This window comes from Aeromonas tecta (genome assembly GCF_000820185.1).
In the GTDB taxonomy this organism is placed as follows: domain Bacteria; phylum Pseudomonadota; class Gammaproteobacteria; order Enterobacterales; family Aeromonadaceae; genus Aeromonas; species Aeromonas tecta.
This window is the reverse complement of sequence record NZ_CDCA01000025.1, coordinates 171620-229290: the sequence shown is the minus strand read 5'-3', so window position 1 is coordinate 229290 and position 57671 is coordinate 171620. Positions and strand designations below refer to the sequence as shown.

The following is a 57671-nucleotide window of genomic DNA, read 5'->3' as shown; positions in this document are numbered from 1 at the left end:
TGCTCAACGCCATGCTGGCCCGTGACAAGGGCGCCGAGGTGCAGACTCGCACCCGCTGCATCAAGGCGGTGCGCGGCTCCAAACACTGGACCCTGACCTTGGAGCGCGCCGGCGGCGAGCAGTTCAACGTCACCTGTCGTGGCCTGGTCAACGCGGCCGGCCCCTGGGTCAAGACCTTCTATGACGAGAGCCTGCACGAGAAGTCCCCGCGCGGGATCCGGCTCATCAAGGGCAGCCACATCATAGTGCCGCGCATCCATGAGCGCGAAGAGGCCTACATACTGCAAAACGAGGACAATCGCATCGTCTTCGTCATCCCTTATCAGCAGGACTTCTCGCTGATCGGCACCACGGACGTGGAGCACAAGGGCGATCCGCGGGAGGCGAAGATCAGCGACGTCGAAGTGGATTACCTGTGCAAGGTGGTCAACGCCCACTTCACCCGCCAGATCGATCCCAAAGAGGTCATCTGGACCTACGCCGGGGTGCGACCGCTGTGCGATGACGAGTCCGACTCCCCCCAGGCGGTGACCCGCGACTACACCTTGGAGCTGTCCGGCGAGTCCGACGGTGCACCGCTGCTGTCGGTGTTTGGTGGCAAGCTCACCACCTATCGCAAGCTGGCCCAGGCTGCCTGCAACAAGCTCAAGCCCTGGTTCGGCCAGATGGGCGAAGATTGGACCGCGACCAGCCGTCTGCCCGGCGGCGAGTTCGACTGCACCACCGCCGAGCTGGCCCGCGCCTATCAGCTGGAATTCGACTGGCTGGATGAGCGCGCCGCGCGCCGCATCGCCGAAGCTTACGGCAGCCATGCCCGCCTGTGGTTGCACGAGGAGCGCGGCCAGCACTTTGGCGCCGGTTTGTATGAGTCGGAAGTGCGCTACCTGATGAGCCGCGAGTGGGCTCATTCCCTGGAAGATATCCTGTGGCGCCGCAGCAAGCTGGGTCTGCGCCTGTCCCAGGCCGAACAGCAGCAACTGCAGGCCTGGCTGGATCAACATCAGGCCCTGCCCAAGGCAAGCTGATATAAAGAAGGCGGGCGGCCCTGGCTGCCCGCCGTAAAACTGCAATAAACCTCTGCTATAACAACAACCTACATTCAAAACACAATAATAAAGAGCACAATCCATGAAAAAACTGCCTCTCTCCCTGGTCGTCCTTGGCCTGGGGGCCGCCCTCGCATTGCCCTCCCTTGCCGCCGATGAAGGAAAAATCGTGATCGCCCACCGCGGCGCCTCCGGCTATCTGCCCGAACACACCCTGGCCTCCAAGGCGCTCGCCTATGGTATGGGCGCCGATTACTTGGAGCAGGATCTGGTGATGACCAAGGATGACCAGCTGGTGGTGATGCACGATCATTTCCTTGACGGCATCACCGACGTGGCCGAGCGCTTCCCGGGCCGTGCCCGCGCCGATGGGCGCTACTATGTGGTGGACTTCACCCTGGCCGAGGTGCGCTCCCTGCGCATGACCGAGCCGTTCCAGCTGGTGGATGGCAAGCAGGTGCCGGTCTACCCGGCGCGCTTCCCGTTGTGGCAGTCGAGCTTCAATATCCACACCTTCCAGGAAGAGATCGAGATGATCCAGGGGCTCAACAAGAGCACCGGCAACAACATCGGCATCTACCCGGAGATCAAGGCGCCCTGGCTGTTCCGCCACGAAGGCAAGGACATTTCCAGCGCCGTACTCAAGGTGCTCAAGCAGTACGGCTACACCAATAAAGAGAGCAAGATCTACCTGCAGAGCTTCGATGCCGATGAGCTCAAACGCATCGATGGCGAGCTGATGCCGGCCCTGGGGATGGATCTGAAACTGGTGCAACTGATGGCCGAGACCGATTGGAACGAGACCATGGTTTACGACGCCAAGGGCAAGGCGAGCCCCTATGACTACGACTGGATGTTCAAGCCGGGGGCCATGAAAACCATCGCCACCTACGCCGATGGCATCGGTCCCTGGAAGCCGATGGTCGTCACCGAACCGGGCACCCTCGGCAAGCCGGTCATCACCGGCATGGTGAAGGAGGCGCACGCCGCCGGCCTCAAGGTACATCCCTATACCTTCCGCCAAGATGAAGGCCAGATCCCGGCCTATGCCAAGGATTTCAGTGACTTGCTCAACATCTTCCTCTATCAGGCGGACGTGGACGGGGTATTCAGCGACTTCCCGGACAAGGCGGTGGCGGTCATCAAGGCGCACAACAACGGATAAATAGAAGAAGAGAGGTCGGGAACGCAAGCGGGGCCAGGTGCCCCGCTTTTTTATGGCCGGGATCTGGGGGGCCGATAACGACTCATCCAATACAGTCAGGCGTAAACTTATGGTTACGATATTTTGTTCTTTGGCTATGGCGGGCACCCGATTTTATGGCTGTCCAAGCCCCGAAGGTGGTCGTTTATTCACCTGTTAAGCCATTCCACCGCTGGTTTCACTTGATTGTTTGTTTTTCCTTGGTAAGGTGGGGGCGGTTGCGTAACAAAGTGCTGACTTGTGTAAACATAAAAATACAGTCGCGCTTTTGGCTTGATACAGTAGAGAGAATGAGAAAATGCAAAGAGATCCCCTGAACAACATCCATATCCAGTCCGAACAAGTGATGATCACGCCTGCCCAGCTCAAGGAGAAGTTACCCATCTCCGACCAGGCGCTGGCATTCGTGCAAGGGGCCCGCAACACCATCGCCGACATCATCCATCGTCGCGATCACCGTCTGCTGGTGATCTGTGGACCCTGCTCCATTCACGACATGGACGCCGCCAAAGAGTACGCAACCAGACTCAAAGCGCTGCATGATGCCTATCAGGATTCTCTCTACATTGTCATGCGGGTCTACTTTGAGAAGCCACGCACCACGGTCGGCTGGAAAGGCTTTATCAACGATCCGAACCTCGACGGTACCTTCGACGTGGAGCTGGGGCTGCACCGCGCCCGCGAGCTGCTGTGCTGGCTGGCCGAGCTGGAGTTGCCGCTGGCTACCGAGGCGCTGGACCCCATCAGCCCGCAATACCTGGCGGAGCTGTTCTCCTGGTCGGCCATCGGCGCCCGTACCACCGAATCCCAGACCCACAGGGAGATGGCGTCCGGCCTCTCCATGCCGGTCGGCTTCAAGAACGGCACCGACGGCAACCTCGGCACCGCCATCAATGCGCTGCAGGCGGCCTCCAGCCCCCATGCCTTCATGGGTATCAACCAGCAGGGCCAGGTCGCCCTGTTGCAGACCCAGGGCAACCCGGATGGTCACGTGATCCTGCGCGGCGGCAAGCACCCGAACTACGACTCGGTCAATGTGTCCCTGGCGGAAGAGGCGCTGGAAAAAGCCGGTCTGCTGCCCGGTCTGGTGGTGGATTGCAGCCACGGCAACTCCAGCAAGGATCACCGGCTGCAACCCAAGGTGGCGGACAACGTCATCCACCAGATCCAGGAGGGCAACCGCTCCATCATCGGGGTGATGCTCGAATCCAACCTGCTGGAGGGTAACCAGTCCAGCGAGCAGCCCAAGTCCGAGATGCGCTACGGCGTCTCCATCACCGATGCCTGCATCGACTGGGACACCACCGCCGATCTGCTGGCTCGCTGCCACCGCCAGCTGGCCGCGCCCCTCAAGGGCAGAACCGCGCCTTAAGCCGTGGTATCTTGTCAGGCAGAAATACAGTGCGGCGCGACCTGGGTCGCGTCGCTTGTTTGACATCCATGTCATCGACCATGTCATCGACGTAGATGTCATCGACTGAATCACAGGGCGCGGCCAGCGGCGGCGCCAGCAAGGATGGGATATGGCTGAAGAGTTGAATGCCCTCAGGGACAAGATAGATGCGGTGGACAAGCAGCTGATCGATCTGCTGGCCGCCCGTCTGGCCCTGGTGGGGGAAGTGGGTGAGGTGAAGAGCCGCCACGGCCTGCCCATCTATGCACCGGATCGGGAGGCGAGCATGCTGGCCCGTCGCCGCGCCGAGGCCGAATCTCTCGGGGTGCCCGGCGATCTCATCGAGGATGTGCTGCGCCGGGTGATGCGCGAATCCTATATCCTGGAATCCGCCAGCGACAAGGAGCACCACTTCAAGTGCATGAAGCCGGCCCTTGGCAAGGTGGTGATCATCGGCGGACAGGGCCAGCTCGGTCGGCTGTTTGGCCAGCTGTTCAGCCTGTCGGGCTACCGGGTCGAGAGCCTGGGGCAGGCCGATTGGTCGCGCTCAGACGAGATATTGAGCGGCGCGGGTATGGTGATGGTGGCGGTGCCCATCGACGTGACCTGCGACGTCATCGACCGGCTGGGTAACTTGCCGGCCGACTGCCTGCTGGTGGATGTCACCAGCGTCAAGGCCGAACCCCTTACTCATATGCTGGCGGTACACCAAGGACCTGTACTGGGGCTGCACCCCATGTTCGGGCCGGACGTAGGGAGCCTCGCCAAGCAGGTGATCGTCTGCTGTCAGGGGCGCGAGCCCGCCGCCAGCCAGTGGTTGCTGGATCAGATGACCATCTGGGGCGCACGCTTGCAGCAGGTGGAGGCCAAGGCTCACGACGAGGCCATGACCTTCATCCAGGCGCTGCGCCACTTCGCCACCTTCGCCTACGGCTGGCACCTCTCCCGGGAGCAGGCCAATCTGGACCGGCTGCTTAACCTGAGCTCCCCCATCTACCGGCTGGAGCTCGCCATGGTGGGCCGGCTGTTCGCCCAGGATCCGCACCTCTACGCCGACATCATATTGTCGTCGCCGCAGAACCTGGCCATGATCCGCCGCTACTACCAGAACTTCGGCGAGGCGCTGGGGCTCCTGGAACGGGGCGATCGGGCGGGCTTTATCGATGCCTTCTCCCAGGTCTCCGGCTTCTTCGGCGAGCGGGCGGACGAGTTCCTGCGCGAGAGCCGCATGTTGCTGGCCCAGGCCAACGATCGCCGACACCACGGCTGAGGCTAATTCGTATCCATACAAAAGGGGCCATCAGGCCCCTTTTTCATGTTTGTCATGCTGGATATATGCGTATTGGTAACGAGATGCGATAGTAAAATCGCGCCAAGGCAGCGTTTTATTCCATCAACATGGCGCAGAATATCCCGATAATGGGGATGTCGACTTGCCTAATGTCACTCAGCGGACGGCAACCGCAGATCCGCATCATGCCAGCCGAGGGGCAAGGTCAGCAGCTGATCGATAAGCTCCCGGCGATCGGATTTCTCCAGATAGGCGAGGTAGAGCGGGCGGCTCAGGGCCTGGCCTCCTTCTACCAGATGCAGTTTGCCCTGCTCAAGATAGGGGCTCAGCATCCGCCTGGGCAGATAGGCGGCGCCGCCGTTGGCCAGTACGAACTGCAGCGCCATGTTGGCGGAGCTCGAATGCAGCACCGGGGTCTTCTGCAGGCTCTGCAAGCGGCTGGATGGCGGCTCGAAGCTGGTGCCCCAGTCGAGGTGAATATGAGGCATCTGCATCAGGCTGTCGGCGTTGGCCGCCGGATCCCGGCTCACCAATTCGAACACCAGCTCGCCGATGGGGTGCAGGGCAATCTCGTCGATCTTGGTCGGCTCCGAGAGCAGGGCCAAGTCGAGGGAGCGCTCAAGCAACTGGCGACACAGGTGCTCGCGCGAGGCGGTTTCGAGCCGCACCGCGAGGCCGGGGGCCAGCGCATAGACGTGATTGAGCCAGTCGTTGAAATCGAGTTCCCAGAACACCGCGGGGGCGCCGATGGCGAGTTGCTGACTGAAACCGGGGGAGAGGGCCACGTCCTGTTTGGCGCGGCCCAGGGTGTGCAAGATGGCGTCGGCGTAGGGCAACAGCCGCTCACCGGAGGCGGTCAGGCGGATGTTGTTGCGATGACGGGCAAACAGACTGACACCGAGTTGTTGCTCGAGCTGGCGGATCCGGAAACTCACCGCCGACTGGGTCAGGTAGAGATTCTCCGCCGCTCGGCCAAAGTGCCGGGTTTTGCTGACCTCAATAAAGGTCCGCAGCAGTTCGGTATCCATTAATCCAGCGACTCGTCGCTGCCACCACCGCCGCCGCCACTGCCGCCTTCAAAACCACCACCTAGGTCTTCGTTGGCGCCACCGGCGACCGTGCACAGGCGATGCACCCGCTTTGGACCAATCACCTTCAGGTATTTGAACCACACCTTGGCGTGGGGATTGCTGCCCGCGGCGCCGGATTTGACCTGCTCGATAAAGGCGCTCTCGACCTCATCACGGGGGGCCAGGTTGCCCTGATAGAGCGCCAGCATGACGGTGCCGTACTTTTCCAGACTGTCCGCTTCGGCGACGGTGAATTCGCCACTGCGACGCAGGCCACGGGGGAAATGTTTGAAGTCATTGAAACGCTTGTCTGATTCGAAGCTCATAGTGCTCTTGTTCTGGTTAGTTTGACCTTTGCGGGCAAGTATCATCAGGCCGTCGCAGAGTGCAAAATCAATTTTCTTTCTATGTTAATAAATATATTTCATCGAAAGGGGTTTGGCTCAGCCCAAGCTTGGTTTTTGCGGTAGGTAGCACAAAAAAGCCTGAAAAATAGTGGAGTTATGTCAGCTTCTGTAAAGGTAGCGTCGTTATTTGACAGATAAAAACCTAAAAATAAAGCGCCATATGGCGCTTTATTTGGGTGTTTCTGAACCGGTGTCACCGGAACCTTGGCAACTTACTCGATCATGGCCGGCTGAGCCAGGTTGTCGGCACGCCACAGACGGTAGCGCACTTCATACTCCTGCGGCACATAGATGACGAATGGCAGCTTGGAGTTGTAGTTCACGAAGAAGCCCTGACCGTAGATCTGGATGAAGGTCTCTTTCTTCTGGCTATCCGGGCAGGCCATCAGGGTGCTGATGGGACCGGAGACTTGACCCAGGGTCAGGTAGTTGTAGCCCCAGCCCTTGACACTGTGCTGTTCCAGGTTGCCGGCAAAGCGCGGCAGATTGCAGTCGACCAGCATCTTCTTGCCCACTTGCAGCTCGACCATCATGTCGGCTTCGTTCTCGACTTCCGGCAGGCGGATCACGACACGTTCCTGATTGACTTCGGCGGCAGGGAACATGCTGATATCAAATTTTTTCGGCTCGGCGGCGAAGGCATGGCCACCCAACAATAAGGCGCCCAGCAGGCTAAAACGCAATACGGTTTTCATCTGTACCTCATGGGGTTGGTTCAACGCCGCTAGACTAACCGCTCTGCGGGTTTCATGCCAGCGCTCCGGCGCGCAAAACCGCTCTGAGCGGGCACACAATGACGTAATTTGATGCTTTTTTGACGCAATGCCTCACAAATGAGCGCATTCATCGCCAATCGCGTTGAGGCCGGACCCGCAAGATCCGGCCCCAATCCTTTAGCGCACCAGCAATACCTGCTTGGCCCAGGCGCTGGGGGCACGCAGGCCGACCGAGCCGCTGGTGATGTCGAGATAGGCCACCGTTTTGCCCGCCGGGAAGGGGGTGGAGGACCAGACATAGACGTAGCCGTCGTTCACCTCTTTCCCGTCGCCAGCCATGGCGCGGGGGAAGATGGTCTCGTTCAATGCCGGCTTGTAGCAGGCGGATTCCAGGATGCTGGTCAGCTCCTTGATGGTGGGCAGGCGCCAGTCGGTGTGACCGCCGAAACCATGGAGGGCATGATTGGATTCGGTGCGGATCCGCTCGGCGGTCAGCAGTGCCTGCTGCCAATAGAGGCGGGTGGGCTCGCCACGGCAGCTGTCATTTTGCCAGGTTTGCCCCAGCTGGCAGCGCATCCAGGTGAGGCCGGATGCCCGGTCCGTCACAGTGCCGTTGCCGTGATCGAGGAAACGGGAGCTGGGGCTGGTTCTGGGCATGTTGTCATCGCAGATGGCGATGGCCAGTGCCAGCGGGCTGCACAGACAAAGCAGCAGGGTCAGGAGAAACTTGTTCATCGGGTTACCTCGGCCACCAGGCGCAGTTGCAGGGCATTGGTGTCATCAGGGGTTTGTACGGGAGTCGGGTAATCGGTGCCGGCATCGTCACCCCAGAAGAGCGGGGCTATGACGCTGAGCGGCGCGCTTTCGAGACGACGGGACGGGGTCAGGGTTTGACTCCAGTAATAACCATCGAAACCGTTGAACCCGGTGCCCAGATCGGGGAAATAGCGCACATCCAGAGTCGCTATCTGGCCACCCTGCTGACTGAGGGAGCCAAAATGCTGCAGGCTCATCAGCTCCTGGGCATGGGGCAGGCGCCAGTTCTGGATGCCGCACAGTTGCTGGCTATTGAGCCACTGACGGTATTGCTCCGTGGTGCAGATGGCCTCGCCGTTCGGACAGGCGTAGTCCCGCTCTTCCTGCAAGGGGTGGTAGTTGCCAAACTCCCAGGCGAAGGCCCGGTGCAGATCCCGCGGGCTGTCCGGGTCATCCAGCTTCTTCTCCCATACCAGACCCGTGTTGAGATCTTCCACGCAATCCCACTGAGTGGCGCCGTCCGGCAGGGGCTGCCCCTGGTTGTCGAGCTTGCGATAACGCAGGGGAGACTGCTTGAGGCTGGCATCCTGACCCGGGTGATCGGCAGGCTCCTGGGTCAGCAGATAGTCCACCCCGTCGCTGTAGGTGGTGACGCCACTGGCGGTGATCAGAGCCCTTGGCTGCTGTTGCTTCAGCACGGCGGCGAGACGGGATTGCAGGCTCAGCAGCTCGGGGCTGTTGGCAAAATGCTGGCCGAGCTCGGGCAACAGAGTGACCAGACCCTGCCAGATCTGGCGCTGACGCTCATTGGCCGCAATCCCCGGCAGGGTGCCGGCATCGTTGAGGGCGGCCAGCGCCAGCTCGGCGAGGGCCTGGTTGAAGGCGGTCAGCTGAGTGAGGGCGGCAAGATCCTGTCCCGGCTGCAGCGGCGCCAGATCGGCCAACACCTTGGCCAGCGCCTGAGCCGGCGGTATCCCCTCACCGATGCGGGTCTGCAGCAGGGTGCTCAGCGGGGTGGGGGTGAGGTGCTGTCCATCCAGGCGTGCCGCTGGGTGGGTCAGGGTCAGGGCCGCCAGATCCGATGGGATGAACAGCAAGGGGCTGGTCAGCAGGGCGGGAGAGGTGCCGCTCAGCTGGCGGGCACCGGCGGCGCCACTGACCTCGGGCTCACCGGCGTCGCAGCTGTCATTCTGGTTGAGGTTGACGCACAGGGTGCCGGCCTGGGGCAGGTTGACCGTCAGGCGATAATCTGGCGCGGCAAGGGGCGCCTCGTCCGTGCTGCCACCGCCACAGGCGGTGAGCAGGGGGGCCAGCAAGCAGGCCAGCGGGGTCATTCTCATCTTCATTTATTGTCCTTGGAGGGGCCCTGAGCCCCTCGCTGTTTTTTAGCCATTAATAGTGTCGAGGGGCGTCTTAGCCGCGACGAGTGACGCGGCGCCAGAGGGCCAGCGGCAACAGCCAGAGCAGGTTGAGGGCGCCGCCCCCGCTGCTGTCCGCGGTGTCGAAGTGGATGATGCCGTCATCCGGCAGCGCAATGGACTCGCCGCACTGGGCGCCGATGCGCTGGCTGATGCTCCAACCATTGAGGCGACCCTGCTTGCCGGGGGCGTTGTCGACGATCTCCAGGGTCCACTGACCGGCTAGCGGCTCACCGATGAGTTGGCTCAGGGGCTGCACGGATTGCAGCTCGGACGGGAAGACCCCTTTGAGCCGTGGCAGCGGGCTGTAGCCCTTATCCCAGATCTGGACCCGGGTGCCGGAGGGGGAGTTGAGCCAGATCTCCAGCTCGTCCAGCGCCTCATGTTGCAAGTCCAGGTTCAGTTGCAGCTCGCCGCTCACCCGGGCGTCGTTCTTCGCCAGCACCAGGCTGGTTTGACTCAGCCCCTTCACTTCGGTGCTCTGGGCATCCTTCAGGGTCAGGGCCTGGCCGCTTGCTCGGGCAACCACTGGGGTGCCGATGGGTAGGCTCAGTGACTGCTGCCACTGCCGCTCGCTCGGGCTGGCGCCGGTCAGTGTCAGGCCGACGGGCAGCTCGGCCACGTCGCCACAGGCGAGGGGACTCTGGGCCAGCAGTCGCAGGGTGGTGCTCATGCTGGCGCCGGCCGCCAGGGTGCTAGCCTGCCACTGATAGGGGTCGACTTGCAGCCCGCTTGGCAGGGTCAGGGCCAGGTTGTGCAGGGTTACCGCCGTGTTGCCCGGGTTGCTCAGGGTGAGCACCACGGACTGGCGCTGGCCCAGTTCGATGGCGCTGCCATCGGCCAGGGCCAGATTGACCGGCGCCTGCAGCAGGCCGTGCTGGCGGAAGGCCTGCTCCAGATGGCGGCCATAGTGGCGCGCCGGGTAGAGCCGCTCGGCGGTTTCCACCGTGAGGCGGGCCAGCTGCGGCATCTTGATGGCCGGGCCCAGGCCGAAGTGGGACTCGATGATCAGACGATCAAACTCGTCCCTAGCCACCTCGCCGTACTCGGCGACCGAGGCCAGCAGGGCCTGGAACAGAGGCGTACCCCACAGCTGATCGCCGTTGCTGCCGTTGACGGTTCTGTGGGCCGGGTAGTTGTAGTCCGGGTGGTAGCGGGCGCGCATGTCATCCAGCTGACGCGGTGCGCGGTCGGTGAAGCGGGCATCCCAGTTGAACACCAGCGCCGGTTCGAAGTTGCGACCCGCTTCGCTGCGCTGGCGATGGCTGGCGGCCAGATAGTCGCTGAAACCCTCGCCGATGGCGCCCCAGTCCGCCTCGTCACCGAGATCCGGCACTATGTGGTGCTGCACCGCGTGGCCGAACTCGTGCCAGATGACCATGGGATCCTCGGCATCGGGGACGCCGCTGCGCCCCAGCTCCAACCTGCGCTCGAACGGATCATAAAGAGAGTTGTCCTGATAGCCCGCATCGGTGTCGATGTCGAGGGCGCCGGGGATCAGGGTGGCAAAGCCGAGCGCCTTGAGGTGCCGCTGGGCCAAGTCCAGGTGGTAGTAGGCATTGATGTCGGCAAAGCCGGCATCGTCCCGGGTCAGGCGAAAAGCCTGCTGATCGTCGGCGCTGTAGGGGGCGGTGTTGGGCTCCATGGCATCCACCACCCGGGCGTTGGGGCCGCTCAGCACATAGTCGCTGCCCTGCAGGCTGACCGGCAGGACCACCTTGTCCTGATAGGCCGCATCGGCCAGCACCAGAGACTCGTGCCAGACCAGGCTGGCATCTTGCAACTGGGTGCGGGGATCCGGGTCAAACACCCGCGCCTGGACGGTGACGTCCCCCACATCCGGGATGAAGGGCGCTGCCGTTGTGGCCGAGTCCATCCAGCGGCCGAGCTCCTGGCTGCCATCACAACTGGCGAACAGCTGCTGATAGGCTGCCTTGGCGTTGCCATCCTTGTGCTCGCGAACCCGCTGGCGCAGGGCCGGCACCAGGGTTTCTCCGTCGCGCCAGTACCAGGCCTCGACCGGGCCGAGGGGATCGATTTGGGCGCCCGCATCCCGCAGGCTGGTGAGCAGGGGATCCAGGCTGGTGCTGGTATCGCAACCGGGCGTCGTGCTCTGTAGCGGGCGCAGGTTGTGATAGAGGCGCCAGGGCTTGCCGGCGTTATCGAGGCTGACGGCAGCCTGGGTGGTGGCCACCGGCAGGCCGTTCACCAACTGGTGGAAGCTGTAATGGTGGCCGAGCAGGCTGGCCTTGTCGTAGTCGGGGACGAGCGTCACGCCGAGGCGACTCTCGAGCCAGGCTTGCGGCGTGGTAGAGAGCGGCGCCTCATCGACATAGATGAGCTCGGCCGCGACCAGGGGCTGGGCCAGCAGGGTCGCCGCCAGCCAGAGGGCCAGGGAAGAGGGTTTCATAGGTGACTCCAAAGCAGAAAAAGTGAGGCGTGGCATCAGTGGCTGACTCCGGCCAGGGTGAGCAGGAAGGCATACTCCTGCGCCGCGCGCAGCTCGGCCGTGCGAGGGATTGCCAGATGGCCACCATCGAGTTCGGTTCTCAGCAAATAAGGGCCTTGCCCCGTGCTGTGGGCGCGCAGGCGAGCGAGCCACTTGAGGGGCTCCCAGTAGGGGACCTGACTGTCATTGAGCCCAGCCGTTACATAAAGTGGTGGGTAATTGGCTGAATGTAGGTTGTCATAGGGGCTTAATCGGCGCATGGCAGCGTAATCTGCTGTCACAGCGGGATTGCCCCACTCCGCATACTCCTGTCGGGTGAGCGGCAGCTCGGGGTCGTTCATGGTGCCGAGCAGGTCGACGAAGGGCACCTGCAATACGGCGCCGGCGAAGCGGCTCGGTGCCTGGTTGAGGGCCGCTGCCACCAGCAGACCACCGGCGCTGCCCCCCATGGCGAACAGCCGGGCCGGGTCTATGGCAGGATCCAGTGCCAGGCTGCTTGCCACCGCCAGGAAGTCATCCACGCTGTGCTGCTTCTGCTGGCCGCGGCCATCTTTGTACCAAGACTCCCCGAGCAGGCCGCCGCCACGCACGTGGGCGATGGCGTAGACGAAGCCGCGATCCAGCAGGCTCAGCACCTGGGGCTGATAGTAGGGGCGCATGGGAGTGCCGTAGGCGCCATAGCCGTAGAGCAGCAGCGCCTTGGGGGCGGCGATGTCCTTGCGCCACACCAGGGAGACAGGCACCTTGACCCCGTCCTTGCCCACTACCCAGCGTCGCTCGCTCTGATAGAGGGAGGTCTCGGCCGGTTTGTCAGCGGCCTGCCATTGACCGGAGGCCAAGTCTAGCCAGCGCTGGTGCGGAGCCTCGGCCATGCCCTGGCGGCGAATGAGCACCTTGGCACTCTCTGGATCCTGGCTGCCCTGGATCCAGGCCGTGCCAGCCCCTTCGGTCAGCGGCAGGCTGTGGGTCAGCTTGCCGTCGGCGCCGAGCACGTCGAGCCAATCGTCCCCGTCCTTGCGGTATTGCAGCACTGTGTGATCCCGAAACAGGCGCCACTTTTCGAGGCTGCGATCCTGTCCGGACCAGAGCAGTTGCCAGGGCTGGCTGGCTACCTCGGCCAGGCTGGTCGCCTGATAGAGGCCAAGCTCCCCATCCCGGTTGCTTTTGATCAGCACCCGCTCGCCCTGGGTATCCAGGTAGTACTCGAGCCCGGCTTGGCGTGCCTTGACGAGGGCCGCCTTGCCATCGTCCAGCAGGTATTGCTCGGAGCCGTTGTGGTTGTTGCTCTGCAGGATCAGATGACGCTTGTCCGTGGTGCGATAGAGGCTGAGCAGCCAGGCGGGATCGCGCTCCTGATGCACTAGGGCTTCTTTACCGTCTTGCCAGGCCCACAACTGCCAGGGGCGCAGGGTGTTGCGCTCGTTGGCGATGGTGTAGAGGGTCTTGCCGTCCAGGCTCCAGAGCAGATCGCTGGCCCTGTGGGGCAGGGTGGCGAGGGTCTCGCCGCTCGCCAGATCCAGCAGGCTGATGCGGTAGTCTCTATCGCCACGAGTCTCTTCGGCCAGAGCCAGCCAGCGCCCGTTCGGGTGCAGGGACCAGGCGGCGAGCTCGTAGTAACCCTCGGCGGGTTGGCGCGGCGCCAGCCGCTGGCGGGCCTCGGCCTGCTCATCGCTGCGTTGCCACAGACTGCCATCGGTGCTCATGCGCCACTGGCTGCCGGCCTCACTTAGCCATTCGACGGGCATGGGCTCGCCCCGCTCCCTGGCCTGCCATTCGGCTTGCAAGGTTTTCTCGAGCGGTTTTTGGCCGGCGAGTTGCTGCTCGGTCCAGCGGTTCTGCTCACGCAGCAGGGTCAGCAGCTCGGGGGAGCTGCGGCTGTCATCGCGCCAGCCGCCGTAGGGATCGACCCGGGCTATCTCGCCCTTCATCAGCAAGGGGCGCTCGGGGATAAGGGGCGCCGCCGTTTGGACTGTCTCATGGACAGAGGCGGGCGCCGGGGTGGCCAGCAGGCTGGCCAGGATCAGCATTGTCTGCATCAGATCCCCACGAAGGTGTAGCGCAGGCTGGCACTCAGGGTGCGACCGCTCTGGGTGAAGAGGGAGGCATCGGTACCGGCTTCCAGCCCGGCCACATCCTGATAGCGGGTGTAGCGGGTGTCGAACAGGTTATCGAGCTTGACGTTGACCTTGAGGGCATCGGTGACCAGCCAGTCGGCGGTCACCGCCATGCTGAACCATCCGGCGCTCTTGAGGCACTCGTCCTGGCTGCTGGTCAGGCTGTTGCCACAGGTGGGCACCCTGTCCATGGCGGCGGCGTAATCGGCCTGCAGCCCCAGGCTCCAGTCGTTGGCCTGGTAGCTCAGGCGGGTGTTGCCCTCGAGCGGCGTGAGGGTGCGCAGGGCCTCGCCCTGACTGTCTTCCCCGTCGACCCAACCGAGCTTGGTGGCGAGCTCCCACTCCGAGGTGAGCCAGTAGCTGGCGGCCACTTCGGCGCCCCAGGTCTCAGCCTTGGCCACGTTGCGGTACTGGCGCAGGATGACGCCGTCTCGCAGGCGCAGGCCCACCTCGCGCCAGTCGATGAAGTTGTAGTAGCGGTTGTAGAACAGGGCCGGCTTGATGCTCCAGTTCTGCCCCTCACCACTCACCCCCCACTCGAAGCTGTGGCTAGTCTCTTCCTGCAGCTCGGTATTGGCGATGATCTCGAACGGCGGCAGGGCGAAGTAGTGGGGGATGTTGCCGTACACCTTGTCATAGGAGGGGGCGCGGAAGCCGTTGGCGTAGCTCAGCCAGCTGCGCCACTCCTCGTTGAAGCGGTAGCTGGTGGCCAGGCTCGGGGAGATGTGCCAGCTGTGGTTCTCGCCGTTGCTGCCATCGAGCGGCTTGAGCCACTGGTGATCCATGCGCAGGGTGGGGGTGAACTGCCACTGGCCCAGGGTCGCCACGTCGCTGAGCCAAACCCCGGCTCTGTCGGTGCGAGCACGGCTGAAGGGGGAGGATTGCTGGGGCTGGGGCACGCCGGCCTCCAGGCTCAGCTTGTCCACCGGCCGTTCGTGGTTGGTGCGCTCCAGCTCCATGCCGTAGCTCAGTTTGTGGCCGACGTCGCCGGTGGCCAGATCCCGGCGCACATCCAGCTCGGTACCGAGCCTGTCTTCGGTGAAGGTGGAGAGCTCCCGCTCGCTGCGATAGCGGGGATAGCCGCTCAGCAGATCGTTTTGCAGCAGGCTGCGCTTGTTGGCGGTGTTCTTGGAGTGATTGCCATAGGCACTCCAGGTGAAGCTGTCGGCCAGCAGGCTGCCGAGATCGCTCGCCTCCCAGCTGAGCTTGCCGCCCTGGGTCTTCTGGGACGCGTCTTCCTGATACTGGCGTACCTGCCACTTGCCGTCGGGCTGTGGCACTTCGCGCGGACCCTGATCCCGCTGGGCGTTGTCTTCGAAGTAGTCGAGCTCGAGGCGCAGCAGGTGGTGCTCGTTGAGGTCAAAGCGGGAGCTGGTGGAGGCGCTCAGGCCATCCAGATCCGCCGGGATGCGGCTCTCGTCATAGTTGGCAGTTTCGTGCCCTTGCCAGCCGGAGACGCGCAGCAGGTGCTCGGTATCCCATACCCGGGCGGCGCCGGTGGCGCTCAGTTTCTGCTTGTCGCTGCTGCCGTCCTGAAGCACCTTGCTGCTCAGATAGGCGTCCTGACCCTGCAGGTAGTCTTCCGGCTGCTTGGTGCTGATGACGATGGTGCCGCCGATGGCGTCCGAGCCATGGAGGGAGGAGCCAGCGCCCTTGGCAACTTCAATCTGTTTTACGTCGTCCAGATCGAAGCTGAAGCGGCCCACCTTGTCATTGAGGTCATCGGCGCCAAAGCCATCGCTGACCCGCACCCCGTCCTTGATGATCAGTACCCGGTTACCGCCCATGCCGCGAATGATGATGTTCTGGGGCCGGCCGGCGGAGCCGGTGACCGAGACGCCGGGCTCGTTCTTGAACACGTCGGTGAGTTCGGTGGCGACCTGGCGATCCAGGTCTTCTTCGGTGATGACGGTGATGGAGCCCGATACGTCGGATAACTTCTGCTCTATACGCTGGCCCTTGACCACTATGGTCTCGCGCGCCTTGAGCTCGGGGTTCATCTCTGTTGAGTCGATCCTGGCAGGATCACTGGCGGCCAGAGCTGTACCGGACAGCAGCATGGGCCAGTAGTGCAGTAGTTTTTTCATTGTTGATAATGATTGTTATTTAAGCCTGAAGGGCGCGGATTATTGCAGATGAATCTTTTCGCAGCAACAATTGATAATCATTATCATTTTGTTTTTATGATCTTGATCAGACTGACTTTTTTGACTGATAAGTCATTAGAGGTCGGCATACGTTTGCAGTGTAATTTGTCAGTAGAGAGCTGGATGGGGCCGACTAGTCGGGGGGAGATGAGGGAGTAAAGTAGGTATTTCTGGCAATAAAAAGCCCGCCATGGGGCGGGCTGATTGGACTCGGTAGCGCCTGTTACGGCGCCCGGTAGAAGCGGTTCAACTCGTTCATCACCTGGATCATGGCACCCATGTCCGGGGTGCCGTGCTTGATGGGACTATAGGTCGCGCGATCCAGCAGCTCGAAGTCACCCTGCTTGTTGAAGTGGGTGATGGTGCTGTCTTGATAGATGGCGAAATCGTTCTGATCCCCCGCCAACAACCAGTTGCGCGGCGTGGTGTCAAACAGGCTGCGACCAATGCTGTAATCCCGTGGCGGGTTGCGCACCCCCAGCATGCCCTTCATCAGGGTTGGCACCAGATCCAGGTGACTGCTGGCCTGGGTCTGTGGCTTGCTCTCGGCACCCGGCCAGGCCAGTACCAGTGGTACCTGCACCTGATAGGGGGAGTAGTTGCTGCCATAGCCCCAACTGTTGCTCTGAGTCTCGTTGAACTCCTGGCCGTGGTTGGAGGTGATGACAACTATGGTCTGCTCGCTCAGGCCCTGCTGCTGCAACCGCTCCAGCATCTGCTCCAGCAACTGATCGGTGTAGAACACCGCGTTCTTGTAGCGGTTCTCGAGCTTTTGCAGGTTCTCGGGCCGATAGGCGGTGGCCGGGTTGAACTTGGTCAGCTCGGGTTGGAAGGGCCCTTGCACACCCTCGGGCAACTCGTAATCTCCCGGGCTCGACAGATAGACCAGGGAGAACCAGGGGCGATCGTCGGTGCGCTTGCCGAGCCACCGTTGCCAGTCGTTGATGAGGCGGGAGTCATCGGTCTGCTGGGAGACAAACACCTGCTTGCGCAGGCCGGCGAGCAGGCTCTGCTGGTATTGCTGGGCATCTTCCAGCGCACCGAACAGGCCGAACTGATAGTCCTGGCGCAGCATCTCGTCGAACAGTACCGGTGGGCGCTTGTCGGTGCGGATGTCGTCATAGTAGTGGCCCGGCAGCCCGTAGAAGAGGCTGAACATCCCCATCACATCGTCATTGCCGCCGCTCATGTGCTGGCGGAAATTGAGATGGCCGTCCGCGTAACGCTGCAGATTGGGCATGTTGATGTTATTGAGCATGTCGGCGCGCAGGGAGTCGACCACCACCACCAGCAGGTTCTTGTGCTCGGCGGGGGCGCTCACGCTGAGCGGACGCAACGGATAGAGCAGGCGATGTTCACTGCTGCCCTGATCTTCGGCCTTCTTCTCATACTGCTCGAGATCCAGCCAGCCATGCTTGGCCAGGAAGCTTCTGGCGGTCATGGGGTAGGAGAGCGGGAAGTTGGCGCGCTGCATGGTGATGGGTTGATACAGGGTCGCATCGGCCCAGCTGTTGACCAGGTGGGTCAACATGAAGCAGACCAGCAGGGCCAGCCCGACCTGATTGCCATACTGGCGGCGCTTGCGCTTATTGATCTTGCGCCACACATAGGCCGACAGCAGCAGCTCCAGCAGGAAGATGGTCGGCACCGCCACGAAGATGATGCTCCAGATTGAGCCCTCCTCGGTCTGGGCCTGATCCAGCAGCAGCTGCCATACCTGACCGTTCAGGTGGAACTTGAACAGCTGGAAAACCTGGGTGTCGATCAGCAGCAGCACCAGCGCCAGGGTGGCGATGATGGCCGAGATGAAGCGCAGCAGCCGTTCTTTGGGCAGCACGAAGCTGAGCGGGAAGACGGTGAGCAGGTAGGTGACGAAACTCAGGAACGCGAAATGACCTATCCAGCTGATGATGAGATAGGTCACGCCGAGCGTCGTCGACGGCCAGCTGATGGACCCCAGGTAACGGGTGGCAATCAGCATGGCCAGAATGATATTGAAGAAGGAGAACCAATGCCCCCAGGTGATCAGGCGAGAAACATTATCACGGTAGGGGTTGCCGGTTTCGACCATAGTGATCCATCTGCGTATAGAGAAACGTCAAAAAAGTCGGCGACTCAATGTGCGTCGTGGCGATTGTCGACCGAAGAAGTCAGAGCCTGGATAAATTTGTCAGCAATGGCCTGACGCTGTGCCGGCGCCATGTTGTTGATGATGTTGGTGCTCAGATTGCCCAGCACCATCAGGCTGAGGTCGACTGGCGCTTTGTGCTTCTCCAGTACGGTGATCAGGTCATTCATCAGGTCATCAAATTGCTGGTTTGTGTACTTTGATACGATGGGCATAATCTTCAGTTCATCTCGGTTCAAAGCGCCTTATAATACTTCACCCTTTCGGCTAACACTATGGCTTTGTGACATGAGTCTCGATATCGACAAGATCATTCTTCACTCCCTGCGGCCTGGCCACGATGGTCAACCCCACGCCGATACCCGCAGCCAGACCCTGCCCGCAGACGAGGCGGTGCAAGGGTTGATGGCGGAGCTGCATCGCATTTATAACGGCAAGGGCGGCAAGGGCTTCGGTTTCTTCGCCGACCCTGAGGCGGCCGTGGCCGAGCTGGCTGATGGCGAGGAAGCCCCCAAACAGCCGTCTCCTGCGTTTCGTATCGCCCTCGAGCAACTGCTCGGCGAGCAGACCGAATTTGTTCCCTTCTCGGTGGCCATGACCCAGTTGCTGGTGAAGAATCTGGTGGAACACGCCCTGGATGAGCAAGGGGTATTGCTGTTTGCCAAATACAACTTCGTCGGCGTCGATTATTTGCTGATTGCCTTGCTAGAAGGCAAGGAGAGCGTCACCGTCAGCGAGACCCTGGACTTGCGTCACATCCATTATCTGGATATCGGCAAGCTCAATCTGGTGGCCCGCATCGATTTGACTGAATGGAAGACCCAGCCAGAATCCCGCCGTTATATCACCTTCAGCAAGGGGCGAGTGGGTCGCAAGCTGGGGGATTTCTTCATGGATTATCTGGGCGCCCGTGAGGGCATGGATGCCAAGATCCAGAATAAAGGCCTGCTGCAGGCGGTGGACGATTATTGCGACAGCCGCCAGCTCGAACCCGCCGAGCGCAACGACTACAAGAAGCAGGTGTTCAAATACTGCAGCGAGCAGGCCAGTGCCGGTGAAGAGATTGAAATAAAAGAGCTCTCCGCGGAATTGCCAGGAGAGGGCGATCTCGACTTCTACAGCTTCATCGGCCAGGAATATGAGCTGGAAGAGCGCTTCCCGCCAGACAGATCGACCCTGCGTGGCCTGACCAAGTTCGTCGGCTCCGGCGGCGGCCTGACCCTGAGTTTCGAGCAGAAGTTATTGAACAGCCGCGTGTTTTACGATCCGCAGACCGATACCCTGACCATTCGCGGCGTACCGCCCAACCTCAAGGATCAGCTGCTGCGCCAGTCATAATGTGATCCACGCTTCATTTCTCGTAAAAAGACACCACAGCCCGCTGTGGTGTCTTTTTATTTAAGGGGGTGGCGCGCTTCGAAACCGACTCGGTACTTTGTTAACACATTAAACAAAATAATGGAGTTGAAAGGGTTTTCATTGGGGTGAAACCCCTTTCATTGATGTAAGTTTATTACCGTTAGGTAATTCAATTTCTCGTTGCCGCCGAAGATCTGCGAATAAACCCCCTTTATTCACGGAAATAAGAAAATGTTTTCAGAACTTTCTGGAAGAAAATACGTAATTGCATTTCAAAAATGCGATGCGTGTCATGTGAGGCATTGACCGCTTGAGATAATATTCATCTGCACACAATGCTCTTACAGCGCGGAACTCATACAAGGAAAGGCTCATGAAAAAGAAATTGCTGTCATCCCTGATCGGTCTGGCTACTCTGGGTGTGGCTTGCTCAGCCACTGCTGCAATTGACGAAGGCCAGCTGACTATCTGGATCAACGGTGACAAGGGCTACAACGGCCTGGCCGAAGTAGGCAAGAAATTCGAAGCCGAGACCGGCATCAAGGTCACCGTCGCTCACCCGGATCAGGTTGAAGTGAAATTCCAGCAAGCCGCTGCCACCGGCAACGGCCCGGACATCTTCTTCTGGGCTCACGACCGTTACGGTGAGTGGGTCAAGGCCGGTCTGCTGGTGCCGGTGACGCCGAACGCGGCCACCAAGGCCAAGTTCGAGCAGTTCGCCTGGGATGCCATGACCGTCGATGGCAAGACCTACGGCTACCCGGTGGCTGTTGAAGCCGTCAGCCTGATTTACAACAAGGATCTGTTGCCCAACCCGCCCAAGACCTTCGAAGAGATCGCCAAGATCGACGAAGATCTGAAGAAAAATGGCAAGCGCGCCATCATGTGGGCTTATGACACCCCCTATTTCAGCTACCCGCTGGTGGCTGCCAACGGTGGTTACGCCTTCAAGAAAACCGCGACCGGTTATGACGTGAAAGACACCGGCGTGAACAACGCAGGTGCCAAGGCTGGCGTCGGCTACATCTCCGAGATGATCAAGTCCGGTCACCTGGAGAAGGGCATCGACTACGGCGTCATGGATGCCAAGTTCAACAAGGGTGAAGTGGCCATGATGATCAACGGCCCCTGGGCCTGGAGCAACCTGGACAAGAGCGGCATCAAGTACGGTGTAGCGCCGCTGCCGACCCTGAATGGCAAACCAGCCAAGGCCTTCGTCGGCGTACTGGGTGCGACCATCAACGCCGCCAGCCCGAACAAAGACCTGGCCATCGAGTTCCTGGAAAACTATCTGCTGACCGACGCAGGTCTGGCACCGGTGAACGCCGACAAACCGCTGGGCGCCGTGGCACTGAAGTCCTTCCAGAAGACCCTGGAATCCGACGCCAACATCAAGGCCACCATGCAGAACGCCCAGAATGGCGAGCCGATGCCGTCTGTGCCTGAGATGAGTCGTTTCTGGTCTTCCTTCGAAACTGCCCTCAAGAACGTCACCTCCGGCCGTCAGAGCGTTGACGAAGCCCTGGATACCGCTGCCAAGCGTATCGTTCAGTAAGCACGCACTACCCGGGAGGCCTTCGGGCCTCCCACTCTCAACTCTCTCTTGGCGTTATAAAGGTTAATTGGCATGGAAGTTGTACCTTCTATTGAATCCTATGCCGGTCCGAAGAGTAAGCACTCCTGGCTTAAGTGGACCATCGCTGCCTTGGTAGCCATCTTGAACGGTTATGCGGCCGTGATGATGTATGCCAGCGGTGAGTGGGTGTTCGCCCTGCTGGATCTGGTGGTTGTCTCCGTCGGTCTGTATGTCTTCATGAACAAGAAGACCTATGCCCACCGCTATATTTTTCCCGGTGTGGCAGGCATGGTGGTGTTCATCATCTTCCCTCTCGCCTACACGATCGGCATCGCCTTCACCAACTATTCAGGTGCCAACTTGCTCTCCCTCGAGCAGGCGCGGGATTACCATCTGAAAAAAATCTACAAGGTGGCGGGCGGTGAGTTCGACTTCACCCTGCTGGGTGGTGAGAACGATCAATTTACATTGCTGCTGCAACAGGATGATCAGTCCTTCATCAGCCAACCTCTTCATCTGTTGAACAACAAGGCCCGTACCCTGGCCGTCCGTGAGGGCAAGGTGCGTGACGAGGCCGAGGTTGTGCAACTGCAACCCCTTAACGGGGAAGCCATCGACAAGGCGGCACCCATCCGTGCCATCGTCGATCATCGTACTCATCTCAATGCGCTGGATCTGGTGTTGCCCGATGGCAATATCCATCTGACCATGAGCAGCCTGCGCAAGTTTGCCGCCCAGAAACCGCTCTACAGCCAGCTGGTGGATGGCGCCGTGCTGAAATCCGGCGTGGTGATCAAGGACAGCAATCTGCTGCGTGACAACCAGAGTGGCGAGCTGATGCTGCCCAATGGTGATACCGGCTTCTACCAATACATCGACGAGCAGGGACAGTTTGTCGGCAAGGGCATGGCCCCCGGTTTCGTGGTGAGCGTGGGTTGGAAAAACTTCGTGCGCATCATGACCGACCCGGGTATCCAGGGTCCCTTCATGCAGATCTTCGTCTGGACCGTGATCTTCTCCGCCACCTCGGTGATCTTCACCCTGGCCATCGGCATGGTGATGGCTTGTCTGGTGCAGTGGGAGCAACTCAAGGGCCGTGGTTTCTACCGGGTCATGCTGATTTTGCCCTACGCAATACCGGCCTTCATCTCCATCCTGGTGTTCAAGGGCTTGTTCAACCAGAACTTCGGTGAGATCAACCTGTTCCTGGAAGCGGCGTTTGGCATCAAGCCGGACTGGTACACCACCCCCTTCCTGGCCAAGATGATGATCCTCATCGTCAACACCTGGCTCGGCTACCCCTACATGATGATCCTCTGCATGGGCTTGCTCAAATCCATCCCGGAAGATCTCTATGAGGCGTCCGCCATGGACGGTGCGGGTCCGGTGCAGAACTTCTTCAAGATCACGGTACCGCTGTTGATGAAGCCGCTCACGCCGCTGTTGATTGCATCCTTTGCCTTCAACTTCAACAACTTCGTACTCATCCAGTTGTTGACCAACGGGGCGCCGGACATCATTGGGGCCAGTACTCCGGCCGGGACCACGGATCTGCTGGTGAACTACACCTACCGGATCGCGTTCCAGGGCTCGGGTGGTCAGGACTACGGTCTGGCCAGTGCCATCGCCACCGCCATCTTCCTGATCGTCGGCGCGCTTGCACTGCTCAACCTGAAATTGTCCAAAGCGGACAAGCTGTAAGGAGGCTCTAAAATGGCTATCGTACAACCCAAATCAGTCAAATACCGGGTGTGGGCAACCCACCTGGTCATGTGGGCCTTCCTCGCGCTGATCATCTTCCCGGTGATCATGGTCATCGCCATCTCGTTTCGGAACGGCAACTTCTCGGTGGGGGAGGTCATCCCCTCCAATCCGACCCTGGATCACTGGAAGCTGGCCCTTGGCATGTCCATCACCAACGCCGATGGCAGCATCACGCCACCGCCGTTCCCGGTGCTGACCTGGCTGTGGAACTCCATCAAGATCGCGGGTATCACCGCGCTGATGATAGTGACGCTGTCGACCACCTGTGCCTATGCCTTTGCGCGCCTGCGTTTTCGTGGCAAGCAGACCATCTTGCAGGGGATGCTGATCTTCCAGATGTTCCCGGCGGTGCTGGCGCTGGTGGCCATCTATGCCTTGTTCAACAAGATTGGTGACTATGTGCCCTGGCTGGGTCTCAACACCCACGGCGGCCTGATCCTGGCCTACATGGGCGGCATCGCGCTGCACGTCTGGACCATCAAGGGCTACTTCGAAACCATCGACTCCTCCCTGGAGGAGGCGGCGGCCATCGATGGTGCGACCCCCTGGCAGGCGTTCCGGCTGATTCTGTTGCCCCTGTCGGTGCCCATTCTGGCGGTGGTGTTCATTCTGGCCTTCATCGGCACCATCACCGAGGTGCCCGTGGCCTCCATCCTGCTGCAGGATGTGAACAACCTGACCCTGGCGGTCGGTGCCCAGCAATACCTCTATCCGCAGAACTATCTGTGGGGTGACTTTGCAGCAGCAGCAGTGTTGTCTGGTCTGCCGATCACCGTGGTGTTCCTGCTGGCACAGCGCTGGTTGGTAGGCGGTCTCACTGCCGGTGGCGTCAAAGGTTAATGGGCGTATCGGAAGCTCATCACTTCCGACACTCTGCCAATACCGGGTGTTCCTGCTGGTCCATCACAGGGCTGGTTGGTAGGCGGTCTCACTGCCGGTGGCGTCAAAGGTTAAGGTTAATGGCCGGGGGAGCCCTCTCCCCCCGTCATCACGATTTGCAAAGATTCAAGAGCGGAGCTCGTCATGGCTGAAGTAGTACTCAACAACGTTCGCAAGAACTACGATCCGGCGGTCCACAAAGACACGCTGCGCAACATCAACCTGGCCATCAAGGAAGGGGAGTTCATCGTCTTCGTCGGCCCGTCCGGTTGTGGCAAGTCCACCCTGCTGCGAATGATCGCGGGTCTGGAAGACATCACCAGCGGTGAGCTGACCATCGGCGGCCGCTACATGAACGACGTGCCGCCAGTGGAGCGCAACGTCGGCATGGTGTTCCAGTCCTACGCCCTCTACCCGCACATGAACATCTACGAGAACATGGCCTTTGGCCTCAAACTCAAGAAGATGGACAAGGAGAACATCCACAAGCGGGTGATGCGCGCCGCCGAGATCCTCGGCCTCGAGCCCCTGCTCGATCGCAAGCCCAAGGCGCTCTCCGGCGGTCAACGCCAGCGGGTGGCTATCGGCCGCTCCATCGTCCAGCAGCCCCAGGTGTTCCTGTTTGACGAGCCGTTGTCGAACCTGGACGCCGCGCTGCGGGTCAAGATGCGCATCGAAATCGCCAAGCTGCACAAGGAGCTCAACTCCACCATCATCTACGTGACCCACGATCAGGTCGAGGCCATGACCCTGGCGAACAAGATAGTGGTATTGAGCCCGCTCAAGGAGGGCGCCGAGTCCAACCTGGAGCAGTTCGGTACCCCGCTCGAGCTGTACCACAACCCGGACAACAAGTTCGTCGCCGGTTTCATCGGCTCTCCCAAGATGAACTTCCTCACCGGCGAGCTGGCCGAGATTGGCGAGCAGGAGTGCATGGTCAAGCTCACCTCCGGCGATATGGTACGGGTGCGGGTGGATGCCCGTCGCGGCACCGTCGGTGACAAGGTGGAGCTGGGCATTCGCCCCGAGCATCTGGTGACCCTGGATCATCCCCATGCCCACAGCAAGGTGACCGGCATCGTTCAGGTGGCCGAGCACCTGGGCGCCGAGTCCTTCGTCTACATGGATGTGGAGGGGCACGATTTTACCGTCAAGGCGCATTCCGACATCGACGTGGCCACCGGTCAGGCCTACAGCGTTGGCATTCCGGCCGAAGCCTGCTACCTGTTTGATGCCAAAGAGCAAGCCTTCCCGCGTACGGCCCGTTATATCCGCGCGTGAGTGTGCTCGGGTTTTCCTTGTATTCAATGCCTTTTTGCCGGTCGTCAGACCGGCTTTTTGTTATCTGGCGTGTGGCAAAAGGGGTGGCAAAGGGACGTTTGGCCGGGGTTTTCTTGCCAGCCCATCGGGTCGGTATCGGTATCTGAACGCTCGGCGCTGGCCGAGACACAGCGTCTCACCCCGAAGGGGAGGCCAGGGTCAGTACCTGCGTGTTACACTGCCGCCCCCTTTGCCGGCAACAGGAGAAAACATGAAACAATTGATGGAGATAGCAGGTCGCCAACTGGCCTATCTGGACGAAGGTCAGGGCCCGGTCCTGTTGTTTGGTCACAGCTATCTGTGGGACAGCGCCATGTGGGCGCCGCAAATCGAGGCGCTCAAGGGGCAATACCGCTGCATCGTGCCCGACCTGTGGGGCCACGGTGACTCTGATGTGCTGCCCGAGGGACCCTGCACCCTGGCAACCCTGGCCCGCGACCATCTGGCGCTGCTCGATGCCCTTGGCGTCGACGAGTGCGTGCTGGTGGGTCTCTCCATCGGCGGCATGTGGGGCGTCGAGTTGGCAAGGGCCGCGCCCGAGCGTCTCAAGGGACTGGTGCTGATGGATACCTTCGTCGGCTGGGAGCCCCAGATCCCCTGCGAGCGCTACCTCGCCATGCTGGCCGCCATCGAGCAGCTTGGTAGCCTGCCCGCGCCCATCATCGAGCAGGTGGCGCCGCTGTTCTTTGCCCATCAGCCGGATGCTGCCTTGATGGACGGCTTCAAGGCGCGGCTGGCCGCCTGGCCGGCCGCCAAGGTGGCGAGCTTGGTAGCGGTCGGTCGTAGCTTCGTGAGCCGGGAAGACCGAATGGAGTGGCTCGAAGAGATAAGGGTACCGAGCCTGGTGATGACCGGCTGCGAGGACAAGGCGCGCCCGGTGCTGGAGGGTTACCTGATGGCCGAGACCCTGGCCTGTCCCTTCAAGGAGATCCCGGCGGCGGGTCACATCTCGACCCTGGAGAATCCGGCGTTCGTCAATCAGGCGCTGGCGGAGTTTCTCGCCACCCTGTGATGGGCGAAAGCCGAATAACAAAAAGGGAGCCTTGGGCTCCCTTTTTGTTGACTGCTTGCAGGCTGATGCCGTGCGCTACCAGATATAGCCAACCCCGAAGCCGGCATAGAGTTCGCCCTGATGCTGGACGATGGGGCTGTTCTCGACATCGTTGTCATACAGCTCATAGTTGGCGGCAAACATGCCGATCCAGTGTGGGCTGAAGCGGTAGCTGGTGATGAGGGCGGCCATGGGGGAGAAGGTGGTGCCGGTATCCCACTCGGGACGCTGGGCGGTCGCTTCGCTGCCCGAGACGCCGCCGAAGTAGTAGTTCGCCATCTTGTTGCTGCGGATCATCACCCCCATGCCGGGCATGATAAGCAACTTGTCGCGAATGATGGGGAAGTCGGCCCACAGCAGCAGTTCCTGGCCGTTGCTGCGCCCGGTCACGTCGGTGCTGAGGCGGGTGCTGAGCAGGGCGTAGGGGGTGATGAGGCTGGCGCCGACGCCGCCTTCCAGCTCCCATTTGCGCTCCTCCATGCCGGCTAGCTCAGGGGCATCGTCGGGATCCAGGTTGCCAAAGCGCATCCGGCCATAGGCGTAAGCGGCGAAGCTGTCATCCTTGTGGAAGTAGTAGCGGGCTCTGTCCCCGAGGAACATGAACTGGTCGCCGAAGTAGACGAACCCCGGCACCGCCAGGGCGGTGTCGTCCTGGCCTTGGTAGCGGGCATTGCCGCCGATGAGCGCGCCCCCCAGCACCAGCCCCTTGGGCACCGGGCTGGTCGGGCTGTCCTGGGCGAACACATCGAGTGAGCCGAGATCGATCTCGGCCCGGGCCGTGGGGGCGAGCAACAGGGTCAACAGGCAGCCGAGAGGCGCATGGCGCAAGGCACGAAGAGGGGGCATGGAAACATCCTTTTAGTCGAGGGCCACGGCTGGGGGCATTTATGGTGCTGACGATGCTGTCAGTGAAGCCTGTTTTTATTTTAAATTCAAGTCGATAGCAACATTTCGCCCACCCTGGGTATCCCGATGGTTGAGAGTGGGTGTTAGCTGGATCTCTTTGTCGTCACGCCCTGGCCACACAGATAAAAAAGAGAGGCTGGCGCCTCTCATCAATACCGCTATCAGGCCGCAGGGTGGGGCTGATCATCCCGCTTGGGCCAGGCATTGAGCACCGCCTTGACCAGGGTGGCGAGCGGGATGGCGAAGAACACGCCCCAAAAACCCCAGAGGCCGCCGAATACCAGCACTGAGATGATGATGGCAACCGGGTGCAAGTTGACTGCCTCGGAGAACAGCAAAGGTACCAGCAGGTTGCCGTCCAACCCCTGCACCACCAGATAGGCCACCATCAACCAGGCAAAGTCGGGGGTCAGTCCCCACTGGAACAGCGCCACCATGGCGACGGGCACGGTGACCACCGCGACCCCGATGTAGGGAATGAGCGCCGACAACCCGACCGCCACCGCCAGCAGCACAGAGTAGCGCAGCCCCATCAGGGCGAAGGGAATGTAGGTGGCGATGCCGACGATGAGGATCTCGATCACCTTGCCGCGGATGTAGTTGATGATCTGATCGTTCATCTCCACCCAGACCCGGTTGACCAGGGTGCGATTGCGCGGCAGGAAGCGGCGCAGGCTGCCCATCAGTATCTGCTTGTCCTTGAGCATGAAGAACACCATCAAGGGCACCAGGATGACGTAGATGAGGATGGCGACCACGTTGACCAGCGAACTCAAGGAAGCACTCACCAACTGCTCGCCCCCCGCCAGGATGCGCTGACGGATGTTATCGATGAGGGTCTCGACCAGGCTGACGTCGACGACGTCAGGGTATTTCTCCGGCAACGCTCGCACATAGTCCTGGGCGTGGGCCAGCATGGACGGCGACTCCTTGGCCAGGTTGATGCCCTGACTCACCAGGGTCGGGATGAGCCCGAGCAGAGCCAGCACGGTCAGGGTGAGAAATAGCAGCAATACCAGGCCGGTGGCCGGTGCGCGGGAGAGCCCGGCGCGTTGCAGTCGGCTGACCGGCCACTCCAGCAGGTAGGCCATCACCAGCGCCACCAAGAGCGGCGCCAGCAGGTCGCCAAACAGCCAGAGCACGCCGAAGCAGAACACCAGCAGCAGGAACAGACTGACCGCCGCCGGATCGGAAAACCGGGTCTGGTACCAGCGCTTCAAGACTTCTAACATCAAGACTTCCTTAGATGACTGGGGCAATGAGCGGGCTTATGCCGATGGCATGGCGCCGACCACCAACTGCAACGAGAGGCAGGTGGGTGATTCTTGCACGGGCAGCACCTGATGGCCCTGACGACGCAGCCAGGCCGGAATGTCCTGCCGGGAGCCGGGGTCGGCCAGCAGGATCAGCAGGGATTGGCCTGGGTAGGCGGTGCGCAACCAGAGTTTGAGCCGAATAAGGGGCTCGGGGCAACGCCAGGGGGTCAGGTCGAGCTGTTCCCATTGGGGTTCCATATCAGGGAGGGCTCCATCGTGCGTGATGGCCGCTATTATGGCCGTGATGAGAGTATGAAACAACGCTTGTGGGCCTTGATGGGCAAGGGTATTCTGCCGAAGCCCCTTCTGATGGAGATAGAAACACTGTGGCCCGTTTTTCCCCCTTGATGGCATCGCTTCCTCTGCTGGTTTCCCTGATGAGTGCGACTTTTCAGGCTCAGGCGAATAACCAGCTGCCCGACATCGGCACCGCCGGCGTCGCGGCCCTGCCCATCGAGCAGGAAGTGCGCTATGGCAATGCTTTCATGCGCTTCGCCAGGGCGGGCTTGCCCATCATCGACGATCCCGTGCTGAGCGAATACATCGACGATCTCGGTCAGCGACTGCTCACCAACGCCGATGGGGTACGTTTTCCGTTTACCTTCTTCCTGATCAACGATTCCAGCATCAACGCGGCCGCCTTCCTGGGCGGCCGGGTCAAGGTGCACACCGGGCTGTTCCTCTACGCCGACAGCGAAAGCGAGCTGGCCTCGGTGCTGGCGCACGAAATCACCCACGTGACCCAGCGCCATATCGCCCGATACATGGAGGCGCAGGCCAGCAGCTCCGCCATGACCCTGGCCGGGCTGGTGGGCTCCATTGCGCTGGCGGTGATCAACCCCACCGCCGGGATTGCTGCCTTGCAGACCACGCTGGGCTTGTCGATGCAGTCGGCCATCAACTACACCCGCGACAACGAATACGAAGCGGATCGGATCGGCATGAAGACGCTGTACGATGCCGGCTTCGATCCCATGGGCATGGCGACCTTCTTCCAGAAACTGGCGGCCGAGTATCGCTACGCCAGCAAGCCACCGGAGATGCTGCTCACTCACCCCCTGCCCGAGACTCGGATCAGCGAAGCCCGCGCCCGCGCCGGCAGCTATGGCCAGCGAACCTTGCCCCCCAGCCTCGACTTCTGGCTGGCCAAGGTGCGCATCCAGGTGCGCTATGGCACCGAGACCCCGCAGGCACTGCTCAGCTACTTCGATGCCCGCTTGCAGAAGGGGGATTACCCCATCAAAGACGCCGCCATTTATGGCAAGGCGCTGGCCTTGTTGCAGCTCAAGCGCACCGATGAGGCCGACAAGCTGATGCAGGAGCTGGCGGCGCGCCATCCGGAAGACCTGTTCATGGTGGATGCCATGACCGACATCGATCTCGCCAAGGGCCGCAACGCCCAGGCCATCGCCCGACTGGAGCGCTTCCGCACCCGCATGCCGGACAACGAGGTGGTGGTGATCAACCTCGGTAACGCCTATCTGGAAGGGGGCAATTACAAGAAATCCATCGCCATCCTGGACCCTTACGCCCGCGAGCACGAGGAGAACAGCCTGGCCTGGACGCTGCTGTCCGATGCCTATCGCAAGTCCGGCCGGATGACGGATCTGCACATGGCGCGGGCGGAGACCCTCTCCCTGCGCGGTGACTATCAGGCGGCCATCGACGAGCTGGTGGTGGCCCGTGGCACCACCAGCGACAAGTTGACCCTGGCCCGCATCGAAGCGCGCATCACTCAGCTGGAGCGGGCGAAGAAGGATCTGGACAGCCTGAAGGGCTAACTTGCCTATCAGCGATAAAACGAGACGGGGTGCCGAGAGGCACCCCGTCTTATTTGTATAGTTTAATATTCTAATTTTTATCTATTGAACGGACGTTAATGTCTTTAAATTATTGTTGAATAGTTGCCTTCACTGCCTCGGCATCAATAGTCGGGCCTTGATACTGGCCAGTTTCTGGCTGTCGAGTTCTCCTACCAGGGTCTCCTGCAGTGTGCCATGGCCGTCGAGCAGATAGCTGGTGGGCAGCATGGTCGGCCTGGAGAAAGGGAGGCGGTGTTCATCGACGGGGATCATCAGCGGCACGGCGATCTGATACTGCCGTGCTAGGGCGGTCAGCTCGGTGGGGGAGGCGGGATCATAGTTGATGGCGAGCACCCCTATCTCACCTTCCTTGTGCAGCGCCGCCAGCAGCGGCATCTCCCGCAGGCAGGGGGCGCACCAGGGGGCGAAGTAGTTGACCAGTAGCGGTTTGCCGGCAAAATCGGTCAGGCTGACCGGTTTGCCCGCGGCATCGGTAAAACTGGGGGCCGGTGAACATCCGCCCAGCACGGTGGCCACAATCAGCCAACAAATTCGTTTCATTTCTTCTCCCCTGCTGCTTAACCTGCGCAGCCGTTTCCCCTACAATAGCGCGGTTTCTTGTCCCATCTTGCGTTCATCAGGGAGTTACCATGAGTGAGACCCAAATTTACCACAATCCACGCTGCTCCAAGAGCCGTGAAACCCTGGCCCTGCTGGAACAGCGCGGGATCGCCCCCGAGGTGGTGCTCTATCTGGAACAAGCGCCGAGCGAGGCACAAATTCGCACCCTGCTGAGCCAGCTGGGTTTCAGCGATCCGCGCCAGCTGATGCGCACCAAGGACGATCTCTACAAGGAGCTGGGATTGGCCGAGCAAGAGGGTGATGCGCTGATCGCCGCCATGCACCAGCATCCCAAGCTGATTGAGCGCCCCATCGTCATCAGCAACGGTCAGGCCCGCCTCGGCCGCCCGCCGGAGCTGGTACTGGAGATCCTCAAGTGAGCACCCGCTTCGCCCGTCTGCTGACCCTGGTCGGCTTCTTCGGCCTGCTGGTCTGGGTCCTGCTGTGGCATCTGTGGCTCTCGCCTCACCCGGATCTCAATCCCTGGCTGCTGCCGGTGATCTGGACCTTGCCGCTGCTGTTCCCGCTCAAGGGCATAGTGCAGGGCAACCCCTACACCCACGCCTGGGGCAACTTCGTGCTGATGCCCTATTTCCTGCACGCCCTGACGCTCATCACCACGGATGAGGGAGAGCGCTGGTTGGCGGTGGTGGAGTTGGTGTTCACTACCCTCGCTTTCGTCGGCACCATCTACTACGCCCGCCAGCGTGGTCGTGAGCTGGGCCTAAGCATTCGCAAGAAGAAGGAACAGGCCGAATAAGCCCTGTCGAACTTTGATAAAAAAACGCCCCGCTCGGGGCGTTTTTTTATGAGGGGGAGCCGCGCCTGTGGCTCGTCAGCTGCTGCTCGCTAAAGGCCATCAACTCGGGATAGAAGCGCAGGAAACCTTGCTCGCAGGCCTGCCAGCGGGGCGCGTCCAGGGTCGCGAGTGCCTCGCCCAGCGGGAGTGGGCGGCGCAGCCGGCGGCCGATGCCATTGAGGGCCTGAGCCAGCCCTTCCCGGTGGCGATAAGAGGCTATCCAGTCCTGCTCCACCATCCGGCGCAGCGGCAGCGGCAACCCATCCGGCAGCAAGGCGTGATCCGCCAGCACGCGGCCATAGCTCTCGCGCAGAAAATGGGGCAGGGTCGCTTGGTGAAACTGCTGCCAATGCAGGCTAAGCCAGTGGTCATAGAGCATATCCACCAGAATGCCGCCAAAACGGCGCCAGGGCGGCTCGAAGCGGGCGACGGCGGCCCTGTGCTCGGGGTGAGCGTCGGTGAAGGCATCTATCTTGCGATGCAGCCAGATCCCCTCGTCAAAGACGGGGCCCAGGGCCGTTGGCAACGGTCCCTTGATGAAATCCCCCAGCAGATTGCCGGTGAGGGAGCTGTGGGTGTGAGCGGCCAGATGCAGGTGAGCCAGATAGTTCATGAGATGGCAGTGGACCATATGAAGGCGACTGTGGCTGAGCCTAGCGGATCTGCCAGCCCTTGCCTATGGCGGCAGGCTGGCGCGGATCCGCGACTCGGATTGGACGCTCGCGTCCATAGCATCAGATCGAGAGGAAGCCCAGGATAAGGATTGGGCCGAGCAGGCTTAGTATGAAACCGGAGACGATGGCCACCGGCACCACCTGGATGCCGCCGGATTTCTGGATAACCGGCAGGGTGAAATCCAGTGCGGTGGCGCCGCCATAGCCGATGGCGGCGGAGGGGTGACGGCGCATCAGCATGGGAATGATCAGGATGGCGATAAGCTCCCGGCCCAGATCGTTGATGAAGGCGGCAGAGCCGAGCACCGGGCCCAGCTTGTCCGCCACCAGGATGCCGGAGAGCGAATACCAGCCGAAGCTGGAGGCCAGTGCTAGGGCGTGGTGCGGCGGCATGTCCAGCAACTGGGCGGCCAGCAGGCTGCCGAGCCAGCTGCTCAGGATCACGGTCGCGGCTATCTTCATGCCCCAGGGATTGAGCAGGATCTGGCGCAGCCGCATGCCGGAGTTGCGCATCTGGATGCCGATGAGCAGCAACAGCAGCATCAGGGCCCATTCGCTCAGGCGCTCGATGGGCAGGACGCGCAGATTGAACAGCAGGCCCAGCCCCACCCCGGCCAGCACCACGAAACAGAGCTGCAGGGATTCCCACAGCATGCGCAGCTTGCTCGGCATGTTGGCATCGATGGCCTCGTGGGTCGGCGGGCTGCGTTTGTCCAGCCACCACAGTGCCAGCAGGTTGCAGGCCGTGACCGAGGCCAGCATGATTGCCGCTACCTTGAAGATCACCGCCAGGTTGCTGCCGAGGTTATCCACATAAGCCAGCCCCAACCCCATCAGAAACAGGATGAGATAGACCATCTTGCCAAGGGATTGATTGACCAGCTTGATGAGTCGGGTGGAGGAGAGCGGGATAAGATAGCCGATCACCAGTGGTAACAGGATCAGCAGCACATTCAACAACATTGGGGCCTCGGTCACAAAATTCGGGGAAACGACACATTATCACTACTTATTGAATAACAGTTATCTCTGCCGTCATTTATCCGGCTCATCCGAGCCTTTTTTATCAAGTTGTTATATTTTGTCGAGATTTTCCCGCCCGCTGGCCTGCCGCAGGCGGGACAGTCCTGGTCCGTAAAATCAATTTAGCCCCGCCAAAATGGCTTCTTTTTCAGAGTGGGACGGGTGAATAAAGTCATTTTCGGCGGCATCCGGCAGGAATGGCGAATTGTGCTTGCTAGCGCGGTGCTCGGCGTATAAAAATGGCGTGACGGCAGCACGCTGTAAGGCAGGTTTTATGCATACAAAGTGCTGAAAAATACCGATCAGACCAATAAAAATACAGATAAAACACTAAATGCCTCGGTTCTGTATTGTTTTTTCACTACCTGAGTGATATTTTCGCTGAAGGTTGCCATCGGTTAACGTTTTGTTAAATGGACGATGGTTGAGTCACGCCCCTGCGGCGTCTAGGGACAGACAAGGTTGTAATGGATGAGCGACGTTGCCGCACTCGAAGTTCGTGAACTGCACAAGTATTTTGGCACCCACGAAGTGCTCAAGGGCATCGACATGACGGCCCAAAAGGGGGATGTCATCTCCCTGATCGGCTCCTCCGGTTCGGGGAAGTCGACCTTTCTACGCTGTATCAATCTGCTCGAAACCCCCTCTTCCGGTACCGTTGCCCTCCATGGCGAGCTTATTCGCATGAAGGCGAACCGGGCTGGTGAGCGTCAGCCGGAAGACATGCGCCAGGTCGAGCGTATTCGCAGTCGGCTGGCCATGGTGTTTCAAAGTTTCAACCTCTGGTCGCACATGACCATCATGCAGAACATCATCGAGGTGCCCATCCAGGTGCTGAAAGTGCCCCGCGCCGAGGCCATCGCCAAGGCGGAGCATTTGCTCAACCGGGTGGGCTTGTGGGAGCGCCGGGACTACTACCCCGGCCACCTCTCCGGCGGCCAGCAGCAGCGGGCGGCCATTGCCCGTGCGCTGGCGGTGGATCCCGAGGTGATGCTGTTCGATGAACCCACCTCGGCGCTGGATCCCGAGCTGGTGGGGGAGGTGCTCAGCCTGATGCGTGAGTTGGCCGAAGAGGGACGCACCATGCTGGTGGTCACCCACGAGATGTCGTTTGCCCGCGACGTGTCGAACAAGGTCATGTTCCTGCACCAGGGGCGGGTGGAGGAAGAGGGCAATCCCAAAGAGATCTTTGCCCATCCCAAGTCGGAACGATTCAAGCAATTCATCTCTTCCATCTATTGATGGCGGGGATCTCAATTTTCAATGATCGACGTGTTTATCAAGGAGAGATACATGAACAAGCTGATGCTGGCGACTGCGGTCGTGACTGCCCTGACTTCCGGCAGCCTGATGGCCAAGGAGTGGAAAGAGGTGCGCATTGGGGTGGAAGGGGCCTATCCTCCCTTCTCCTGGACCGAGCCGAGCGGCGAGGTGAAAGGCTTTGATATCGACATCGCCAACGCCCTGTGCGAAGAGATGAAGGTGAAGTGTACCCTGATCAAGCAAGACTGGGACGGTATCATCCCGGCACTGCTGTCACGCAAGTATGACGCCATCATCGCCACCATGGACATCACCGAAGAGCGCAAGAAGAAGGTGGACTTCACCCAGAAGTACCAGCACATTCCGGCCCGCTTCGCTGCCAAGAAAGGCACCGAGGTTCAGCTCGACAAGGCCTTCATGGATGGCAAAACCGTTGCCGTGCAGCGCGCCACCTCCATGGACACCTACATCACCGACAACTTCCCGAATGCCACCATCAAGCGTTATGGCACCGCCGATGAAGCCTATCTCGATCTGAAATCCGGTCGGGTGGACTATGTGATGGCCGACTCCGCCGCCATCAGCGACGGTCTGCTGAAGAAAGAAGGCGGCGATGCCTTCGAGTTCGTCGGCCCGAAACTGACCGATCCCAAGTGGTTTGGCGAGGGTGCCGGCATCGCCGTGCGCAAGGCTGACAAGGATCTGAAAGAGAAATTCAACGCCGCCATTCTGGCCCTGCGTGCCAACGGCAAGTACAAGGCCATCAACGACAAGTACTTCGACTTCGACGTGTACGGCGAATAACGAGAAGAGCTGTACGGCGAGCACCGTAGGTTCGATTAGCCGCGCCGCGGTGTCATCGGACGATGCGTCATCGGGCCCGTTGCCTCCCGCTGGGAGTAACGGGCCCGCTTAATTGCGATGGAGCTGCATGTGGTTGATGTGAAAGGATCTGGGGCCTCTTGTGTTGAAGAGATGAACCCGGCCAATGGCGATGGAGCTGCATATGTTTGATTTGAAAGGATACGAAACCTCCCTGCTGGAGGGCGCCTGGGTCACCCTGGAGGTGGCGCTGGCTTCCTTGCTGCTGGCGCTGCTGCTCGGCATGCTGGGGGCGCTGGCCAAGCTATCCCCTTACAAGTGGGCGCGCGGGGTGGCCACCGCCTACACCACCGTCATTCGCGGCATCCCGGATCTGGTGCTGATGATGTTGCTGTTCTTCGGCGGTCAGGTGCTGATCAACAACCTCTGTAGCTGGATCAACGAGAGCTACAACAACTACCTGCTGACGAGCAATCCCAATCAGGAGTGGGTTTCCCTGCTGCCGGACTACATCGACATCAGCCCGTTCGCGGCCGGGGTGGCGACCATCGGCTTCATCTTCGGCGCCTACATGACCGAGACCTTCCGCGGCGCCATTCTGGCGGTGGACAAGGGGGAGCTGGAGGCGGCTCGCGCCTTTGGCATGCGAGAGACCCAGGTGTTTGTGCGGATCCTGTTCCCGCAGATGATGCGCCACGCCCTGCCGGGTTTTGGCAACAACTGGCTGGTGCTGCTCAAGACCACGGCGCTGGTCTCCATCATCGGACTCGATGATATGGTGCGCAAAGCCTCGCTGGCGGCGGGTTCGACTCAGCAGCCGTTTACCTTCTACATGGCGGTGGCGCTGATCTTCCTGATCTTCACCGCAGTCTCCACCTCGGCGCTCAAATGGGCCGAGCGTCATTACGCCATCAAGACGAGGTAAAGCATGGTGTTGCCATCAATGAACTCACCCGCTTGCGGCAAGGGTGCCGAGCGTCACACTGTCATGAAGACGAGGTAAGCCATGGATTTCTCTATCATTCTCAAAGAGTGGCCGACCTATTGGCAGGGGCTCTACACCACGGTACTGCTGGTGGCTGCGTCTCTCATGCTCGGTCTTGCGCTGGCGGTGCCCATGGGCATCTTGCGCAACAGTCGCAACTGGCTGATCAAGGGGCCGATCTGGGCCTACATCTACTTCTTTCGCGGCACCCCGCTGCTGGTACAGCTGTTCATCATCTACTACGGCGCCGCCCAGTGGGAATGGCTGAAGAACAGCGTCGCCTGGGAGCTGTTTGCCCAAGCCTGGTTTTGCGCCCTGCTGGCGTTCACCCTCAATACCGGCGCCTACACCGCCGAGATCGTGCGTGGCGCCGTGCTCAACATGCCCAAGGGGCAAATCGAGGCGGCCAGTGCCTTCGGCATGACCCGCTGGCAGACCCTCACGCGGATCATCTTGCCGAACTCGTTTCGTCGGGCGCTGCCGGCCTACAGCAACGAGGTAATCTTCATGCTGCAGGGCTCGGCGGTGGCGGGCATCATCACCATCGTCGACTTGACCGGCGCCGCGCGGATCATCAACTCCCGCTACTACAGCCCGTTCGAGGCATTCCTGACCGCCGGCGTACTCTACATGCTACTGACCTTCGTCATCGTCTGGCTGTTCAAGAAATGGGAAGCACGCTGGCACGCCCACCTGCGCCCCCGCACCGTGTAATCGAGTGGATAAGACAGATACAAAAAAAGCCCGCAGTTGCGGGCTTTTTATATGCACTCAGCGTCCCAGATATTCCCGGTCGAAGAAGGTGTTGACCCAGTGGGGGCGGTAGACGGCGAGCAGGGTCATGGCCATGCCGTTGAGCAGGGCTTCGGGGAAGAGCAGCAGTGGCCAGATGGAGAGGTAATCGCTGCTGATCACTAGCCAGCTGTAGCGATCATCCAGCCCCATCAGCAGCGCGCTGGCGAGCATCTTGACCGAGATGCTCAGCGCCCCGCCGAGAAAAGCCGCCACGAATAGATAAACAAACAGATGACGAGGCAACCAGGCCCAGCTCCCTAGAAACAGCAACCAGCTGATGGCGACCGGCAGGCCGATGCCGATGAGTGCTTGCCAGCCAAAATCTGCCAGGTCAGTGACGCCAAAATAACCGAGGATCAGCAGGGTGAGGCAAGGGGCAAGCAGGGCGAGGCGCCAGCCTAGCAACAGGGTCAGACTGGTGAGGCCAAGAAAATGGATCTCCAGTCCCTCATGCAGACCTGCCCGCAGGGTCCACAGCGGCACCAGCGCGATGGCGCCGCCCAGACAGAGATGCTGATAGAGGGGATTGTCATGCAGAGTGCGCAACAGGGAGCTGCGCAGGCTGAATGCGAGTAGCACCAGCCAGAGCAGGAGGGCGGCGACTTGTCCTTCAGTCATGGTATCTCCCAGGGTATCCCGCCATCCGTGGATGAATGAAAGACGCGCGCATCGACAGAATGGTTCGGGTGAAGAAAAGGGCTGACCCTTTCGAGTCAGCCCTTTGTCATCAGTATTTGACGTTGGGGTGGTACTTGCCGAGGATGGCCTGGACCCTGTCCATGGTCTCCTTGCTGGGGGGCCTGATCCCGGTGAGATCATAATGATCGCCCAGCACATCCCACTTGTGTTTGCCGAGCTCATGGTAGGGCAGCAGCTCCACCTTCTCGACGCAATCACCCAGCTCGGCGATGAACTGACCGAGGCCTTCGGCACTTTCTTCATCGTCGGACCAGCTTGGCACCACCACGTAGCGGATCCACATGGTCTGGCCTCTGGCCGCCAGATAGCGTGCAAATTCCAGGGTGTATTTATTGCTGACGTGAGTGAGCGGTATGTGTTTTTCGTCATTAATCTGCTTGATGTCGAGCAGCACCAGATCGGTGTTGTCGAGCACCCGATCGAGCAGTTCGTCGTAATGGCGCACGAAACCGTTGGTGTCGAGACAGGTGTGGATCCCTTGCGCTTTGCAGGCGGCAAACAGCTCGGCGATAAAGTCTTGCTGCAGCATGGCTTCCCCACCGGAGGCCGTGACGCCACCACCGGAGGCATTCATGAAATGGCGGTAGCTGGTGAGATCCTGCATCAACTCGGGCACCGTCACTTCGCGGCCACCATGGGTGTCCCAGGTATCCCGGTTATGACAGTATTTGCAGCGCATCAGGCAGCCCTGCATGAACACGATGAACCTGATACCGGGGCCGTCGACCGTGCCGCAGGTCTCAACGGAATGGATCCGGCCAATGACACCGGTGCTGTCGTGGGGCTCGACGGACGGGATCCGGTTAAGGGTCTCGCTGTCGGCAGGGCCGCTGGTTTCAACGGCAGGGATCCGGTTAATGACTGACATAGACGACTCCAATGATTCGAGCAGGCCGTTATTTTATTACATAAAGCCCTATAAATCCTACCTGTTTAGCCGGGTTGCCCGGTGCCCAGCAGACTCTCCAGCGCCTTGACGGGGAGCGGACGGCTGGTCAGGAAGCCCTGATAGTGCTGGCAACCCAGTTCCTTGAGCACGCTGAGCTGTTCCTCATCCTCCACCCCTTCGGCGGTCACCGTGAAGCGAAACACCCGGGCGAGATCCAGGATGGCCTTGACGATGGCCCTGTCCTGTTCGCTGTGAACCAGCGTCTGGATGAAGCTCCTATCCAGTTTGACCTCATCGGCGGGCAAATCGCGCAAATAAGCGAGCGAGGAATATCCGGTACCGAAATCATCGATGGAGATCAGAATGCCGAGCGCCTTTAACTGGTGCATCTTGGCGATGCTCTCGAGCCGGTTCTCCAGCACCACGGACTCAGTCACCTCCAGCAGCAGGCGGGAGGGGGGGATACCGGTATCGCGCAGTATGTACTCCACCTGTTGCACGAAGCCGGCGGTGTGGAACTGGCGGGCACTGACGTTGACCGACAGGTGCGGAATGACCAGCCCCTGGTTGAGCCAGAAGCTGTATTGGGCGCACGCCGTCTTCATCACCCAGTAGCCAATGTCCTGGATGAGGCTGGTCTCCTCGGCGATGGGGATGAATTCGGCAGGAGGCACCATGGTACCGTCGCTTTTCTGCCAGCGCAGCAGGGCCTCCACGCCATAGAGGCTGCCGTTATCGACCCGGTATTGAGGCTGATAGTGCAGCTCCAGTTCGTGATTGCGCAGGGCATCGCGCAACTGGTTGTTAAGAGCGAGCTTGTTTTTCTCTTTGTCGGCCATGGCCTCGCTAAAGAACACATAGTTGCCCTGGCCGGAGCGTTTGGCCATGTGGGCGGCGGTGTCGGCCTGCTGCATCAGGATCAGATGATCCTTGTCTTCACCGCAAAAGAGGCTGATCCCCACCGAGGCGCTGCAGTGCAATTTGTTGTCATCGATGTCGAATGGATTGCGAAACATCCCCATCAGCTCACGGGCAAAGTGCTCCGCCAGGATCTTGGCGGTGACATAGCCCTGGCCGAGGGCGGTGAACAACAGAGCGAATTCATCGCCCGAGGTGCGGGCCAGCACCAGATTCTCCTGCGGCAGGGACTTGAGCCGCACCACCACGGCCTGCAGCAGCAGATCGCCACAGGCGTGGCCGAGAGAGTCGTTGACCGACTTGAAGTTATCGAGATCCAGCAGCAGCAAGGCGCCCCATTGTCCGCTCGGGGCGAGCAGGGTGCGCTGCATGATGTCGTTCAGACTGCGCCTGTTGTAGAGGCCGGAGAGATCGTCGTAATAGGCGAGTTGCTCGATGTGACGAGCCGTTTCTTTCTCCTCGGTGATGTCGTAGAAGCTGCAGACGAAATGGCTGATCTCGCCGGCACTGTCCTTGACGACGCTCACCATGAGTCGCACCGGGAAGAGGTGGCCGCTTCGGTGCAGGCACTGCTCTTCCCCCAGCCAGAACTCCTGCCGGGTCACGGCGGCGATGACCTCGTCTTGCAGGCTGTCACCGTAATAGCTGGGCCGCAGTACCTCGAAATGAAGGCCGATCAGCTCATCGTCCTGAAAACCTGTGATGCGGCTGAAGGAGGCATTGACCTTGAGGATGATGCCGTGGTGATCCATCACCAGCAGGCCGTCGTGGGTGTTGAAAGCTACCTCGGCCAAACGCAGGGCATCATCGCTGGCGAGGCGCTGCAGCTCGATGGCCGCGCGTTCGTGCTGGCTGTTGAGGGCATCGAGCAGGGGCATAGGGTCTGCCAGCGGCGCATCAAACAGCAGGGTGAGCTGGCCCAGCGGCGGCGCCGAGCCGATGCACAGAGGGATGCCGACATAGGCCTTGGCCTCCGTCGCCAGCAAGCGGGTCGCCTGGGGGTAGCGCAGGGGCAAGTCTTCCACGTAGAGCGCCTGGCCGTGGTGAAACAGATCCTGGCCTGGTCCCTGATTGATATTGAACGGCTGGCGGGAGGAAATGGCATCCCCTTCCTGCACACAACGGGGGATGAGCCAAAGCTCCTGCCCTCGCGGCTGGTATTCACCGAGCCAGCCGATACGGGCCCCGCTGGAGGCGATGGCCCAGCCTATCAAGGCCCGGCAGTAGTCGTGACCGGTCTTGAGGGTCAGCTCGGCAGGCAGTGACAGAGGCAGCTCTTGCGCCTTGGGAGCCGGTTGCCAGTGGCCCAGCATCTGGGCGCAGTGACGCACCAGTTGCAACATCTCTTCATTTGGCTGGGTCGTCTCGAGAAATTCGAGGCTGAGCGCGCCGATGAGTTTCTCCTGCTCCAGCAGGGCTCCATCCAGGCGGGAGCTGACATTGGCATCCGCCAGATAATAGTGCTGGCTCAGCATAGGCTGGTGGGCCGCCTCCGAGAAGCTCAGGGCGCCGCGGGTACGCAGGGCCCGGATATAGCGGCTATCGCCCCGGATGGCGCCGAGAGAATCGACCCCCAGGGTGAAGACAGGGGTCAGTTGCTCGCTGCCGAGGGGGCCGTTAGCCTGATAGTGCCAGAGGATGAGGCGATCGGCGCCGAGGCACTCCTTGAGGGTCTCCAGCATGGGGGCATACTGCTGCTGGCTGGCCATCTGGCTGAGGCGCGGCAACTGTAATGACAGGTTGGCCGCACTCTCCTGGCGCAGGGTCTGCAGGCAGATGAGCCAGAAGGCGTCTTGCTCGTGGGAGAGCGAGATGTGCCAAAGCTTCTCGGCGAAGCGCAGCAGCAGCTTGCCCCCCTGGCCGCTGGCGAGCCGCTGCTCTATGGGCTGGCGCAGGGCATCCGGCAACTGGGCCGGCCAGGCCACACGGGGCTCATCGAGCCAGTGCAACGGGGTCTGCATCACATCGGTCAGGGCGACCAGCCGTTGGCTGCGCGTGTCCAGGCGAAAAAACAGCGGCGCCTGGCTGGCAGAGGGGAGGTGACTGAGCGCGGTAGACGACATGAACGGGCACTATCCTGTTGGGCAATTGTCTGCGGGCAAGAATACTGCAAAATCGGCCCAAACAACATTTCGTTAAGAGCCAATGTAGCCGCATTTTATGCTAGCAGGCGGGTGACGCCGGTGACGCTAGCCATCCAGCTTTGTGGCAAGCGGATTGGCTAGCCGGGCAGCTGCTTGCGAATGTGGTGCTGCAACACGGCCAGCATGCAGGCGCCGGACAGGCCTATCATCAGGGCGCCGTTGACTGCCTCGAGCGGCCCCAGCAGCTTCCACTGCGTGCTCATGACGATGTCGCCATAGCCCAGGGTGGCGAAGTTGACCCCCGAGTGATAGATGGCCTCCTGCAGAGTGGCGAACTCCCCCAGCCAGAGAAACAGTGCCCCCCAGATCGCAATCTGAGCCAGGTTGCCCAGCATCACCAGTGTGATGATGCCAAACAGCGCCAGCACCCCCGCCAGGATGCCTTCTCGCTCACCAAATCGTTTGATGTAGAAACGGATGCACCAGACGGACACCAGGGATTGCAACAGCATGTTGGTCAGGATCACTGGGATGCCGACCAGAAAAATGGAAAACATATCAGTCTCCTACCGGTGCTTCTGCCAATGGCCGGCCCACAGGCCACCACTGCTCGAGCACCCAGATACAGAACCAGCCGTAGCCAGCCACCAACAGATAGAGGCCACAGCGCATCGCGGCGGCCAGCCAGACGTCCTTGCCGGTGGCGCTGTCCTCGATCGCCGGGCCGAACAGGATGAGCGCGGTGATCCAGGCGTTGCTCCAGAACGAGGGGGGAAAGCGCCCCGGCACCAGCCGGATCAGTCTTCGCGCCAGCCAGAGCGTCATTAGGCCCAGCATCAATACCAGCATCAGTAAGGAGGGCCAGAGGCTGAGTCCGAGCCAGAGTACAAACGCCAGCAAGGCCCCCATCAGGGTCGACAGCACCAGTTCCCGTCCCGTCTCCCGAGCGTTCAGAGACGTGCTTTGCTGACCCAGCGCCACCGTCTTCATCACGGCAGGAATATAGAAAGCCGGATTGCCGAGTGCCAGCAACCAGACCGGCAAGACGATGACCACGGCGCGCAGCGCCAGGCGCTTGGGGTGTTCGGGGGGCTGAGGCACCGGTTTGCTGGCCGTGCCCGCGACCGGCTGGGGCGGAAACAGGGCATGGGCCAGCCGGTTGACCAGGGTGCCGACCAAGATCCCCAGCGCCATCATCTGGGCGATGGCGATGGCCAATGCCTGCTCGATGAGGCCGGCCACCGGGATCACCGTGATGGCCATGATGAGCAGCATGGCCGCCGCCCCCTTGCCCGCCATGGCCTGTTGCATCAGGACATAGAGCAGCAGGGCGACCAGCAGCACGGTCGCCAGGGCATAGTGAGTCAGCAGGGGGACCAGCAGCACGCCCCCTATCATCATCCCCATCAGCAGCAGACCCCCAGCCAGCCCCTTCTTCAGCCCCAAAGGCTCGCCGGGTTTACACAGCACCACCCAGGCCATGATGACGCCGAGGTGAGGCATCGGCAGCGCCAGCCCGTAGCAGATCCCCGTCGCGAGGGCGATGCCGGTGCCGATGCGAAGCACAGCCCTGTCTGCGTTATGCATATGGTGCCTCAATAGATAAAGGAGCAGAGACTCATCAGGCGGATGTAGAGCGCCCCCAGCAGGTTCATCAGCCCGTTGTCGTCCGCGTAGACCAATACGTCGGCCTGACCACCGACTCGCAACGCCCCCACAGGGGGAAAGTCATTGGTCTTGAAGGCAATCTTGACCGGGAAGCGCTGAGCCTGGCGCAGCCAGTCACGGTTGTTGTCCACGGTTGGCAGGGCGCCGGCGGGTTGACTCTTGCCGTCACTCACCCCATAGCCGATGCTGCGCACCTCTCCTTCGAACAGTTGGCCGGGCAGGCTGTCGAGCAGGATGGCGACCCGGTCGCCGGGCTGCAGGTTGCCCAGGTTGTTCTCGGTCAAGTCCGCCGACACCCAGACGTCGTGGATGGCGATCAGGGTCATGGCGGGGGTACCGGCGCCGATAAACTGGCCACTATCCGTACTGAGATCCGTGATGAGACCGCGACCGGGCGCCACCACTTGGGTGTTGTTGCGATCCAGCTCGGCCTTGTGCACAGCCGAGCGGGCACTGAGCAACTGGGAATTGTTGTCACCGTTCACGCCAGCAGCCTCGATGGCGCGGCGCACGTCGGCTTCGGCCGCCGCCACCTGGCTCTTGGCCGTCTCGCGGGTGGCCTGGGCTACTTCCAACCGGCGCACCGAGATGGCGCCCGGATCTTCGCGGTAGAGACGCTCCTGGCGGGCCGCATCCTTGGCGGCATTGTCATAGGCGGCGCGCATGGCTTGCAGCCCTGCCTCGGCAGCCTTGACCCCTTCATTGCCTGCTTTGACGCCGCTCAGCACAGTCTGATAGTCAGATCGTGCCTTGGCCAGGGCGATATCATAGGGCTCGGGATCGATCTCAAACAGCGGCGCACCGGCTTCGACGTCCTGGTTATCGCGCACATAGACCCGTTTGATCTGGCCGGCAACCTCGGCGGCGACGGGGACCACGAAGGCCTCCACCCGGGCCTGGGAGCTGTAAGGGGTCAGCCGGTCGGCGAGCAGATACCAGCCAAGCAGCGCGGCGATCAGCCCCAGCAGCCCAAGGGTGGCACGGCGGCTGGCCTGGCCGGGAGAGGCTGTCTTGTCAGTCATGTGAAATTACCTTCTGGGGCTGAGGGCGGGTGGCGTCGAGCAGAGGGGCCCACTCGGCGCGGGTACGTAACTGGGCTTCGACCTCCGGGGTCACCAGGGGGCGTGAGCGTCCCTGTTCCCAGCCGCCACCCAACGCCTTGTAGAGTGTGATGAGGTCGCGCATCTGGGCGCCGTGGCTATTGACCAGGCGCTCCTGCTGGTTGAACAGGGCGCGCTGGGAGTCGAGCACCCGCTGGAAGTCGGCCATCCCTTCACGGTATTGAGTGTTGGCGATATCGAGGGAGCGGCGGGCCGCCTCGCCGGTTTGGGTCAGCAGGGCTATCTCGTCCTGGCCGTTGGCATAGGCCACAGAGGCATCGTCTACCTCGCGCGCGGCCTTGAAGACGGTGTCGCGGTAGCGTTCGTGCAACTGCTGGAAGCGGGCATCTTGCACCAGGATCTGGTTGCCGAGCCGGCCCTGATCCAGCAGGTTCCAACTAATAGATGGCCCGACGGCCCAGGAGAAGGTCTCGCTGCTGCCACTGGTGGCACTGACGCCTAAGGTGCCAAGCAGCGTAATGGAGGGGTAGAGATCGCTCTCGGCCACCCCGATCAAGGCCGATTGGGCGGCCAGTTGCCGCTCCGCGACCCGCACGTCGGGGCGACGGCGCAGTAAGTCGGCCGGCATCTCGGCGACCAGGGCGAGCCTGCCCTGGGGGATCTTGCCGGTACTGGCCATCATCTCGGGCAAGGGGCCTGGGGTTCTTGCCAGCAGGGTGGAGAGGGCATTCTGGCTCTGGCGCAAGCTGGTCTCGAGCTGCGGTATGCCGGAGAGGGTGCCCAGATATTGCGTCTTGGCCTGCTGCACATCCAGTTCGGCGCTGTTGCCGCTCTTGAACAGCCGCTCGGTGATCTCCAGGCTACGTTGCTGGATGCGGGCGTTCTCATGGGCGATTTGCAGCCTGGCCTCGACGGTTCTGATGCTCACATAGAGCTGGGCCACCTGAGCGGCCATCAGCACCTGCACATCGTCGTATTGCGCCAGGGTGGCGAAGTAGTTGGCATCCGCCGACTCGACCCCGCGCTGGAACTTGCCCCAAAAATCGAGCTCCCAGCCGAGATTGAAGCCGGCGCCATAGCTGCTGCCCGAGGTGCTATGGCTGTTGCGAGTCTGACCGGCCTGCAAAAACTCTCCGGTGCCGACTGTGGCTTGTGGCCCGAGCAGGCTCTCGGCGATGCCGAGCTGGGCCTGGGCCTCCAGGATCCGAAGCCCCGCGATCCGCACATCCGGGTTTTTACGCATGGCCTCTTCGACCAGGGCGCTGAGCACGGGGTCATTGAGTTGATGCCACCACTGGCGATAGTCGGTGGCTGATGCCGCGGGCTGGCCCTCGCTGGCGCTGTGCCAGCCTGCCATCTCCTTGACTTGAGGAGTCTGGTATTCGGGGCCCAGCACTGTGCAGGCGCCCAAAAACAGGCATGCGCCCCCGGTGAGCAGGGGGCGCATGAAGTGAAGATCGACGACCATAGGGTTATTTTTCCACGTGGGGCTGACCTTCGTTGACCCAGGCCATGAAGATGCGATAACCGATGGAGAGCAGGGTGGCACCGATAAACATGCCGAGGATGCCGTTGGTTGCCATGCCGCCCAAGGCGCCGAGCAGCACCACCGGCATAGGAGCGTCCACTCCGCGGCCCAGCAGCAGCGGCTTGAGCACGTTGTCCGCCATGCCGGCGACGACCAGCAGCACAGAGTAGATGATGTTGAGCAGGGTGCCGTGATCCCCTGCCATCCACATGTAGGCGATGACCGGGCCTGTGACCAGGATGACGGGCACCTGGGCGATCCCCAGGATCAGCGCCAGTACGAAGAAAATACCGACCGCCGGGATCCCGGCAAGGGACATGATAATCCCCGCCAGCAAGGCCTGGATGAAGGCTACGCCTATTACCCCTTGGGCTACCGCACGGATGGTGCTGGTACACAGCTTGACCAGGGCGATGCCCTTGTTCTCATCGGTGAAGCGCACGGCGATGCGACTGGCACTGACCGCGCCCGGCGCGCCCCAGGCCATGATGATGCCAGCGACGATAAAGGAGGCGACGAAGCCCAGCAGGCCACCCCCCATGCTGGCCAGCATGCCGACCACCTGCTTGGCGAGCTCACCGAGCTGCGGCTGATAGCTTTTGACCAGGCTTGGCAGATCGGTCGAGGCCTTCAGCCAGATGGCATGCAGTTTTTCGCCCACCAGGGGGATGGCCGCGATGCTGTCGGAGGGGGCCGGAATGGTCAGGGTGTTGTTGCCGACCTTGTCGACCAGGGAGCTGACGCTGTCACCGAGTGAGCTGACCATCGCCACGGTCGGCGCCACAATCAGCAGTATCCCCAGCAGCACCAGCAGAGTCGATGCACGGCCCTGTTTGCCCCCCAGACGCGCGGCAAAACGCTGATGGAGAGGGTAGAGGGTGACCGCCAGGATCAGCGCCCACAGCATCATGTTCATGAAGGGAGAGAACACGGTAAAGCAGAAGGATGCCAGGCCCAGGATAAGCCCGAACTTGATAAACATATCCAGGAATCGGGTAACCAGTCTTTTTTCGACTACGGCGAGTTCGTTATTTTCCATTCTGGTATGACTCCAACAAGTGATGAGCGCACAACGATGCTGGCCCGACATGAACGCCGGGCCAGCAGGAATAAAGTCGCGCAGGAATAAATGAACCTGAGTTCAAAAATTGGGGTGCGCCTTGGTATTGCAACATGCCCGTGCTTCATTTATGGCACAGGCAATGGGCTTGTAAAGAAGCGAGCTAACTATTTGATATTTATTTGATTGATTGCGCAGATTTGGCGGTGGTAGAGGATAAATAGTCCGCCCGCACCACACAAGTGAACTATTGTTTCCAGTTTAGCTTGGGTTCAGAAAACAGCAGGAATTCGACACATATATAATGGACGACCACAGAGGTGTTTCGAATGGGTTGTATTATTTTCAAGCCACAAAGCAGAGAGAGATGCTGAAATATACAGCAAGAGTAGAGACTCATTCTGTTGTGGTGATTTTGTATTAATGGGTCGGGATCCTTTATTCTATTGGCCATTGTGTCGCGGCAGCGGCGAACTTACCCCGGGATGAAACCTATGCGCTTATTTGAGCTCAACGCCGTGCCTCGTTTTCCCCGCCTGCTGCGCCACGGATCGGCCTTGTTGCTGGCTGGCGTGATGCTGGCGGGCTGCGGCCCCGAACCCTCGGACAAGACGCAGACCGAGCCTGCCGCCACCACGGAGCAGGAGACAGGAGCCCCGGCCGAGGTGAGCCAGGCCAATGCCCGCCAGTACAGAGACGCTCCCGCGTTGGCACTGGTGTTCTCCGCGCCGCTCTCCCCCAGACGCAGCTGGCAAAGCTGGCTCGGCGTGAGCGAGGGAGGCAAGCAGGTGCAGGGGGAGTGGATCCTGGCCGAGGATGGTCGCACCCTCTATTTCCCGAATGTCGAGCCCAATAAATCCTATGAGGTGACCCTCAAGACAGGCCTTGGCCCTGCACCGCAAAACTGGACCCTCAAGACCCGGCCGCTGGAGGCGGGCGCTTCCTTTGCCGCCAGCGGCATGGTGCTGCCGCTGCGCCAGGAGCTGCGCCTGCCCATCAGCGCGGTCAACGTGGATGAGGTCAACATCGACTTCTTTAGGATTGATGCCGACTATCTGCCGCGTTTCCTCGCCGAATACCGGCCCGGCGCCGGCATGGGCAACTGGGATCTGGAGCAGGTCACCACGCGAGCCAAGCGGGTATTCACGGGCCGCTACGCACTGGAGCTTGATCCCAATCGGCGCGAGACGCGCCTCATCAACGTCAAGGAGCCGCAACTGGCCGAGGCCGGCGTCTATTTTGCGGTGATGTCCCCCCTTGGTGACTACAACTGGCGCAAGGAGACCACCTACTTTGCGGTGAGCGACATGGGGCTCACCGCCCGGCGCTATTCGGATCGGCTGGAGGTGTTTGTCAGTTCCCTGGCCAGCGCCTCGCCCCTTAAAGAGGTACAGCTCTCCCTGCTCGATGAGAAGGGCAACCGGCTGCAGGTGCAAGGCTCCGACGATCAGGGTCATCGTCGCTTCGAGCAGATACAAGGTGCCCGTTTGCTGCTGGCCGAGCAGGGCAAGCATCTGGCGGTGCTGCGCCTCGATGGCGCCGCCCTCGATCTTTCCTCCTTTGATTTGGGCACCCAACCCTGGCAGGCCCAGCAGCTTTACCTGTTTAGCGGGCGCGATCTCTATCGCCCCGGCGAGCGGCTCGACAGCGAGATCCTGCTCAAGGGGCAGGATGGCCAGCTGCTGCCTGGCATGGCGGTGGATCTGGAGGTCAAACAACCGGACGGTCAGCTGCTCGAGCAAAAGCGGCTGCTGCCTGACAATCTGGGCGCCGCCCACTATGGCCTGAAGCTCCCAGAGGATGCGCCCCTTGGTCGCTGGAGCATCAGCCTGAAAACGGCCGCCGGCAGCCGCTTCGAGTGGCCCTTCCTGATTGAAGAGTTCCTGCCTGAGCGGCTCAAGCTGCAGCTGGGTTCGGGGCCAGATGGGGAGCTGCAGAGCCCGAAGGATGCACTGACCTTGCCACTGCAGGGGGATTATCTCTATGGCGCCCCCGCCAGCGGCACCAAGGCCAAGGCGGAGGTGAAAATCAGCCGCGCCCTCATGCCCTTTACCCAGTGGCAGGCGTTTACTCTGGGGGACGTGTTGCTGACCGAGCAGGCCAAGGCGCTGGAGCCCGTCACCCTGACGCTGGATGAGCGGGGGCTGGGGGTGATTGCGTTGACCGATGAGATCGAGAGCCTGAGCGCCTTGGGGCCACTTGAAGTGGTCTACCGGGTGTCGCTGGCCGAGCCCGGTGGTCGGGCGGTCAATCGCGGCTTCACCCAATACGGCTGGCCGGCGGGGAGCCAGTGGCCCGCCCTCAAGGCCGACTTTGTGGCAGACCGGGTGGAAGGGGGCGCGCCGCTGCCGTTCCAGATCCTCAACCTGGATGAACAGGGGCAGCCGATCGCGGATAAGGTCAAGGTGCGTCTCATCAACGAATATCGGGACTATTACTGGCACTACGCCGGTGGGGAGGGCTGGAAGTACGAATTCAATGCCCAACCCTATCTGGAGCAGGAGCTGAGCCTGCAGCTGGATGGCAAGGGGCCGACCACACTGAGCCTGCCGCTGGCGGCCGGCTGGTATCGCCTCGAGGTGGAAAACAGCCAGGGCCATCAATCCAGCCTGCGGGTCGAGATAGGCAGCTACGCCTGGGGTGGCGGCGGCGAGCAGGCGCGGCCGGACAAGATTGCCATCAGCCTCGACAAGCGCGCCTATCAGGCCGGTGACAAGGCCAAGGTCACCCTGGTGGCGCCTCGCGCCGGCAAGGGCTTGCTGCTGGTGGAAGATGGCGACGGCCTGCGTTGGTGGCAGCGCATCGAATTACGAGCCGAAGGCGGTGAATTGAAGACGGGGCGCGGGACGTTCGAGATCCCCATCAGTCCCGAGTGGCAACGTCATGACTTGCATATCTCGGCCCAGATAGCGGCGCCCGACAGTGACTCTGTGCCGGTGAGCCAGCAGAAGATCCAGAGCCTGCGCGCCGTGGGCCTGGTGCCGCTCACGCTCGACCGGGAGGCTCGCCGTTTACCGCTCAGCTTAAATGCGCCGGACAAGGCGGTGCCGCTCACGAGGCTCGAGGTGGCGGTCAGTTCGCTGCCCAACAGCCAGGGACGGGTGGTGCTGGCGGCGGTGGACAGAGGGGTGCTCAATATCAGCGACTATAAACCCCTCGACCCGTTCGACATCTTCTTCGGCCGCAAGCGCTTCGCTCAAGACCTGTTCGATAACTACGGCCAGGTGATCCCGCCCCAGGATGGCAAGCAGGCAAGGCTCAGCTATGGCGGCGATGCGCCGGCGCTGAAGAAGGGCGGTGCGCTGGAGAGCCGGGTCGAGGTGGCGGCGCTGTGGAGCGGCGAGGTGAGCTTCGATGGGGCTGGCAAGGCGGTCATACCGCTGGATCTGCCGAACTTCAACGGCGAGTTGGCGCTGATGGCGCTGGCCTGGAACGAGCAGCAAGTCGGCCAGGCCGAGCGCGCCGTCAAGGTAGTGGCGCCCCTGGTGGCCGAAATTGGTTGGCCGCGCTTTGGGGCAAGGGGGGATGAGACCCGCGCCCTGGTGCAGCTGCGCAACATGAGCGGAGAAGATCAGACCCTCACGCTCTCCTGGACCTTGAGTGGCGGTCTGCAGGCCGGTGGCGAATTGCCGACTAGCCTCGCCCTTAAACAGGGAGAAGAGAGCTGGCTGACGCTGCCGCTCACCGTGACCGGCGCCAGCGGAGTGGCCCGCCTGCAACTGGCCGCCAGCGGCAAGGGCTTTGCGGTGAGCCGCGACTGGTCACTGCCGCTGCGTTCCCCCTGGCCCGCCGAGACCCGTCAGCGCTACCAGATGCTGGCGCCGGAGCAACAGATGAGCTTCGCCCCCGGTGAGCTGGCGGGGCTGGATGGCAGCAATCTGCAAGGATTGCTCAGCCTCTCCGGCACCCCGCCCTGGGATCCGGCAGCCCAGTGGCAGGCGTTGGCACAATACCCCTATGCCTGCCTGGAGCAGACCCTGTCCCGCGCCTGGCCCTATGAACTGACCACGGCCGCCGAGCGGGAGGCCTGGTCACGGGGCTTGCCGAAAACGGACAAACCGCTGGACGAGGCCGACCTGCAACGAGCCCTGATGCAGCGTCTGCAACGCTTGCAACTGCCGAGCGGCGGCTTTGGCCTCTGGGATGGCCGCTCCGATGAGGAGCAGTGGCTCACTGCCTATGCCGCCGACTATTTGTTGACTCGCAAGGAAGCGGGGGAGCCGATACCGGAGGCCATGCTGAGCCTGGCCCTGATGCGTCTGCAGAACTACCTCACCGACAGTCAGTACGGCGAGCGCTGGAGCAGTGCCCCCGAGCACAGCCGGTTGGCCTATCAGGCCTACAGCGCCTTCGTGCTGGCACGGGTGGGCAAGGCGCCGCTCTCGGCCTTGCGCCTCATCTGGGAGCAGCAGGCGGATCACGCCCGCTCCGGTCTGCCACTGCTGCACCTCTCTCTGGCCCTGTCGGCCATGGGGGATGGGCAGAGCGCCGCCAAGGCCTTGACGCAGGCGCTCAGTGTCGAACGGGGGGACGACTATCTGGGGGATTACGGCTCGCCGCTGCGAGACGGGGCGCTCGAGCTGGCCCTGCTGCGCCAGTACAAGCTGGCCGAGGGGAGCTGGCCTGAGTTGAGCGCCAAGCTGGCCGATATCCTGGCTCATCGCCAGTGGCTCAGTACTCAAGAGCGGCTCGCCCTGCTGCGCCTGGCCAAGGTCGATCCCGCCGTCGACTGGCAAGCCAGGATGGTTGGCGCCGCGGGTGAGCAGCGTCTGTCCGGTGAGGCAAGTCAGCAAATAGGAGCTCCCGAGGCGCTGACGGCGACCAGCATCAGCAACGAAGGCAAGGGCACCCTCTATGTGCAGCGTACCCTCATCGGCTATCCCGAGCAGGCGCCTGTACGCGTCAGCCAGGGGATGCGGGTGGCGCGCAGCTGGTTCAATGCCGATGGCAAGCAGCTCGATCCCGCCAAGGTGCGGGTCGGCGATCTGGTGGTGGTGCGACTCAATGTGGCGAGCGAGCAGACGGTGCCCGATGCCCTGCTGGTGGAGATGCTGCCGGCGGGCTTCGAGTTGGAAAACCCGGCCCTTGGCAACAGCATCAAGCTCGAGGAGTTGAAGATCGAAGGCAAGCCCGCCTGGCAGAGCGATTGGAACGACTACCTCAAGCATCAGGAGTACAGAGACGATCGCTACACGGCGGCGCTGGACCTGAGCGAGGGGGGCAACCAGCAGCTGGTTTACCTGATGCGCGCGGTGACGCCGGGCCGCTATCAGGTGCCGCCGACCCAGGTCGAAGACATGTATCGCCCCGAGCTGAGGGCGGTGGGGCAGGACATTCACGAGGTGATCATCTCTGAATAAGCCGCCCTTGCCGGACTCGTCGCGTCCGGCCAGCCGGACCCGAAACGGGGTCGGCGCCCGCAAAGCATGGGCTGTCTGGTTGAGGTGGCCCCGCTGGCTGCGAAGCTCTCGGTCGTGGCTGCGCCGCTCTCCGCGCTGGCTACGCCTTTGGAGCTGCGGGCTGGGGGGCCTGCTCCTGCTGTTGGTGGCGCTGGACAGGGTCTTCCCGCCACCGCCGCTGGATCCGGCCTATGCGCGGGTGGTGCTCGATCTCAAGGGGCGGCCGCTGCGGGCCTTCGCCGACACCAGCGGGGTGTGGCGCTATCCGGTGACCCTGGAGCAGGTCTCCCCCCGCTACATCGAGGCGCTGCTTGGCTACGAGGATCGCCACTTCTGGCAGCATCCCGGGGTCAACCCGCTGGCCATGGCGCGCGGGGTCTGGCAGTGGTTGCGCTACGGGCGGGCCGTCTCCGGCGGCTCCACCCTCACCATGCAGGTGGCGCGACTCATTGAGCCATATCAGCGATCCATTCCCGGCAAGCTGCGCCAGATGGCGCGGGCGCTGCAGCTGGAGTGGCATTACGACAAGCGCACCCTGCTCACCGTCTACCTCAACCGGGCGCCCTTTGGCGGCAATCTGGAGGGGGTGCAGGCGGCCAGCTTCGCCTATCTCGGCAAGAGCGCCGCCAAGCTCAGCCATGCGGAGGCGGCCCTGCTGGCGGTGTTGCCGCAGGCCCCCAGCCGTTATCGGCCGGACCGGCATCCTGAGCGCGCCCGCGCCGCCCGCGACAAGGTGATGCAGCGACTGGTCAAGCAGGGGACCTGGGCCCAGAGCGTCTGGCGCGAGGGACGTATCGAGCCGGTGCTGGCGCGCGGCCATTTCACCCCGATGGAGGCGCCGCTGTTTGCGCGCCTGGCCGCGAATAGCCAGCCGGGTGCACTGGTGCATACCACCATCGACGGCGACCTGCAGCGCTGGTTGGAAGCGCGGGTGGAGAGCTACATTCGCCGCTTCCCCGAGCAGACCTCGGCGGCCCTGCTGCTGGTGGACAACCAGAGCATGGCGGTGCGTGCCTACGTGGGCAGCGCCGAGTATGGCAACCTGCGGCGCCACGGCTACCTCGACATGGTGCAGGCGATCCGCTCCCCCGGCTCCACCCTCAAACCCTTCATCTATGGTCTGGCGTTGGACGCCGGGCTGGTGCACTCCGCCTCTTTGCTGTCCGATGCACCGCGCCTGGGATCTGACTACCGACCCGCGAACTTCAGCGGCGCCTTCCAGGGGCCGGTGAGTCTGACCCAGGCATTGCAGCAATCCCTCAATGTGCCTGCAGTGCAGGTGCTGGAGGCGTTGGGGCCCGATACCCTAGTCAATCGGCTGGACAATGCGGGAGTGCGGCTGGCGCTATCTGACAAGCCCAATCCCGCCATTGCCCTCGGGGCGGCAGGCATTCGACTGGAGCAGCTGGTGGCACTTTATAGCGCCCTGACCCGGCAGGGGCAGGTGGCGATGCCGGTCTGGCTGGCGGGGCAGCAAGCCATCTCGCGGCCGCTGCTGAGCCCGGGCGCCGCCTGGATCATCTGGCAGATCCTGAGCGCCCAGGGGCGGGCGGATCAACCCTTCGCCAGCGAGGCGACCGGGCGCGTCAATCGCCTGGCCTGGAAGACCGGCACCAGTTACGGCTATCGCGACAGCTGGGCGTTGGGTGTCTCGGGTCGCTGGACCCTGGGCGTCTGGCTCGGGCGTCCCGATGGCACCCCCTTGCCCGGGTTCTATGGTCAGAGCGCGGCCTTGCCACTGCTGCTCTCGGTTTATTCCCGGCTCGGCGACAACAGCCCCTTGCCGGTACAACCCAACACGGTGAGCGAGGCCGAGATCTGCTGGCCACTGGGGCGGCGGACCAGCGCCACCTTGCCTGAGACCTGCCTGCAGCATCAGAGTGCCTGGCTGCTGGAGGAGCGGGATCCCCCGACCTTGCCGGATCCCATGGACTGGCCGTCTCCCCTGCGCAAGGTCGCAGTGACGGCAGAGGGCAAGCCGACCCTGGCGCGTTGTGGGGATGCCAGCGGTGCGGCGTGGCGGGCACTCTGGCCCCTGTCCCTTGAACCCTGGCGAGACCCTGGCGAGCGGCGCAGGGCATTGCTCGCCGGTAGCTGCGGCGGCACTGCCCGGGAGATGGCGCTGCAGGCGCCCATTCGCATCGTCGCGTTGGGGGAGGGGAACCTCATTCGCAGCCAGCGTTACCGTTTGCAGCCCAGGGTATTGGGGGGCGTTGGCAAGCCGTACTGGTTTCTCAACGGCCAGAGACTGCGCTGGGATGGGGATCAGGTGCTGAGTGAGGCGGGCCGTTATCAGCTGGTAGTGGTTGATGAGGCGGGCAACAGCGATCGCATCGAGTTTCGACTGGAAAACCCCTCCTGAGCAGGAGGGGTAGCTGCTTTAATTCGAAAATTAGCGACAAAATATTGACGCCACTCCATCTCGGACGCCGATGGAGGGCACAATGGGGCGAGTCGTCAGCGGCTCAGGGCTTGACCTGGCCCAGTCGGGTGAAGAAGTGCTGGCTCTTGCGCTGGTGGAAGTGGCTCTTCTTGATGGAGTGAAAGACGAGGTTGCTATCCGGGTGGCTGGCCTTGAGTTGATGGATCATCGCCATGGCGGGCAGTGAGGTGCTGATCAGGGTGGTGAGCGGCAGGCTGTGAGTCTTGCCTCCCAGCAACAGATTGAGTCCCTGCTGGGCCTGCTCGAAGCGGGTCAGCGCGGCGGGCTCGGCATAGCCGCTGCCGAGCATGGCGAGCAAGGCATCGAGGGCCTGGTGAAACGCGGCCAGCTGCTGGCGAAAACCACTGCGAGCCCGCAGGGCGATCAGCTCATCAAAGGTGATTTCACCCAGGTGAGTGGGGACTTGCAACGGGATCTCGAGATGGAAGCAATCCAGCCCGCCTCTGTGGTGGTAGCGGGATTCGAGCAGGTGCAGCAACCGATCCAGATAGTCGTGGTCGGTGATGAGCGCGCCCTCATTGGCGAGTGCCCACTCACGGGCGAGGCGCATGGAGAGCAGGTTGGCGAAGCGTCGTGCCATTCTGATCCCCCCCTCATCCTGGCTGGCAAAACCGTGGCTCAGGCAAAATCCGTGCAGCCGCTCGAGGCCCGCCTGGGTCGGGCAGAAGCAGTCATGGTTCGCGCTTGCGCGCCAGCGCGTGATCAGCTCCTTGTTGCCAAATACCTTGTGGCGCACGAAGTCCGGGGCGATGAGGCCGGCGATCTGATTCTCGATTTGGGGGGTGATGGCGGCAAAGAAGTCGGCATCCGGCCGCTCGGCCAGCAGATCGGTCTGCAGGCGCAGACGCTCCAGCAGGGCGGTGAGGCCGCTCTTCTCGCTCACGGTGAAAACGAAGGCGAGCCTCTCCAGATAGATGAGGGCAAACTTGAGCCAGAGTTCATCCCGCACTTCCATGCCGGGGTAGTAGATATAGGTCTTCATCGGATCAGTCGGTTGTCGATCATGTTGCCGGAGCGCAGGTTGGGGAATATACGCAATATCGTCGCCGGGCCGCAAACATTGTGTGGGGAAATGCGGGTCTCTGCTCAGCCAGTAGGCGCTAGCCCTAAACTTCTGATATAATTCGCGCCCTTAAATCGAGGCCACCCGAGTCATCATCATGAAGTTCATTATCAAGCTGTTCCCGGAAATCACCATCAAGAGCAAGTCAGTGCGCCAGCGCTTCACCAAGATGCTGCAGGGCAACATCCGTAACGTGTTGCGCCGTTTTGACGAAGATGCCCGCGTGCGGATGGATTGGGACAAGCTGATCGTGAGCTCTCGCAATGATCAGTTCCATGCCCAGTATCTGGAGACCCTGGCCTGCATCCCCGGCATCCAGTACTTCCTAGAAGTGAAACTGAGCACCTTTACCGATCTGCACGACATCTTCGAGCAGACCCGCGCCGTCTGGGGCGATCGCCTCAAGGGCAAGACCTTCTGTGTGCGTGCCCGCCGGGTCGGTAAACACGATTTCAGCTCGCTGGAGCTGGAACGTTACGTAGGTGGTGGTCTCAATCAACATTGCGAAACCGCTGGTGTGCGCCTGAAAAAGCCCGACATCCAGGTCAATCTGGAAGTGGAAAATGATGAGCTCTACATCATCAGCGCCGTGCATCACGGCATGGGCGGCTTCCCCATGGCGACCCAGGAAGATGTGCTGAGCCTGATCTCCGGTGGTTTCGACTCCGGCGTGGCCTCCTACCAGTTCATCAAACGTGGCTGCCGGGTGCATTACTGCTTCTTCAATCTGGGGGGCGCCGCCCACGAGATTGGGGTGAAGCAGGTGGCCTACTACCTGTGGAGCAAGTTTGGTGCCTCTCACAAGGTGCGCTTCACCGCCATCGACTTTGAACCCGTGGTGGCCGAGATCCTCGAGAAAATCGATAACGGTCAGATGGGCGTGGTGCTCAAGCGGATGATGATGCGCGCCGCCGGTCAGGTCGCCGAAACCTTCCAGATCCCGGCACTGGTGACCGGTGAGTGTGTGGGCCAGGTCTCGAGCCAGACCCTCACCAACCTCAACGTCATCGATCGGGTGACCGACAAGGTGATCCTGCGTCCGCTCATTACCTGGGACAAGCCGGACATCATCAGCGAGGCGCGCCGCATCGGTACCCTGGAGTTCGCCGAGACCATGCCGGAGTATTGCGGCGTCATCTCCAAGAAGCCGACCATCAAGGCCGTGCTGTCCAACATCGAGGCGGAAGAGGGCAACTTCGACTTCGCCATTCTGGACAAGGTGGTGAGCGAGGCCCGTTATCTCGATATCCGCCGCATCGGTGAGGAGACTTCCGCTCAGGTGCAAGAAGTTGAGACGACCGAGGTGCTGGCCGCCGATGAGGTTGTGCTGGATATCCGCTCAAGCGACGAGCGCGACGAGAAGCCGCTGCTGGTGGAAGGCCGTGAGGTGCTGCACATTCCGTTCTTTAAGCTGGCAACCACCTTTGGCGATCTGCCCAAGGAGCAGACCTATCTGCTGTACTGCGATCGCGGCGTGATGAGCAAGCTGCAGGCGCTCTACCTGAAAGAGCAGGGCTTTGACAATGTGAAGGTTTACCGCCCCTGATAGGGAGGTGGTTACCACACAAAAAAATCCGGCCATAGCGCCGGATTTTTTTATTTCACAAGGAGGCCGGCTCAGGGACAGGGGACGGGGGTAAAGGTCTCTTGGCCCTGACAACGCCACCCCATCTCGGCCTGGCGCATCTGCCACAGGTTATCGCTGCGAAACAGGGTCAGGATGTAGATCATGTCGCTGCGGCTGCCATCGAGGGCCACCGATAGC

General features: G+C 61.6%; 46 protein-coding genes (2 of these 46 running past the window's edge). 20 read left to right on the top strand and 26 right to left on the bottom strand.

Annotation, left to right across the window (positions count from 1 at the left end; genetic code table 11):
• From glpD to tyrA, 4 genes are all read left to right on the top strand, one after another.
• Positions 1 to 1025, top strand: the 3' portion of a protein-coding gene (gene glpD / locus BN1137_RS10180; protein ID WP_050718490.1) for a glycerol-3-phosphate dehydrogenase. Its footprint begins 460 nt before the window's first position; only the last 1025 of its 1485 coding nucleotides appear in the window; its start codon lies off the left edge, out of view; its stop codon occupies positions 1023 to 1025.
• Between the two features lie 103 nt (positions 1026 to 1128).
• Positions 1129 to 2211 (top strand): glycerophosphodiester phosphodiesterase, encoded by a 1083-nt coding sequence (glpQ, locus tag BN1137_RS10175; protein ID WP_050718489.1) that lies wholly within the window; start codon positions 1129 to 1131, stop codon positions 2209 to 2211.
• Positions 2212 to 2548: 337 nt separating this feature from the next.
• Entirely contained in the window at positions 2549 to 3622 is a 1074-nt protein-coding gene (locus BN1137_RS10170; protein WP_050718488.1) for a 3-deoxy-7-phosphoheptulonate synthase, read from the top strand.
• A 151-nt stretch (positions 3623 to 3773) separates the two neighbouring features.
• On the top strand, positions 3774 to 4913 hold the full coding sequence (gene tyrA / locus BN1137_RS10165; RefSeq protein ID WP_050718487.1) for a bifunctional chorismate mutase/prephenate dehydrogenase: 1140 nt from the start codon (positions 3774 to 3776) through the stop codon (positions 4911 to 4913).
• 173 nt (positions 4914 to 5086) lie between these two features.
• Here tyrA and hdfR read toward each other — a convergent pair whose 3' ends face one another.
• The 10 genes from hdfR to BN1137_RS10115 all read right to left on the bottom strand — a co-directional run bounded on the left by hdfR (position 5087) and on the right by BN1137_RS10115 (position 18354).
• The gene (gene hdfR, locus BN1137_RS10160; protein WP_050718486.1) at positions 5087 to 5962 is read right to left on the bottom strand and encodes an HTH-type transcriptional regulator HdfR; all 876 of its coding nucleotides are present in this window, start codon (positions 5960 to 5962) and stop codon (positions 5087 to 5089) included.
• Entirely contained in the window at positions 5962 to 6330 is a 369-nt protein-coding gene (locus tag BN1137_RS10155; protein WP_050718661.1) for a MaoP family protein, read from the bottom strand. Before BN1137_RS10155 ends, hdfR begins: the two co-directional genes overlap by 1 nt.
• Before the next feature lie 293 nt (positions 6331 to 6623).
• Positions 6624 to 7106, bottom strand: a complete 483-nt coding sequence (eco, locus tag BN1137_RS10150) for a serine protease inhibitor ecotin (protein WP_050718485.1) — start codon at positions 7104 to 7106, stop codon at positions 6624 to 6626.
• 198 nt (positions 7107 to 7304) lie between these two features.
• Positions 7305 to 7862, bottom strand: coding sequence for an Lcl C-terminal domain-containing protein (locus BN1137_RS10145; protein ID WP_050718484.1), 558 nt, complete (start codon positions 7860 to 7862; stop codon positions 7305 to 7307).
• Positions 7859 to 9217, bottom strand: coding sequence for an Lcl C-terminal domain-containing protein (locus BN1137_RS10140; protein WP_083443417.1), 1359 nt, complete (start codon positions 9215 to 9217; stop codon positions 7859 to 7861). The genes BN1137_RS10145 and BN1137_RS10140 overlap by 4 nt, the downstream gene beginning before the upstream one ends.
• A gap of 79 nt (positions 9218 to 9296) precedes the next feature.
• Entirely contained in the window at positions 9297 to 11711 is a 2415-nt protein-coding gene (locus tag BN1137_RS10135; protein WP_050718482.1) for a proprotein convertase P-domain-containing protein, read from the bottom strand.
• Between the two features lie 35 nt (positions 11712 to 11746).
• A complete protein-coding gene (locus BN1137_RS10130) occupies positions 11747 to 13786 on the bottom strand; it encodes a prolyl oligopeptidase family serine peptidase (RefSeq protein ID WP_050718481.1) in 2040 nt (679 codons plus the stop codon).
• On the bottom strand, positions 13786 to 15951 hold the full coding sequence (locus BN1137_RS10125) for a TonB-dependent hemoglobin/transferrin/lactoferrin family receptor (RefSeq protein WP_050718480.1): 2166 nt from the start codon (positions 15949 to 15951) through the stop codon (positions 13786 to 13788). Before BN1137_RS10125 ends, BN1137_RS10130 begins: the two co-directional genes overlap by 1 nt.
• 283 nt (positions 15952 to 16234) lie before the next feature.
• The gene (locus BN1137_RS10120; RefSeq protein ID WP_050718479.1) at positions 16235 to 18082 is read right to left on the bottom strand and encodes a DUF3413 domain-containing protein; all 1848 of its coding nucleotides are present in this window, start codon (positions 18080 to 18082) and stop codon (positions 16235 to 16237) included.
• Positions 18083 to 18126: 44 nt separating this feature from the next.
• Positions 18127 to 18354 (bottom strand): YejL family protein, encoded by a 228-nt coding sequence (locus tag BN1137_RS10115; protein ID WP_050718478.1) that lies wholly within the window; start codon positions 18352 to 18354, stop codon positions 18127 to 18129.
• A gap of 73 nt (positions 18355 to 18427) precedes the next feature.
• On the opposite strand from BN1137_RS10115, the gene yejK reads away from it, so the two are divergent.
• The 6 genes from yejK (at position 18428) to BN1137_RS10085 (ending at position 26049) form a co-directional block, all read left to right on the top strand.
• Positions 18428 to 19477, top strand: a complete 1050-nt coding sequence (gene yejK / locus BN1137_RS10110) for a nucleoid-associated protein YejK (RefSeq protein WP_050718477.1) — start codon at positions 18428 to 18430, stop codon at positions 19475 to 19477.
• A gap of 394 nt (positions 19478 to 19871) precedes the next feature.
• Positions 19872 to 21053 (top strand): maltose/maltodextrin ABC transporter substrate-binding protein MalE, encoded by a 1182-nt coding sequence (gene malE / locus BN1137_RS10105; RefSeq protein ID WP_050718476.1) that lies wholly within the window; start codon positions 19872 to 19874, stop codon positions 21051 to 21053.
• A gap of 72 nt (positions 21054 to 21125) precedes the next feature.
• Positions 21126 to 22775, top strand: coding sequence for a maltose ABC transporter permease MalF (malF, locus tag BN1137_RS10100; RefSeq protein WP_050718475.1), 1650 nt, complete (start codon positions 21126 to 21128; stop codon positions 22773 to 22775).
• Between the two features lie 12 nt (positions 22776 to 22787).
• On the top strand, positions 22788 to 23678 hold the full coding sequence (gene malG / locus BN1137_RS10095) for a maltose ABC transporter permease MalG (RefSeq protein ID WP_050718474.1): 891 nt from the start codon (positions 22788 to 22790) through the stop codon (positions 23676 to 23678).
• Between the two features lie 183 nt (positions 23679 to 23861).
• Positions 23862 to 24998, top strand: coding sequence for an ABC transporter ATP-binding protein (locus tag BN1137_RS10090; protein WP_050718473.1), 1137 nt, complete (start codon positions 23862 to 23864; stop codon positions 24996 to 24998).
• Positions 24999 to 25248: 250 nt separating this feature from the next.
• Positions 25249 to 26049, top strand: coding sequence for an alpha/beta fold hydrolase (locus BN1137_RS10085; RefSeq protein WP_050718472.1), 801 nt, complete (start codon positions 25249 to 25251; stop codon positions 26047 to 26049).
• Positions 26050 to 26124: 75 nt separating this feature from the next.
• Here BN1137_RS10085 and BN1137_RS10080 read toward each other — a convergent pair whose 3' ends face one another.
• From BN1137_RS10080 to BN1137_RS10070, 3 genes are all read right to left on the bottom strand, one after another.
• Positions 26125 to 26934 carry a MipA/OmpV family protein gene (locus tag BN1137_RS10080; RefSeq protein ID WP_050718471.1) on the bottom strand — a complete coding sequence of 270 codons (810 nt, stop codon included), beginning with the start codon at positions 26932 to 26934 and terminating at the stop codon, positions 26125 to 26127.
• A gap of 221 nt (positions 26935 to 27155) precedes the next feature.
• Positions 27156 to 28226 (bottom strand): AI-2E family transporter, encoded by a 1071-nt coding sequence (locus tag BN1137_RS10075; protein ID WP_050718470.1) that lies wholly within the window; start codon positions 28224 to 28226, stop codon positions 27156 to 27158.
• Between the two features lie 36 nt (positions 28227 to 28262).
• Positions 28263 to 28508, bottom strand: coding sequence for a sulfurtransferase TusA family protein (locus BN1137_RS10070; protein WP_050718469.1), 246 nt, complete (start codon positions 28506 to 28508; stop codon positions 28263 to 28265).
• A gap of 128 nt (positions 28509 to 28636) precedes the next feature.
• Here BN1137_RS10070 and bepA point away from each other — a divergent pair, with 128 nt between their 5' ends.
• The gene (gene bepA, locus BN1137_RS10065) at positions 28637 to 30091 is read left to right on the top strand and encodes a beta-barrel assembly-enhancing protease (protein ID WP_408605543.1); all 1455 of its coding nucleotides are present in this window, start codon (positions 28637 to 28639) and stop codon (positions 30089 to 30091) included.
• A 129-nt stretch (positions 30092 to 30220) separates the two neighbouring features.
• Here bepA and BN1137_RS10060 read toward each other — a convergent pair whose 3' ends face one another.
• The gene (locus BN1137_RS10060; RefSeq protein WP_050718467.1) at positions 30221 to 30703 is read right to left on the bottom strand and encodes a TlpA family protein disulfide reductase; all 483 of its coding nucleotides are present in this window, start codon (positions 30701 to 30703) and stop codon (positions 30221 to 30223) included.
• A 59-nt stretch (positions 30704 to 30762) separates the two neighbouring features.
• On the opposite strand from BN1137_RS10060, the gene arsC reads away from it, so the two are divergent.
• Both arsC and BN1137_RS10050 read left to right on the top strand, forming a co-directional pair.
• A complete protein-coding gene (arsC, locus tag BN1137_RS10055; RefSeq protein WP_050718466.1) occupies positions 30763 to 31113 on the top strand; it encodes an arsenate reductase (glutaredoxin) in 351 nt (116 codons plus the stop codon).
• Positions 31110 to 31493, top strand: a complete 384-nt coding sequence (locus tag BN1137_RS10050; RefSeq protein WP_050718465.1) for a DUF2069 domain-containing protein — start codon at positions 31110 to 31112, stop codon at positions 31491 to 31493. Before arsC ends, BN1137_RS10050 begins: the two co-directional genes overlap by 4 nt.
• A gap of 46 nt (positions 31494 to 31539) precedes the next feature.
• Here the strand turns inward: BN1137_RS10050 and BN1137_RS10045 are convergent, their stop codons facing one another.
• On the bottom strand, positions 31540 to 32145 hold the full coding sequence (locus BN1137_RS10045) for an acyl carrier protein phosphodiesterase (protein WP_050718464.1): 606 nt from the start codon (positions 32143 to 32145) through the stop codon (positions 31540 to 31542).
• 121 nt (positions 32146 to 32266) lie between these two features.
• Positions 32267 to 33169: a LysO family transporter gene (locus BN1137_RS10040; RefSeq protein WP_050718463.1), complete on the bottom strand. Its 903-nt coding sequence runs from the start codon at positions 33167 to 33169 to the stop codon at positions 32267 to 32269.
• Between the two features lie 531 nt (positions 33170 to 33700).
• Between BN1137_RS10040 and BN1137_RS10035 the strand changes: the two genes are divergently transcribed.
• From BN1137_RS10035 to BN1137_RS10020, 4 genes are all read left to right on the top strand, one after another.
• Entirely contained in the window at positions 33701 to 34471 is a 771-nt protein-coding gene (locus BN1137_RS10035; protein ID WP_050718462.1) for an ABC transporter ATP-binding protein, read from the top strand.
• 51 nt (positions 34472 to 34522) lie between these two features.
• A complete protein-coding gene (locus BN1137_RS10030; RefSeq protein ID WP_050718461.1) occupies positions 34523 to 35296 on the top strand; it encodes an ABC transporter substrate-binding protein in 774 nt (257 codons plus the stop codon).
• Between the two features lie 202 nt (positions 35297 to 35498).
• Positions 35499 to 36239: an ABC transporter permease gene (locus BN1137_RS10025; RefSeq protein WP_050718460.1), complete on the top strand. Its 741-nt coding sequence runs from the start codon at positions 35499 to 35501 to the stop codon at positions 36237 to 36239.
• 81 nt (positions 36240 to 36320) lie between these two features.
• Positions 36321 to 37013, top strand: a complete 693-nt coding sequence (locus BN1137_RS10020; protein ID WP_050718459.1) for an ABC transporter permease — start codon at positions 36321 to 36323, stop codon at positions 37011 to 37013.
• 57 nt (positions 37014 to 37070) lie between these two features.
• On the opposite strand, the gene BN1137_RS10015 is transcribed toward BN1137_RS10020, so the two are convergent.
• From BN1137_RS10015 to BN1137_RS09980, 8 genes are all read right to left on the bottom strand, one after another.
• Positions 37071 to 37712, bottom strand: coding sequence for an energy-coupling factor ABC transporter permease (locus BN1137_RS10015; protein WP_050718458.1), 642 nt, complete (start codon positions 37710 to 37712; stop codon positions 37071 to 37073).
• Positions 37713 to 37821: 109 nt separating this feature from the next.
• Positions 37822 to 38661: a pyruvate formate lyase 1-activating protein gene (gene pflA, locus BN1137_RS10010; protein ID WP_157433698.1), complete on the bottom strand. Its 840-nt coding sequence runs from the start codon at positions 38659 to 38661 to the stop codon at positions 37822 to 37824.
• 65 nt (positions 38662 to 38726) lie between these two features.
• Positions 38727 to 41663, bottom strand: a complete 2937-nt coding sequence (locus tag BN1137_RS10005; protein WP_050718457.1) for a putative bifunctional diguanylate cyclase/phosphodiesterase — start codon at positions 41661 to 41663, stop codon at positions 38727 to 38729.
• Positions 41664 to 41821: 158 nt separating this feature from the next.
• Positions 41822 to 42241: an ion channel gene (locus BN1137_RS10000; protein ID WP_050718456.1), complete on the bottom strand. Its 420-nt coding sequence runs from the start codon at positions 42239 to 42241 to the stop codon at positions 41822 to 41824.
• A 1-nt stretch (position 42242) separates the two neighbouring features.
• Positions 42243 to 43271, bottom strand: coding sequence for a DUF2955 domain-containing protein (locus BN1137_RS09995; RefSeq protein WP_050718455.1), 1029 nt, complete (start codon positions 43269 to 43271; stop codon positions 42243 to 42245).
• Between the two features lie 8 nt (positions 43272 to 43279).
• Positions 43280 to 44374, bottom strand: coding sequence for an HlyD family secretion protein (locus tag BN1137_RS09990; RefSeq protein WP_050718454.1), 1095 nt, complete (start codon positions 44372 to 44374; stop codon positions 43280 to 43282).
• Complete coding sequence (locus BN1137_RS09985; protein WP_050718453.1) at positions 44367 to 45881, bottom strand: efflux transporter outer membrane subunit; 1515 nt, start codon at positions 45879 to 45881, stop codon at positions 44367 to 44369. The genes BN1137_RS09990 and BN1137_RS09985 overlap by 8 nt, the downstream gene beginning before the upstream one ends.
• A gap of 4 nt (positions 45882 to 45885) precedes the next feature.
• Positions 45886 to 46980: an AI-2E family transporter gene (locus BN1137_RS09980; protein ID WP_050718452.1), complete on the bottom strand. Its 1095-nt coding sequence runs from the start codon at positions 46978 to 46980 to the stop codon at positions 45886 to 45888.
• 515 nt (positions 46981 to 47495) lie between these two features.
• Between BN1137_RS09980 and BN1137_RS09975 the strand changes: the two genes are divergently transcribed.
• Positions 47496 to 52361, top strand: a complete 4866-nt coding sequence (locus BN1137_RS09975) for an alpha-2-macroglobulin family protein (RefSeq protein WP_050718451.1) — start codon at positions 47496 to 47498, stop codon at positions 52359 to 52361.
• A gap of 79 nt (positions 52362 to 52440) precedes the next feature.
• Positions 52441 to 54762, top strand: a complete 2322-nt coding sequence (gene pbpC, locus BN1137_RS09970; RefSeq protein WP_408605542.1) for a penicillin-binding protein 1C — start codon at positions 52441 to 52443, stop codon at positions 54760 to 54762.
• A gap of 103 nt (positions 54763 to 54865) precedes the next feature.
• On the opposite strand, the gene BN1137_RS09965 is transcribed toward pbpC, so the two are convergent.
• Complete coding sequence (locus tag BN1137_RS09965; RefSeq protein ID WP_050718449.1) at positions 54866 to 55825, bottom strand: hypothetical protein; 960 nt, start codon at positions 55823 to 55825, stop codon at positions 54866 to 54868.
• 178 nt (positions 55826 to 56003) lie between these two features.
• Between BN1137_RS09965 and thiI the strand changes: the two genes are divergently transcribed.
• Positions 56004 to 57452, top strand: a complete 1449-nt coding sequence (gene thiI / locus BN1137_RS09960; RefSeq protein ID WP_050718448.1) for a tRNA uracil 4-sulfurtransferase ThiI — start codon at positions 56004 to 56006, stop codon at positions 57450 to 57452.
• 71 nt (positions 57453 to 57523) lie between these two features.
• Here thiI and BN1137_RS09955 read toward each other — a convergent pair whose 3' ends face one another.
• Positions 57524 to 57671, bottom strand: partial view of a hypothetical protein gene (locus tag BN1137_RS09955; protein WP_050718447.1) — the final stretch only. 245 nt of this gene lie beyond the right edge of the window; the window shows 148 of its 393 coding nt (coding positions 246-393); its start codon lies off the right edge, out of view — the gene reads right to left on this strand; its stop codon occupies positions 57524 to 57526.

Bases quoted from the DNA above. Each gene is read 5' to 3' on its own strand.
- glpQ (WP_050718489.1), top strand. From the start codon at position 1,129: ATGAAAAAACTGCCTCTCTCCCTGGTCGTCCTTGGCCTGGGGGCCGCC.
- BN1137_RS10170 (WP_050718488.1), top strand. From the start codon at position 2,549: ATGCAAAGAGATCCCCTGAACAACATCCATATCCAGTCCGAACAAGTG.
- tyrA (WP_050718487.1), top strand. From the start codon at position 3,774: ATGGCTGAAGAGTTGAATGCCCTCAGGGACAAGATAGATGCGGTGGAC.
- hdfR (WP_050718486.1), bottom strand. From the start codon at position 5,962: ATGGATACCGAACTGCTGCGGACCTTTATTGAGGTCAGCAAAACCCGG.
- BN1137_RS10155 (WP_050718661.1), bottom strand. From the start codon at position 6,330: ATGAGCTTCGAATCAGACAAGCGTTTCAATGACTTCAAACATTTCCCC.
- eco (WP_050718485.1), bottom strand. From the start codon at position 7,106: ATGAAAACCGTATTGCGTTTTAGCCTGCTGGGCGCCTTATTGTTGGGT.
- BN1137_RS10145 (WP_050718484.1), bottom strand. From the start codon at position 7,862: ATGAACAAGTTTCTCCTGACCCTGCTGCTTTGTCTGTGCAGCCCGCTG.
- BN1137_RS10140 (WP_083443417.1), bottom strand. From the start codon at position 9,217: ATGACCCCGCTGGCCTGCTTGCTGGCCCCCCTGCTCACCGCCTGTGGC.
- BN1137_RS10135 (WP_050718482.1), bottom strand. From the start codon at position 11,711: ATGAAACCCTCTTCCCTGGCCCTCTGGCTGGCGGCGACCCTGCTGGCC.
- BN1137_RS10130 (WP_050718481.1), bottom strand. From the start codon at position 13,786: ATGCAGACAATGCTGATCCTGGCCAGCCTGCTGGCCACCCCGGCGCCC.
- BN1137_RS10125 (WP_050718480.1), bottom strand. From the start codon at position 15,951: ATGAAAAAACTACTGCACTACTGGCCCATGCTGCTGTCCGGTACAGCT.
- BN1137_RS10120 (WP_050718479.1), bottom strand. From the start codon at position 18,082: ATGGTCGAAACCGGCAACCCCTACCGTGATAATGTTTCTCGCCTGATC.
- BN1137_RS10115 (WP_050718478.1), bottom strand. From the start codon at position 18,354: ATGCCCATCGTATCAAAGTACACAAACCAGCAATTTGATGACCTGATG.
- yejK (WP_050718477.1), top strand. From the start codon at position 18,428: ATGAGTCTCGATATCGACAAGATCATTCTTCACTCCCTGCGGCCTGGC.
- malE (WP_050718476.1), top strand. From the start codon at position 19,872: ATGAAAAAGAAATTGCTGTCATCCCTGATCGGTCTGGCTACTCTGGGT.
- malF (WP_050718475.1), top strand. From the start codon at position 21,126: ATGGAAGTTGTACCTTCTATTGAATCCTATGCCGGTCCGAAGAGTAAG.
- malG (WP_050718474.1), top strand. From the start codon at position 22,788: ATGGCTATCGTACAACCCAAATCAGTCAAATACCGGGTGTGGGCAACC.
- BN1137_RS10090 (WP_050718473.1), top strand. From the start codon at position 23,862: ATGGCTGAAGTAGTACTCAACAACGTTCGCAAGAACTACGATCCGGCG.
- BN1137_RS10085 (WP_050718472.1), top strand. From the start codon at position 25,249: ATGAAACAATTGATGGAGATAGCAGGTCGCCAACTGGCCTATCTGGAC.
- BN1137_RS10080 (WP_050718471.1), bottom strand. From the start codon at position 26,934: ATGCCCCCTCTTCGTGCCTTGCGCCATGCGCCTCTCGGCTGCCTGTTG.
- BN1137_RS10075 (WP_050718470.1), bottom strand. From the start codon at position 28,226: ATGTTAGAAGTCTTGAAGCGCTGGTACCAGACCCGGTTTTCCGATCCG.
- BN1137_RS10070 (WP_050718469.1), bottom strand. From the start codon at position 28,508: ATGGAACCCCAATGGGAACAGCTCGACCTGACCCCCTGGCGTTGCCCC.
- arsC (WP_050718466.1), top strand. From the start codon at position 30,763: ATGAGTGAGACCCAAATTTACCACAATCCACGCTGCTCCAAGAGCCGT.
- BN1137_RS10045 (WP_050718464.1), bottom strand. From the start codon at position 32,145: ATGAACTATCTGGCTCACCTGCATCTGGCCGCTCACACCCACAGCTCC.
- BN1137_RS10040 (WP_050718463.1), bottom strand. From the start codon at position 33,169: ATGTTGTTGAATGTGCTGCTGATCCTGTTACCACTGGTGATCGGCTAT.
- BN1137_RS10035 (WP_050718462.1), top strand. From the start codon at position 33,701: ATGAGCGACGTTGCCGCACTCGAAGTTCGTGAACTGCACAAGTATTTT.
- BN1137_RS10030 (WP_050718461.1), top strand. From the start codon at position 34,523: ATGAACAAGCTGATGCTGGCGACTGCGGTCGTGACTGCCCTGACTTCC.
- BN1137_RS10025 (WP_050718460.1), top strand. From the start codon at position 35,499: ATGTTTGATTTGAAAGGATACGAAACCTCCCTGCTGGAGGGCGCCTGG.
- BN1137_RS10020 (WP_050718459.1), top strand. From the start codon at position 36,321: ATGGATTTCTCTATCATTCTCAAAGAGTGGCCGACCTATTGGCAGGGG.
- BN1137_RS10015 (WP_050718458.1), bottom strand. From the start codon at position 37,712: ATGACTGAAGGACAAGTCGCCGCCCTCCTGCTCTGGCTGGTGCTACTC.
- pflA (WP_157433698.1), bottom strand. From the start codon at position 38,661: ATGTCAGTCATTAACCGGATCCCTGCCGTTGAAACCAGCGGCCCTGCC.
- BN1137_RS10005 (WP_050718457.1), bottom strand. From the start codon at position 41,663: ATGTCGTCTACCGCGCTCAGTCACCTCCCCTCTGCCAGCCAGGCGCCG.
- BN1137_RS10000 (WP_050718456.1), bottom strand. From the start codon at position 42,241: ATGTTTTCCATTTTTCTGGTCGGCATCCCAGTGATCCTGACCAACATG.
- BN1137_RS09995 (WP_050718455.1), bottom strand. From the start codon at position 43,271: ATGCATAACGCAGACAGGGCTGTGCTTCGCATCGGCACCGGCATCGCC.
- BN1137_RS09990 (WP_050718454.1), bottom strand. From the start codon at position 44,374: ATGACTGACAAGACAGCCTCTCCCGGCCAGGCCAGCCGCCGTGCCACC.
- BN1137_RS09985 (WP_050718453.1), bottom strand. From the start codon at position 45,881: ATGGTCGTCGATCTTCACTTCATGCGCCCCCTGCTCACCGGGGGCGCA.
- BN1137_RS09980 (WP_050718452.1), bottom strand. From the start codon at position 46,980: ATGGAAAATAACGAACTCGCCGTAGTCGAAAAAAGACTGGTTACCCGA.
- BN1137_RS09975 (WP_050718451.1), top strand. From the start codon at position 47,496: ATGCGCTTATTTGAGCTCAACGCCGTGCCTCGTTTTCCCCGCCTGCTG.
- BN1137_RS09965 (WP_050718449.1), bottom strand. From the start codon at position 55,825: ATGAAGACCTATATCTACTACCCCGGCATGGAAGTGCGGGATGAACTC.
- thiI (WP_050718448.1), top strand. From the start codon at position 56,004: ATGAAGTTCATTATCAAGCTGTTCCCGGAAATCACCATCAAGAGCAAG.